The 54051-nt window shown below is 71.5% G+C and carries 58 protein-coding genes and 2 tRNA genes (1 of these 60 only partly in view); 34 read left to right on the top strand and 26 right to left on the bottom strand.

From position 1 onward, the window contains the following. The 3 genes in view from gatA to ABCS02_RS29510 are tightly spaced (each overlapping or abutting the next) and all read left to right on the top strand, a layout consistent with a single transcriptional unit that may run on beyond the window. A protein-coding gene (gatA, locus tag ABCS02_RS29520; RefSeq protein WP_345839290.1) for an Asp-tRNA(Asn)/Glu-tRNA(Gln) amidotransferase subunit GatA crosses the window boundary here: on the top strand, positions 1-1351 show its 3' portion. 197 nt of this gene lie to the left of the window's left edge; only the last 1351 of its 1548 coding nucleotides appear in the window; its start codon lies off the left edge, out of view; it ends in the stop codon at positions 1349-1351. Continuing rightward, positions 1351-2850 (top strand): Asp-tRNA(Asn)/Glu-tRNA(Gln) amidotransferase subunit GatB, encoded by a 1500-nt coding sequence (gene gatB, locus ABCS02_RS29515; RefSeq protein WP_345839289.1) that lies wholly within the window; start codon positions 1351-1353, stop codon positions 2848-2850. The genes gatA and gatB overlap by 1 nt, the downstream gene beginning before the upstream one ends. After that, positions 2847-3359 carry a GNAT family N-acetyltransferase gene (locus ABCS02_RS29510; protein WP_345839288.1) on the top strand — a complete coding sequence of 171 codons (513 nt, stop codon included), beginning with the start codon at positions 2847-2849 and terminating at the stop codon, positions 3357-3359. The genes gatB and ABCS02_RS29510 overlap by 4 nt, the downstream gene beginning before the upstream one ends. 6 nt (positions 3360-3365) lie before the next feature. On the opposite strand, the gene ABCS02_RS29505 is transcribed toward ABCS02_RS29510, so the two are convergent. Beyond that, positions 3366-3947: a hypothetical protein gene (locus tag ABCS02_RS29505; RefSeq protein WP_345839287.1), complete on the bottom strand. Its 582-nt coding sequence runs from the start codon at positions 3945-3947 to the stop codon at positions 3366-3368. A 76-nt stretch (positions 3948-4023) separates the two neighbouring features. On the opposite strand from ABCS02_RS29505, the gene ABCS02_RS29500 reads away from it, so the two are divergent. The 4 genes from ABCS02_RS29500 to ABCS02_RS29485 all read left to right on the top strand — a co-directional run bounded on the left by ABCS02_RS29500 (position 4024) and on the right by ABCS02_RS29485 (position 7870). Continuing rightward, positions 4024-4584, top strand: coding sequence for a YbaK/EbsC family protein (locus ABCS02_RS29500; RefSeq protein WP_345839286.1), 561 nt, complete (start codon positions 4024-4026; stop codon positions 4582-4584). After that, positions 4581-5501 carry an oxygenase MpaB family protein gene (locus ABCS02_RS29495; RefSeq protein ID WP_345839285.1) on the top strand — a complete coding sequence of 307 codons (921 nt, stop codon included), beginning with the start codon at positions 4581-4583 and terminating at the stop codon, positions 5499-5501. Before ABCS02_RS29500 ends, ABCS02_RS29495 begins: the two co-directional genes overlap by 4 nt. Before the next feature lie 123 nt (positions 5502-5624). Next, complete coding sequence (locus ABCS02_RS29490; RefSeq protein WP_345839284.1) at positions 5625-7382, top strand: APC family permease; 1758 nt, start codon at positions 5625-5627, stop codon at positions 7380-7382. Next, on the top strand, positions 7379-7870 hold the full coding sequence (locus ABCS02_RS29485) for a PaaI family thioesterase (RefSeq protein ID WP_345839283.1): 492 nt from the start codon (positions 7379-7381) through the stop codon (positions 7868-7870). The genes ABCS02_RS29490 and ABCS02_RS29485 overlap by 4 nt, the downstream gene beginning before the upstream one ends. A 19-nt stretch (positions 7871-7889) precedes the next feature. Here ABCS02_RS29485 and ABCS02_RS29480 read toward each other — a convergent pair whose 3' ends face one another. After that, complete coding sequence (locus ABCS02_RS29480) at positions 7890-9593, bottom strand: long-chain-fatty-acid--CoA ligase (protein WP_345839282.1); 1704 nt, start codon at positions 9591-9593, stop codon at positions 7890-7892. Positions 9594-9603: 10 nt separating this feature from the next. Then, positions 9604-10269 carry an SDR family oxidoreductase gene (locus ABCS02_RS29475; RefSeq protein WP_345839281.1) on the bottom strand — a complete coding sequence of 222 codons (666 nt, stop codon included), beginning with the start codon at positions 10267-10269 and terminating at the stop codon, positions 9604-9606. Between the two features lie 86 nt (positions 10270-10355). Between ABCS02_RS29475 and ABCS02_RS29470 the strand changes: the two genes are divergently transcribed. The 5 genes from ABCS02_RS29470 (at position 10356) to ABCS02_RS29450 (ending at position 13062) form a co-directional block, all read left to right on the top strand. After that, entirely contained in the window at positions 10356-10679 is a 324-nt protein-coding gene (locus ABCS02_RS29470) for a DUF6412 domain-containing protein (RefSeq protein WP_345839280.1), read from the top strand. A gap of 72 nt (positions 10680-10751) precedes the next feature. Continuing rightward, on the top strand, positions 10752-11513 hold the full coding sequence (locus tag ABCS02_RS29465) for a YidC/Oxa1 family membrane protein insertase (RefSeq protein ID WP_345839279.1): 762 nt from the start codon (positions 10752-10754) through the stop codon (positions 11511-11513). A 17-nt stretch (positions 11514-11530) separates the two neighbouring features. Next, complete coding sequence (locus tag ABCS02_RS29460; RefSeq protein WP_345839278.1) at positions 11531-11842, top strand: hypothetical protein; 312 nt, start codon at positions 11531-11533, stop codon at positions 11840-11842. Positions 11843-11845: 3 nt separating this feature from the next. Next, positions 11846-12382 carry a DUF1697 domain-containing protein gene (locus ABCS02_RS29455; RefSeq protein ID WP_345839277.1) on the top strand — a complete coding sequence of 179 codons (537 nt, stop codon included), beginning with the start codon at positions 11846-11848 and terminating at the stop codon, positions 12380-12382. A gap of 53 nt (positions 12383-12435) precedes the next feature. Continuing rightward, entirely contained in the window at positions 12436-13062 is a 627-nt protein-coding gene (locus ABCS02_RS29450) for a hypothetical protein (RefSeq protein ID WP_345839276.1), read from the top strand. Positions 13063-13138: 76 nt separating this feature from the next. Here ABCS02_RS29450 and ABCS02_RS29445 read toward each other — a convergent pair whose 3' ends face one another. Next, entirely contained in the window at positions 13139-14143 is a 1005-nt protein-coding gene (locus tag ABCS02_RS29445) for an aldo/keto reductase family protein (RefSeq protein WP_345839275.1), read from the bottom strand. 114 nt (positions 14144-14257) lie between these two features. Between ABCS02_RS29445 and dinB the strand changes: the two genes are divergently transcribed. The 4 genes from dinB to ABCS02_RS29425 are packed head-to-tail and all read left to right on the top strand — an operon-like array spanning position 14258 to position 16829. Continuing rightward, on the top strand, positions 14258-15502 hold the full coding sequence (dinB, locus tag ABCS02_RS29440; RefSeq protein ID WP_345839534.1) for a DNA polymerase IV: 1245 nt from the start codon (positions 14258-14260) through the stop codon (positions 15500-15502). A gap of 59 nt (positions 15503-15561) precedes the next feature. Next, positions 15562-15891, top strand: a complete 330-nt coding sequence (locus ABCS02_RS29435; protein ID WP_345839274.1) for a spore germination protein GerW family protein — start codon at positions 15562-15564, stop codon at positions 15889-15891. A gap of 42 nt (positions 15892-15933) precedes the next feature. After that, a complete protein-coding gene (locus ABCS02_RS29430) occupies positions 15934-16566 on the top strand; it encodes an ATP-binding protein (RefSeq protein ID WP_345839273.1) in 633 nt (210 codons plus the stop codon). Continuing rightward, the gene (locus ABCS02_RS29425) at positions 16563-16829 is read left to right on the top strand and encodes a hypothetical protein (RefSeq protein WP_345839272.1); all 267 of its coding nucleotides are present in this window, start codon (positions 16563-16565) and stop codon (positions 16827-16829) included. The genes ABCS02_RS29430 and ABCS02_RS29425 overlap by 4 nt, the downstream gene beginning before the upstream one ends. An 82-nt stretch (positions 16830-16911) precedes the next feature. Here ABCS02_RS29425 and ABCS02_RS29420 read toward each other — a convergent pair whose 3' ends face one another. The 5 genes from ABCS02_RS29420 to ABCS02_RS29400 all read right to left on the bottom strand — a co-directional run bounded on the left by ABCS02_RS29420 (position 16912) and on the right by ABCS02_RS29400 (position 23258). Then, complete coding sequence (locus ABCS02_RS29420) at positions 16912-19113, bottom strand: hypothetical protein (protein WP_345839271.1); 2202 nt, start codon at positions 19111-19113, stop codon at positions 16912-16914. Positions 19114-19292: 179 nt separating this feature from the next. Then, positions 19293-19646, bottom strand: coding sequence for a metallopeptidase family protein (locus tag ABCS02_RS29415; protein WP_345839270.1), 354 nt, complete (start codon positions 19644-19646; stop codon positions 19293-19295). A gap of 2 nt (positions 19647-19648) precedes the next feature. Then, positions 19649-20728, bottom strand: coding sequence for a hypothetical protein (locus ABCS02_RS29410; protein ID WP_345839269.1), 1080 nt, complete (start codon positions 20726-20728; stop codon positions 19649-19651). A gap of 75 nt (positions 20729-20803) precedes the next feature. Next, complete coding sequence (locus ABCS02_RS29405; RefSeq protein ID WP_345839268.1) at positions 20804-21595, bottom strand: hypothetical protein; 792 nt, start codon at positions 21593-21595, stop codon at positions 20804-20806. Positions 21596-21983: 388 nt separating this feature from the next. Beyond that, on the bottom strand, positions 21984-23258 hold the full coding sequence (locus tag ABCS02_RS29400; protein ID WP_345839267.1) for an MFS transporter: 1275 nt from the start codon (positions 23256-23258) through the stop codon (positions 21984-21986). 75 nt (positions 23259-23333) lie between these two features. On the opposite strand from ABCS02_RS29400, the gene ABCS02_RS29395 reads away from it, so the two are divergent. Continuing rightward, positions 23334-23924: a winged helix-turn-helix domain-containing protein gene (locus tag ABCS02_RS29395; protein WP_345839266.1), complete on the top strand. Its 591-nt coding sequence runs from the start codon at positions 23334-23336 to the stop codon at positions 23922-23924. A gap of 41 nt (positions 23925-23965) precedes the next feature. On the opposite strand, the gene ABCS02_RS29390 is transcribed toward ABCS02_RS29395, so the two are convergent. From ABCS02_RS29390 to ABCS02_RS29380, 3 genes are all read right to left on the bottom strand, one after another. Beyond that, positions 23966-24041 (bottom strand) — tRNA-His (locus ABCS02_RS29390). Between the two features lie 60 nt (positions 24042-24101). After that, the gene (gene orn, locus ABCS02_RS29385; protein ID WP_345839265.1) at positions 24102-24725 is read right to left on the bottom strand and encodes an oligoribonuclease; all 624 of its coding nucleotides are present in this window, start codon (positions 24723-24725) and stop codon (positions 24102-24104) included. A gap of 10 nt (positions 24726-24735) precedes the next feature. Continuing rightward, complete coding sequence (locus ABCS02_RS29380; RefSeq protein ID WP_345839264.1) at positions 24736-25584, bottom strand: SGNH/GDSL hydrolase family protein; 849 nt, start codon at positions 25582-25584, stop codon at positions 24736-24738. Positions 25585-25680: 96 nt separating this feature from the next. Between ABCS02_RS29380 and ABCS02_RS29375 the strand changes: the two genes are divergently transcribed. Further along, entirely contained in the window at positions 25681-25980 is a 300-nt protein-coding gene (locus ABCS02_RS29375) for a thioredoxin family protein (protein WP_345839263.1), read from the top strand. Positions 25981-26056: 76 nt separating this feature from the next. On the opposite strand, the gene ABCS02_RS29370 is transcribed toward ABCS02_RS29375, so the two are convergent. Together ABCS02_RS29370 and ABCS02_RS29365 are read right to left on the bottom strand one after the other, a co-directional pair. Further along, positions 26057-26129, bottom strand: a tRNA-Arg gene (locus ABCS02_RS29370). Positions 26130-26169: 40 nt separating this feature from the next. After that, the gene (locus tag ABCS02_RS29365) at positions 26170-27474 is read right to left on the bottom strand and encodes an MFS transporter (RefSeq protein WP_345839533.1); all 1305 of its coding nucleotides are present in this window, start codon (positions 27472-27474) and stop codon (positions 26170-26172) included. A 183-nt stretch (positions 27475-27657) separates the two neighbouring features. Between ABCS02_RS29365 and ABCS02_RS29360 the strand changes: the two genes are divergently transcribed. Beyond that, positions 27658-28512, top strand: coding sequence for a LysR substrate-binding domain-containing protein (locus ABCS02_RS29360; protein WP_345839262.1), 855 nt, complete (start codon positions 27658-27660; stop codon positions 28510-28512). Between the two features lie 9 nt (positions 28513-28521). On the opposite strand, the gene ABCS02_RS29355 is transcribed toward ABCS02_RS29360, so the two are convergent. After that, positions 28522-29739, bottom strand: a complete 1218-nt coding sequence (locus tag ABCS02_RS29355) for a cation:proton antiporter (RefSeq protein WP_345839261.1) — start codon at positions 29737-29739, stop codon at positions 28522-28524. A 76-nt stretch (positions 29740-29815) separates the two neighbouring features. Between ABCS02_RS29355 and nadE the strand changes: the two genes are divergently transcribed. Continuing rightward, on the top strand, positions 29816-30658 hold the full coding sequence (gene nadE, locus ABCS02_RS29350) for an ammonia-dependent NAD(+) synthetase (protein WP_345839260.1): 843 nt from the start codon (positions 29816-29818) through the stop codon (positions 30656-30658). 87 nt (positions 30659-30745) lie between these two features. Here nadE and ABCS02_RS29345 read toward each other — a convergent pair whose 3' ends face one another. Next, complete coding sequence (locus ABCS02_RS29345; RefSeq protein WP_345839259.1) at positions 30746-31540, bottom strand: hypothetical protein; 795 nt, start codon at positions 31538-31540, stop codon at positions 30746-30748. 132 nt (positions 31541-31672) lie between these two features. On the opposite strand from ABCS02_RS29345, the gene msrA reads away from it, so the two are divergent. From msrA to ABCS02_RS29320, 5 genes are all read left to right on the top strand, one after another. Further along, positions 31673-32200: a peptide-methionine (S)-S-oxide reductase MsrA gene (gene msrA / locus ABCS02_RS29340; RefSeq protein ID WP_345839258.1), complete on the top strand. Its 528-nt coding sequence runs from the start codon at positions 31673-31675 to the stop codon at positions 32198-32200. A 137-nt stretch (positions 32201-32337) separates the two neighbouring features. Further along, positions 32338-32796, top strand: coding sequence for a single-stranded DNA-binding protein (locus ABCS02_RS29335; protein ID WP_345839257.1), 459 nt, complete (start codon positions 32338-32340; stop codon positions 32794-32796). A 10-nt stretch (positions 32797-32806) separates the two neighbouring features. Continuing rightward, positions 32807-33325 carry a hypothetical protein gene (locus ABCS02_RS29330; protein WP_345839256.1) on the top strand — a complete coding sequence of 173 codons (519 nt, stop codon included), beginning with the start codon at positions 32807-32809 and terminating at the stop codon, positions 33323-33325. A gap of 64 nt (positions 33326-33389) precedes the next feature. Then, entirely contained in the window at positions 33390-35072 is a 1683-nt protein-coding gene (gene ettA, locus ABCS02_RS29325; RefSeq protein WP_345839255.1) for an energy-dependent translational throttle protein EttA, read from the top strand. A gap of 7 nt (positions 35073-35079) precedes the next feature. Beyond that, positions 35080-35547 (top strand): thioesterase family protein, encoded by a 468-nt coding sequence (locus tag ABCS02_RS29320; protein WP_345839254.1) that lies wholly within the window; start codon positions 35080-35082, stop codon positions 35545-35547. A gap of 101 nt (positions 35548-35648) precedes the next feature. Here the strand turns inward: ABCS02_RS29320 and ABCS02_RS29315 are convergent, their stop codons facing one another. Continuing rightward, complete coding sequence (locus ABCS02_RS29315) at positions 35649-36083, bottom strand: Rieske (2Fe-2S) protein (RefSeq protein ID WP_345839253.1); 435 nt, start codon at positions 36081-36083, stop codon at positions 35649-35651. A 124-nt stretch (positions 36084-36207) separates the two neighbouring features. Here ABCS02_RS29315 and ABCS02_RS29310 point away from each other — a divergent pair, with 124 nt between their 5' ends. After that, a complete protein-coding gene (locus ABCS02_RS29310) occupies positions 36208-36723 on the top strand; it encodes a sigma-70 family RNA polymerase sigma factor (RefSeq protein WP_345839252.1) in 516 nt (171 codons plus the stop codon). After that, the gene (locus ABCS02_RS29305; RefSeq protein ID WP_345839251.1) at positions 36720-37412 is read left to right on the top strand and encodes a zf-HC2 domain-containing protein; all 693 of its coding nucleotides are present in this window, start codon (positions 36720-36722) and stop codon (positions 37410-37412) included. Before ABCS02_RS29310 ends, ABCS02_RS29305 begins: the two co-directional genes overlap by 4 nt. Before the next feature lies 1 nt (position 37413). On the opposite strand, the gene ABCS02_RS29300 is transcribed toward ABCS02_RS29305, so the two are convergent. Beyond that, a complete protein-coding gene (locus ABCS02_RS29300) occupies positions 37414-38298 on the bottom strand; it encodes an acyl-CoA thioesterase II (protein ID WP_345839250.1) in 885 nt (294 codons plus the stop codon). Between the two features lie 39 nt (positions 38299-38337). Here ABCS02_RS29300 and ABCS02_RS29295 point away from each other — a divergent pair, with 39 nt between their 5' ends. Further along, the gene (locus tag ABCS02_RS29295) at positions 38338-39096 is read left to right on the top strand and encodes a hypothetical protein (protein ID WP_345839249.1); all 759 of its coding nucleotides are present in this window, start codon (positions 38338-38340) and stop codon (positions 39094-39096) included. A 12-nt stretch (positions 39097-39108) separates the two neighbouring features. Here ABCS02_RS29295 and ABCS02_RS29290 read toward each other — a convergent pair whose 3' ends face one another. From ABCS02_RS29290 to ABCS02_RS29260, 7 genes are read right to left on the bottom strand one after another with little or no spacing between them, the layout of a single operon-like run. Then, entirely contained in the window at positions 39109-40758 is a 1650-nt protein-coding gene (locus ABCS02_RS29290) for an FAD-binding dehydrogenase (RefSeq protein WP_345839248.1), read from the bottom strand. Between the two features lie 40 nt (positions 40759-40798). Next, entirely contained in the window at positions 40799-41206 is a 408-nt protein-coding gene (locus ABCS02_RS29285; protein ID WP_345839247.1) for a globin, read from the bottom strand. Position 41207: 1 nt separating this feature from the next. Continuing rightward, on the bottom strand, positions 41208-42467 hold the full coding sequence (locus tag ABCS02_RS29280; protein ID WP_345839246.1) for a mechanosensitive ion channel domain-containing protein: 1260 nt from the start codon (positions 42465-42467) through the stop codon (positions 41208-41210). 55 nt (positions 42468-42522) lie between these two features. After that, a complete protein-coding gene (locus ABCS02_RS29275; protein ID WP_345839245.1) occupies positions 42523-43209 on the bottom strand; it encodes a response regulator transcription factor in 687 nt (228 codons plus the stop codon). Continuing rightward, positions 43206-44555, bottom strand: a complete 1350-nt coding sequence (locus ABCS02_RS29270; protein ID WP_345839244.1) for a histidine kinase — start codon at positions 44553-44555, stop codon at positions 43206-43208. Before ABCS02_RS29270 ends, ABCS02_RS29275 begins: the two co-directional genes overlap by 4 nt. After that, positions 44552-45394 carry an ABC transporter permease subunit gene (locus tag ABCS02_RS29265; RefSeq protein ID WP_345839243.1) on the bottom strand — a complete coding sequence of 281 codons (843 nt, stop codon included), beginning with the start codon at positions 45392-45394 and terminating at the stop codon, positions 44552-44554. Before ABCS02_RS29265 ends, ABCS02_RS29270 begins: the two co-directional genes overlap by 4 nt. Further along, on the bottom strand, positions 45391-46302 hold the full coding sequence (locus ABCS02_RS29260) for an ATP-binding cassette domain-containing protein (RefSeq protein WP_345839242.1): 912 nt from the start codon (positions 46300-46302) through the stop codon (positions 45391-45393). The genes ABCS02_RS29265 and ABCS02_RS29260 overlap by 4 nt, the downstream gene beginning before the upstream one ends. A 258-nt stretch (positions 46303-46560) precedes the next feature. Here ABCS02_RS29260 and ABCS02_RS29255 point away from each other — a divergent pair, with 258 nt between their 5' ends. Further along, positions 46561-47202, top strand: coding sequence for a hypothetical protein (locus ABCS02_RS29255; protein WP_345839241.1), 642 nt, complete (start codon positions 46561-46563; stop codon positions 47200-47202). Positions 47203-47205: 3 nt separating this feature from the next. After that, a complete protein-coding gene (locus tag ABCS02_RS29250; protein ID WP_345839240.1) occupies positions 47206-47613 on the top strand; it encodes a hypothetical protein in 408 nt (135 codons plus the stop codon). Positions 47614-47673: 60 nt separating this feature from the next. Here the strand turns inward: ABCS02_RS29250 and pepN are convergent, their stop codons facing one another. Continuing rightward, complete coding sequence (gene pepN / locus ABCS02_RS29245; protein ID WP_345839239.1) at positions 47674-50220, bottom strand: aminopeptidase N; 2547 nt, start codon at positions 50218-50220, stop codon at positions 47674-47676. Positions 50221-50324: 104 nt separating this feature from the next. Between pepN and ABCS02_RS29240 the strand changes: the two genes are divergently transcribed. From ABCS02_RS29240 to ABCS02_RS29225, 4 genes are read left to right on the top strand one after another with little or no spacing between them, the layout of a single operon-like run. Next, on the top strand, positions 50325-50813 hold the full coding sequence (locus tag ABCS02_RS29240) for a ribose-5-phosphate isomerase (RefSeq protein ID WP_345839238.1): 489 nt from the start codon (positions 50325-50327) through the stop codon (positions 50811-50813). After that, on the top strand, positions 50813-51805 hold the full coding sequence (locus tag ABCS02_RS29235; protein WP_345839237.1) for a zinc finger domain-containing protein: 993 nt from the start codon (positions 50813-50815) through the stop codon (positions 51803-51805). Before ABCS02_RS29240 ends, ABCS02_RS29235 begins: the two co-directional genes overlap by 1 nt. A 25-nt stretch (positions 51806-51830) precedes the next feature. Next, entirely contained in the window at positions 51831-52469 is a 639-nt protein-coding gene (locus ABCS02_RS29230; RefSeq protein ID WP_345839236.1) for an FMN-binding negative transcriptional regulator, read from the top strand. Further along, positions 52466-53911, top strand: coding sequence for an amidohydrolase (locus tag ABCS02_RS29225; RefSeq protein ID WP_345839235.1), 1446 nt, complete (start codon positions 52466-52468; stop codon positions 53909-53911). The genes ABCS02_RS29230 and ABCS02_RS29225 overlap by 4 nt, the downstream gene beginning before the upstream one ends. The last annotated feature ends 140 nt before the right edge of the window (positions 53912-54051 follow it).

Here is a 54051-nt window from a genome sequence, read left to right as displayed (position 1 = left end):
CGACCCGCTCGGCCCGCTGGCCGGCGTCCCCGTCGCGATCAAGGACGTGCTCGCCACCCACGACATGCCGTCGACCTCCGGCTCGCGCATCCTGGAGGGCTGGATCCCGCCCTACGACGCCACGGTCGTCCGCAAGCTGCGCGACGCCGACCTGGTGCCGCTCGGCAAGACCAACATGGACGAGTTCGCGATGGGCTCCTCCACCGAGCACTCCGCGTACGGCCCCACCCGCAACCCGTGGGACCTGGAGCGCATCCCCGGCGGTTCCGGCGGCGGCTCGGCCGCGGCCGTCTCCGCCTTCGAGGCGCCGTTCGCGCTCGGCTCCGACACCGGCGGCTCGATCCGCCAGCCCGCCGCCGTCACCGGCTCGGTGGGCGTCAAGCCGACCTACGGCGGCGTCAGCCGCTACGGCGCCATCGCGCTGGCGAGCTCGCTCGACCAGGTCGGCCCCGTCTCCCGCAGCGTGCTGGACGCCGGTCTGCTGCACGACGTGATCGCGGGTCACGACCCGTTCGACTCCACCTCCCTGACCGACACCTGGCCGTCGATGGCCGATGCGGCCCGCGCGGGCCTGCGCGACGGCGCGCTGAAGGGCGTGCGCGTCGGCGTGGTCCGCGAGCTGAACGGCGAGGGCTTCCAGGCCGGCGTCAAGCAGCGCTTCGTAGAGGCGCTGGCGCTCCTGGAGGGCGCGGGCGCCGAGATCGTGGAGGTCGAGGCCCCGAGCTTCGAGTACTCGGTCGCGGCCTACTACCTGATCCTCCCGGCCGAGGCGTCCAGCAACCTGGCCCGCTTCGACTCCGTGCGCTTCGGCCTCCGGGTGAACCCGGAGGACGGCCCGGTCACCGTCGAGCGCGTGATGGCCGCGACCCGCGACGCCGGCTTCGGCACCGAGGTCAAGCGCCGCATCATCCTCGGCACCTACGCGCTGAGCGCCGGCTACTACGACGCCTACTACGGCTCGGCCCAGAAGGTCCGCACGCTCATCCAGCGCGACTTCTCCGCCGCGTTCGAGAAGGTGGACGTGCTGGTCAGCCCGAGCGCTCCGACCACCGCGTTCAAGTTCGGCGAGAAGCTGGCCGACCCGATGGCGATGTACCTCAACGACATCACCACCATCCCGGCGAACCTGGCGGGCGTGCCCGGCATGGGCCTGCCGATCGGCCTGGCGCCGGAGGACGGCCTGCCTGTCGGCATCCAGCTCATGACGCCGGCCCGCGCCGACGCCCGGCTCTACACCATCGGCGCCGCCCTGGAGCGGCTCCTGGAGGAGCAGTGGGGCGGCAGCCTGCTGAGCCAGGCGCCCGACCTGAGCGCCACCGAGATGTTCGCGAGCGAAGAGGGAGCGGTCTGATGGCCACGGCCGAACTGATGGATTACGACAAGGCCCTGGAGCTGTTCGAGCCGGTGCTCGGCTTCGAGGTGCACGTCGAGCTGAACACTGCGACCAAGATGTTCTGCGGCTGCGCGAACGAGTTCGGCTCGGGCGCGAACACGAACACCTGCCCGACCTGCCTGGGCCTCCCCGGCGGCCTCCCGCAGGTGAACGAGAAGGCGATCGAGTCGAGCATCCGCCTCGGCCTCGCGCTCGGCTGCGATATCGCGGAGTCGAGCCGGTTCGCGCGGAAGAACTACTTCTACCCCGACCTGGCGAAGGACTTCCAGACCTCCCAGTACGACGAGCCGATCGCCCACGACGGCGTCGTCACGATCGAGCTGGAGAACGGCCGCGAGCTGCGCATCGAGATCGAGCGCGCGCACATGGAGGAGGACGCGGGCAAGCTGACGCACGTCGGCGGCGCCACCGGCCGCATCCAGGGCGCCGACTACTCGCTGGTCGACTTCAACCGCGGCGGCGTGCCGCTGGTCGAGATCGTCACCAAGATGATCGAGGGCGCGGAGGCCGACGCCCCGGAGGTCGGCCGCACCTATGTGCGCGCCATCCGCGACCTGGTGAAGGCGCTCGGCGTCTCGAACGCGCGCATGGAGGAGGGCAACGTCCGCTGCGACGCGAACGTCTCGCTCCGCCGTCGCGGGTCGTCCGAGCTCGGAACCCGCACCGAGACCAAGAACGTGAACTCGCTGCGCTCGATCGAGCGCGCGGTCCGCTACGAGATCCAGCGTCAGGCCGCGATCCTCGACGCCGGCGGCACGATCACCCAGGAGACCCGGCACTGGCACGAGGACACCGGCACCACCTCCGCCGGCCGTCCGAAGTCGGACGCCGACGACTACCGGTACTTCCCGGAGCCCGACCTGGTGCCCGTCGCGCCGAGCCGCGAGTGGGTCGAGGAGCTGCGCGGCACGCTGCCTGAGGCGCCGGCTGCCCGCCGCAAGCGCCTGACAGCCGAGTGGGGCTTCACCGCCCTGGAGTTCCAGGACGTCGACAACGCCGAGCTGCTGGACGAGCTGGAGGCCACCATCGCCGCCGGCGCGACCCCCGCCGCCGCCCGCAAGTGGTGGACCGGCGAGATCGCGCGCCTCGCGAACGCGCAGGGCGTCCCGGCGGGAACGCTGGTCAGCCCGCAGCACGTGGCCGAGCTGGCCGCCCTGGTCGACGCGGGCACCCTCACCGACCGTCTGGCCCGCCAGGTGCTGGAGGGCGTGATCGCGGGCGAGGGCGCCCCGCAGGAGGTCGTGGACGCCCGCGGTCTCGCGGTCGTCTCCGACGACGGCGCGCTGATCGCGGCCATCGACGACGCGCTCGCGGCGCAGCCGGACGTGCTGGAGAGGATCCGCGACGGCAAGGTCCAGGCCGCCGGCGCGGTCATCGGCGCCGTCATGAAGGCGATGAAGGGCCAGGCGGACGCGGCGCGCGTGCGCGAGCTGGTGCTGGAGCGCGCCTCGCAGTGACCCCGGCGGTCGAACTCGTCACGGACGCGAGCGCTGCTGCGGCGGCGCTCGCGCCCGTGCTGATCGACACCGTGGAGTCCGGCGCGAGCGTCGGCTGGATCGAGCCTCCCACGCACGACGAGGCGGTGCTGTGGTGGAGCGCGCTCCTCGCCGACCCCGACACCGAGACCTGGATCGCCCGCGACGGCGACCGTGCGCTCGGCACGATCAGCCTGGTACGCGCGGCCAAGCGGAACGGCCCGCACCGCGCCGAGGTGATCAAGCTCATTGTGCGCCGGGAGGCCAGGGGCCGCGGCATCGCGCCTGCGCTCATGGCAGCGCTGGAGGAGCATGCGGCCGCGAGCGGGCTCACGCTGCTCGTCCTCGACACCGAGACCGGCAGCCTCGCCGAGTCGCTGTACGGCCGCTGGGGCTGGCAGACGGTCGGCGGCATCCCGGATTACGCGGTGGCGCCCTCCGGAGAGCTCGGCGGCACGACGATCATGTTCAAGCGGCTCGCCGGCCGCTGACGGCTGTCAGAGCATCCAGGCGGTGCAGTTGCCGTCCTCGTCGCGCTGCGCGCACTGCCAGGACGGCTCGCAGTACAGGAGGTTCCCGTCGCCGTCCACGTGGGCGACGTTCGGCGGCGGGCACTGGGTCTGCGCGTCATCGCTCGGGGCCGGCTCGGCGGGGGCCGGGTCGGCCGACTGGTCGCCGCTCGTCTGGCCACCGGTCGCCTGAACGCCGGTCGAGCCCGAGCCGGTGGAGGAGCCGCCTCCGCTCTGGGCTGCCGCCTGGTCTGCTGCAGCCTGGTTGGCGGCCGCCTGGTCCGCTGCGGCCTGCGCCGCCTCGGCGGCCGCCTGCGCGGCCAGCGCCTGCTGCTCGGCCGTGAGCCGCGCGCCGAGCGCGTCCCGATAGCCGCCCTGATCGTGGCGGAGCGAGTCGGCCACCGCTGCCTGCTGGGCGGCGCGGACCGAGGCGGCATGCGCGTCCGCCTCGGCGGCGCGCGCCGCCGAATACGTCACCGTCACGATGAGCAGGACGAGCGCGACGACGGCCGCCGCGGCGGCGATGATCCCCTTCGGATGCCCGCGCCACGCGTTCGTGAACGTATTCATAGAATGCAGGGTAGACGATCCGGTCCCCTTCCGCCTAGCACCGCGCCCGGGCCGTGCCGCGCGCTAGCGTAGGCGCATGGGCGTCTTCACACTCGGCGGGCTGACCACGGCCCCCGCCTCCTCCCGCACCGACCTGCTGGCCCCGGCCACCCTCGCGACGCTGACCGGGCTCGGCTGGCTCGACGAGGTCGGCGTCGTGGAGATCGACCCGGACGTGTCCGACACCGCCGCCACGCAGGAGCAGTTCGGGCTGACGGCCGACACGCTCGCCAACTGCGTCGTGGTCGGCGGCAAGCGCGAGGGCGTGGAGCGGATCGCCGCCTGCGTGGTGCTCGCGACCACCCGCGCCGACGTCAACAACACCGTGAAGCGACTGCTGGACGTCCGCAAGGCGTCCTTCCTGCCGATGGAGCGCGCCGTCGAGCTGACCGGGATGGAGTACGGCGGCATCACGCCGATCGGCCTGCCTCCGGAGTGGCCGCTGCTCGTGGACTCGCGCGTGGTGGCCGACGGCGTCGTGGTCATCATCGGGTCGGGCGTGCGCCGGTCCAAGATCCTGCTCCCCGGCCGGCTGCTGGGCGAGCTGCCCTCCGCGCAGGTGATCGACGGGCTCGGCCAGGAGTTCGCACCGCGATGACCGGCGCCGGCGTCGACCGCCTCCTCGGCCCGGTGCGCTCGCACCTGATCGAGACGCTGTCCGGGCGCTCCGACCGCATCCCGAGCTGGGTGCTGCGCCTGGAGGACGGCGAGGACGAGGGCTTCTTCCCCGCGGGCGGCGCCGCCTGGACGGTGCACGGCGGGATGCCGACGCTCGTCGCGGGCGTCCGCGCCCTGCTGCTCCAGGCGCTGCATCCCGGCGCCCTCGCGGGGGTGCGCGACCACTCCCGCTACCGCGAGGACCCGCTGGGCCGCCTGGCCGGCACCATCCAGTGGATCCACACGGTCACCTTCGGCAGCCGCGGCCAGGCCGTCGCCGGCTCCGAGCTGGTGAAGGCCCTGCACGAGCGCGTGCACGGCAGCTACGTCGACGGGCACGGGGTGATCCGGCCGTACACCGCGAACGACCCCGACCTGGCCGAGTGGGTGCACCTGGCCTTCACCGACGCCTTCCTGACCGCGCACGAGCGCTGGGGGTCGCCGATCCCGGGCGGCGCGGACGGGTACGTGGGCGAGTGGGCGACCGCAGGCGAGCTGATGGGCGTCACCGACCCGCCGCGCACCGCCGCCGACCTGCGCGCCCGCATCGACGCGGTGACCGACGCGGGGGAGCTGCGCGGCGGACCGGAGGTCGAGGAGATCGTCCGCTTCATCCGGCGCGCTCCGCTGCGCGGGACGCTGCGACCGTCGTACCGGGTGCTGTTCCGCGCGGCGGTCTCAACGCTGGAGTCGCGGCACCGCGCACTGCTCGGACTGCCCGTCGCCGACCGGCTGCCGATCCACCGCGCCACGGCCCTCGTGCTCGGGGGAGCGCAGGTGCTTCTGGGGCCGCAGACGCAGGCCGAGCTGGCGGCCCGGAGGCGGCTGGCGCGGCTCGCGACGACGCAGGGAGGCTGACCCCGGCCCACGGGCTGCCGTCGTCTGTGAGAACGTGCAACCCCGCGGCCCGGCTTCGGAGCTACGCTGTGCTCCGGTGGCCCGTTCACCGGTGAGCGGACCCGAGTCACCGGAGGTGTTGCCATGACATCCACGCGTCCGACCGCGCCCGACGAGGCGGGGAACAAGGGCCTGAAAGGGGGCGCGCTCGGCCTGGTGTCGAGCGTCGTGGTGGGGGTCGCCTCCACCGCACCCGCCTACAGCCTCGCCGCCAGCCTGGGCTTCATCGTCGTCGGCGGCACGCTCGCGGCCGGCGTGAAGGCGCCGGGCATCGTGCTGCTCGCGTTCGTCCCGATGTACCTGATCGCGGTCGCGTACCAGGAGCTCAACAAGGCCGAGCCCGACTGCGGCACGACCTTCACCTGGGCGGCGAGGGCGTTCGGCCCGATCACCGGCTGGATGGGCGGCTGGGGGATCGTCATCGCCGACGTGATCGTGATGTCCAACCTCGCGCAGATCGCCGGCAGCTACTCGTACACGTTCATCGGCGGCTTCGGCCTCCCCGGCGTCGCGGCGCTCGCGAACAACAACGTGGCCGTGACCATCGCCGGGTTGATCTGGATCGCCCTGATGACCTGGATCTGCTATCGCGGCATCGAGGTGTCGGCGCGCGTGCAGTACGTCCTGCTCGGCTTCGAGGTCGTCATCCTCATCTTCTTCGCGGTCTTCGCGCTGGCGAAGGTCTACACCGGCAACGCCGAGCCGTACTCCCTGATCCCGCAGTGGTCGTGGTTCAACCCGTTCACGCTCGACTTCGGTCAGACGATCGCCCCCGCGCTGCTGACGGCGATCTTCATCTACTGGGGCTGGGACACCGCGGTCTCGATCAACGAGGAGACCAAGAACCCCGAGAAGACCCCGGGCCGCGCGGCCGTCATCAGCACCCTGCTGCTGCTCGCCACCTACGCGATCGTCACCGTCGCCACTGTCGCCTTCGCGGGCGTCGGGGACAAGGGCATCGGCCTGGCGAACCCGGCGAACTCGTCCGATGTGTTCTCGGCGATCGGGCCGACACTGTTCGGCAGCGGTCCGCTCGGCTCCATCCTGCTGACGCTGCTCGGCTTCTCGATCCTGACCTCGGCGTCGGCCTCGACCCAGACCACGATCCTGCCGACGGCCCGCACGACCCTGTCGATGGCCGTCTACAAGGCCATTCCGGAGAAGTTCGCGAAGATCCACCCGAAGTTCCTGACCCCGACCTGGTCGACGGTCGGCATGGGGATCGCCTCGGCGGCGTTCTACCTGCTGTTCACCGCGATCAGCGTCACCCTGCTGACCGCGCTGATCGGCTCGCTCGGCCTGATGATCGCGTTCTACTACGGCCTCACCGGGTTCGCCTGCGTCTGGTACTACCGCCGAACGCTGTTCACGAGCTTCCGGCACGCGATCATGCGCGGGCTGTTCCCGCTGCTCGGCGGCCTGATGCTGGTGGCGGTGTTCATCTACGGGGTGATCCAGTTCGCCGCACCCGACTGGCTGACCGACGAGAACGGCAAGAACGTGACGATCTTCGGGATCGGCGCGGAGGCCGTGGTCGGCATCGGCGGCATCCTGATCGGTGTCGTGCTGATGATCATCTGGCGGATCATCCGGCCCGACTACTTCAAGGGACTCACGCTGCCGCGGCAGAGCGACGACATCGTCCTGGAGCCCGTCGCGGTGGGTGACGAGCTGCCGTTCGGCACGGCCGCCTCACGGCTCCCGGCGACCGTCATCGCGCCCGACTTCTCGAACCTCCCCGAAGGACAGACCCCGGTCAATGCGGATACGCTCGAAACGGTCGACGAGCCGGCGGACCTGCCGCCGGCCGATCCCGACCTCCCGCGGAAGGGGAGCGAGTGAGCGAACGCAGCCGAACCGTCCACTGGGAGGACCCCGCGCCGGGCGTCGCCGTCATGCCGACGATGAGCGGCCTGGCCTACCTGCAGAAGATGATCGCGGGGGAGCTGCCGCCGCCGCCCATCGCGAACCTGATGGGGATGACGCTGACGGAGGCCGAGACCGGGCGGGCGGTGTTCGTCTGCGAGCCGGACGAGTCCCACTACAACCCGATCGGGACAGTGCACGGCGGACTGGTCTGCACCCTCCTGGACTCGGCGATCGGCTGCGCGGTGCAGTCGACGCTGGCGCAGGGCCAGGGCTACACCTCGATCGAGATCAAGGTGAACTACCTCCGGCCGGTGTTCGCCGGCAGCGGCCCGCTCACCTGCAGCGCGACGGTGACCAAGCCGGGTAACCGGGTGGCGTTCGCGGACGGGGTCGTGACGGACGGGAGCGGGAAGACGGTCGCGACGGCGACGGGGTCGCTGCTGGTGTTTCCTATCGGATGAGAGGGCCGATCGGCGGAGCTCAGCCCGCCGCCGCCTCCTGCTGCGCCACCAACTGATCGCGCACCTTCCTGCGGATGACCTTGCCGACGATGCTGCGCGGCAGCTCGTCCACCTGCACGACGTGCTTCGGCACCTTGTACGCGGTCAGGCAGTCGCGGCCGTAGGCGCGGATGGCCTCCTCATCGAACGACGCGCCCGGCTCCATCACCACGGCGGCGACCACGTCCTCGCCGCCGCGGCGGTGCGGGAGGCCGACCACGGCGACGTCCGCGACCCCCTCGAAGCTGCGCAGCGCGTCCTCCACCTCGGTCGGGGACACGTTGAAGCCGCCGGTGACGATGAGCTCCTTGATGCGGTCGACGATCCGCACGAAGCCGTCCTCGTCCATCGTGACGATGTCGCCGGTGCGGAACCAGCCGTCCGCGGTGAGCACCTTGGCCGACTCGTCGGCGTTGCGCCAGTAGCCGGAGAACACCTGCGGTCCGCGGGCGAGCAGCTCGCCCTCCTCGCCGAACGCGCGGTCGACGGACGGGTCGTCCGGGTCGGCGACGCGCAGCTCGGTTCCGGGCAGCGGGAGGCCGACCGTGCCGGCCTTGCGGGTCGCGCCGACCGGGTTCGCCATCAGCACGGGCGAGCACTCGGAGAGGCCGTAGCCCTCCACCAGGTAGCCGCCGGTCTTCGACTCCCAGAGGTCCACGATGGTCTGCGGGAGGCTCATCGCGCCCGAGATCGCGATGTCGATGCCCGAAAGCGACACCTTCCGCTTCTCGGCGGCCTGCACGAGCCGCTCGTAGATCGGCGGCACGGCGGGCAGGAAGGTCGCCGGCCGCTTCTTCACGACGTCCAGCACCAGGTCGGGGTCGAACTTCGGGAAGAGCACGAGCCTCGACCCCATGCTCATGGCGAAGGTCAGGCAGAGCGTGAGCCCGTAGGCGTGGAACAGCGGGAGGACCGCGTATACCACCGAGGTGCCGCGCTCGATCGTCGGCACCCACGCACGCGCCTGCGCCGCGTTGACGGCGAGGTTGAGATGGCTGAGCATGACGCCCTTCGGCCGCCCGGTGGTGCCGCTGGTGTACTGGATGAGCGCCAGGTCGTCGCGCTCCGGGCGCGGAACGGAGGCCTTCAGCCGCCGGGACGAGACCAGCGACTCCCAGGTGACGGCGCCGGAGACCTTCGCGGTGAGCTGCTCGCGCGCCTTGCGGGCGGCGGGCACAGGGAGGCGGAGGGCGAAGCGCTTGCTCGCGGGCATCGCGCGGGTGATGTCCACCGAGATGACGGTCGTCACGCCGAGGTCGGCCGGGAGGTCCTGCACGGTCGGCACGACCTTGTCCCAGACGATCGCCACGGTCGCGCCGTGGTCCTCGAACTGGTGCCGCAGCTCGCGCGGCGTGTAGAGCGGGTTGTGCTCCACGACGACCGCGCCGAGTCGCAGCGCCGCGTAGAACGCGACGACGTGCTGCGGGCAGTTCGGCAGCACCAGCGCGACCCGGTCGCCCTTGCGGACGCCGCGCTTGCGCAGGCCCTCCGCGGCGCGGGCGATCTGGTCGCCGAGCTCGGCGTAGGTCGTCGTCGCGCCGAAGAACTCCAGGGCGACGTGCTTGCCGTACGTCGCGACCGAGTCGTCGATCAGGTGGGCGAGGGAGCCCTCCGGCAGTTCGATGTCGGCGGGGACACCCGGCGCGTAGGCGGAGACCCAGGGGCGATCGCTGTAACCACTCACGGACACGAGCCTAGGGGGCCGCGGTCAGGGTGCGCACGGCCTCCTCGATCGGGACGTCGCCGGAGACGACCTCCCAGGTGCGCCCGATGGTGGCGGGATCGGACAGGCAGACCGCGATCAGCCGGGCGACGTCCTCGCGGGCGATGGTGCCGCGCGGCACGCTCTCGCCGAGCTGCACCTCACCCGTGCCCTCGTCGAAGGTCAGCCCGCCCGGGCGCAGGATCGTCCAGTCCAGCCCGGAGGCGCGCAGCTCGGCGTCGGCGTCGCGCTTGGCCTCCACGTAGGCGCGCCACTGCGGGTCGGCGTCCTCCGCCACCGGGCCGTCGACGCCCCAGGCGCTCACCTGCACGAAGCGGCGGATGCCGGCGGAGGCCGCGGCCTCGGCGGACTTCACTGAGCCCGCGTAGTCGACCGTGCGCTTGCGGGCGACGCCCGAGCCTGCCCCGGCGCCCGCGGTGAACACCACGGCGTCGCAGCCGACGAAGGCCATGGCGATGGCGCCGGAGTCGGCCTGCTCGATGTCGAGGACGTGGCCCTCGCCGCCGAGGCGGTAGACGTCGTCGGCGTGCTCGTCGCTGCGGACGAGGCCGACGAACTCGTCCCCCCGGTCGTAGAGCACCCGCATGAGCTGCTGGGCGACTTTTCCGTGGGCTCCGACGATCGCGATTCGACTCATGCCTCCATCTTGCTCCTGTTCGGGGTCGCTCCGCTCACGGCGAACGCGCGCGCGGCCCGGCGGGCGGATGCGTTACCGTCGTGCACATGACCGGTCTGCTGGAGTTCGTGGCGCGCTTCTTCGCGCCGGGCTCCGGCCTGTCGGTGCTGTGGCACTCCGCTGCGTGGCCCGGAGGGCTCTCCGGGCTCGTCGCGCTCGCCGGCCTTGCCGGCGCGATCGGGATCGTCGCGGTCGCCGCGACGGCGGTCGTGCGGTCGGTCGCCGCGCTGGCGGCCTCGCTGCGCGTCCGCGCCGTCTGGTCGAACCCGCTGCAGCCCGCCGCCGGCTGGCTGCTGCAGAGCCAGGCCGACCCGGACGCCGACGGCCGTCCGCGCCCGAGAGCACCGGGCATCCTCCTGCCGGTCGCGTAGCCGGGCGTTTCCCGCCCGTCCCTGCGCGGCCAGACGACGTCTTCGTCCGTTCCGACAGCAGGGATACCACCCATGGACTTCTTCTCGTGGCCGCCGATCGCGGCCGTCCTCGACGCCGCCTACGGCTTCGTCACCGCCCTCTGCGCCGCCGTCGAGCCCGTCGCGGGCGCGGCCGCCGGCATCGTCGCGATCGTCGTCCTGACGGTGATCGTGCGCGCCCTCCTCCTCCCCGTCGGCGTCAGCCAGGTGCGCGCCGAGTACACCCGCCGCCGGCTCGCCCCTGCCCTCGCCGAGCTCCAGCGCAAGCACGGGAAAGACCGGGAGGTGCTCGCCCGCAAGACGATGGAGCTCTACCAGGCCGAGCGCACCTCCCCGTTCGCCGGGATGCTGCCGCTGCTCGCGCAGCTCCCCGTCATCTCGCTGGTCTACGCGCTGTTCACCCACGCCACGATCGCCGGCCACGCCAACACCCTGCTCGACACGCACGTGCTCGGCGCGCCGCTCGGCACCAGCTTCGTCGGCCTTGCCGGCGCCGGCCCGGTCTGGCCCGGGTTCCTGGTCTACGCGGGCGTGCTCGTTATCATCGCCGCCGTGACCACGGTGTCGCGGCGCGTGCTCGCGCTGGCGCAGCCGGACGGCACGCCGGCGCCGACCGGCGTCGTGCGGGCGCTGTCGTTCCTGCCGTACGTCACGGTGGTCTTCGCGGCGTTCGTGCCGCTCGCCGCCGCCGTGTACATTCTGACCACGACGGCCTGGACCGTCGTCGAGCGGGCCGCGCTTCGCCGCCTGCTCGACCCGGAGCGGGGGAGAACCGAGCCATCGACGTCGCACTGAGATGGGATGCTTGAGCCATGTGGAAGCGTGATCGTCCCCGCCCGCCCCGCGACCCCCGCGCGGCGACGCCGGCCCTGGGCGTCGGCGTGCAGGTGTACGTCGTCGAGCAGGAGCCGCCCTCGTCCGACGACTGGCCGGGGGAGCCCACCGGGGTGATCATCGCCAACGGGGAGCGCACCATGCGCTCCATCTCCCTGCCGAACGACGGCTTCACGCACTGGACCGTCGCGTTCACCGAGCCGCAGCACCGCCGCGACGGGAGCGGTCCGTACGAGACCGCCACCATCTCCGCCGTGCTGCTGGTGGCCGCCGAGCCAGCGGAGGCCTGAGCCGTGCTCGGGGTCGGCCTGATCCGCGGCATCAACGTCGGGGGAAACGCGCGCGTCGCGAAGGCCGACCTGGCGGCCGCGTTCGAGACGGCGGGCTTCGAGGACGTGGTCACCCTTCTGCAGAGCGGGAACGTCGTCTTCCGCGGGTCGGGCGCGCCCACGGCCGCGCAGGCCGGTGCGGTCACCGCGGCGCTGGCCGAGTCGTCGGGAGTGTCCGCCGGCGTCGTCCTGCTGGCGGAGGACCGCTTCCGCCGGATCGCGGCGGACAACCCGCTGGTGGACCTCGCGGACGACGACTCCCGGCTGGTCGTGACCTTCCTCGATCACGACGTCCCCGCCGGTGTGAGCGCGCCGGACGACGCCGAGCTCGCCCCGGAGGTGGTCCGGCTGGGGGACCGCGCGATCTACCAGTGGAGCCCGCTCGGCGTCTCCAAATCGGTCGTCCCGGCCGCGTTCTGGCGCGCCATCGGTCCGGTGGCGACGGGACGCAACCAGCGCACCGTCCTGCGCCTGATCGCCGAGCTCGACCGGCGCGGCTGAGCGCACGAACCGGTGCACTGCTGGAGGTCACCGGCTGCTCTTACAATGACGGCATGTTCGTCGAGGGCACCCTTCGATGGCAGGTCACCGAGGACTGTCCCTGGGACCTGCTGATCGCGCTCGCCCTGCGCGACCTCGTGGGCCTCGACAACACCCGGGAGCCCGCCCTCCCGCGGGTGTCGCCGGCCGTCGTGCCCGCCCTGCACGGGGCATCCGAGCGGAGCGGACCCGCCGCGACCCTGGCGGCGAAGGACGTGCTCGAGACCCAGTGGCACGCCCTGTTCGAGCGCGCGGCCGACCGCGAGCACCGCCCGATCACCCCGCTGCTGCAGCCTCCGCACTTCGCCGCGCTCGACCGCGCGATCGAGCTGCAGGACATCGTGCTCGCCCAGCACGAGACGGCGGCGCGGTGGGCGCGCGAGCGCCGCGCCGAATACGCCCGCGCGAGCATCGAGCACCACGCCACCCGCGCCGCCGACATCGTGGACGTGGTCCACGACCGGGAGCACGATCTGCGACGCCAGGCCGGCTACTTCCGCCTGGACATCGACGTGCTCCCGCTCGCCGAGCGCGGCGCGTGGATCGTCGGCCCGCACACCGTCGTCGTCAGCACCTCGCTGCGCGACGACTCGCAGGCGTTCCGGGACTGGTTCCGGCCGTTGGTCGCCGCGCTCGTGTGAGTCGCTCCCCGACTCGTGGGGGCGTGCGCCCTCCTCAGGCTGTGCGTGCGCCGCCTGGCGGCACGAATCGCGCGGCTCAGGCGACGCGGGAGGCGGGGGAGGTCGTCTCCGCGGGGTCGGTGACGGCGACGTCGCCGACGGCCTCGTCGATGCGGGCGAGCACGTCGCCGCTGAGCCGCACACCCGCGGCCTTCACGTTGGAGGCCACCTGCTCCGGACGCGAAGCCCCGACGATCGCGCCGGACACGTTCGGGTTCTGCAGCACCCACGCGATCGCGAGCTGCGCCATCGTCGCGCCGAGCTCGTCGGCGATCGGCTTCAGCCGCTGCACGGAGGAGAGCACGTCGTCGCGCAGGAAGCCCTTGATCGCGTTCGCGCCGCCCTTGTCGTCCGCCGCCCGGCTGCCCTCGGGCAGCGGTGCGCCCGGCAGGTATTTGCCGGTCAGCACGCCCTGCGCCACCGGCGACCAGACGATCTGCGAGACGCCGAGCTCGGCGGAGGTCGGGACGACCTGCTTCTCGATGACGCGCCAGAGCATCGAGTACTGCGGCTGGTTCGAGATGAGCTGGAAGCCGAGGTCCTTCGCCAGCGCATGCCCGGCGCGCAGCTGGTCGGCCGTCCACTCGCTCACGCCGATGTAGAGCGCCTTGCCCTGCCGCACGATGTCGGCGAAGGCCTGCATGGTCTCCTCCAGCGGCGTCTCGTAGTCGAAGCGGTGCGCCTGGTAGAGGTCGACGTAGTCGGTGCCGAGCCGAGTGAGCGAGCCGTCGATGGACTCCAGGATGTGCTTGCGCGAGAGCCCGGTGTCGTTGTGACCCTTCGGGCCGGTCGGCCAGTAGACCTTGGTGAAGATCTCCAGCGACTGCCGGCGCTGGCCCTTCAAGGCGTCGCCGAGCACCTGCTCCGCGGCGGTGTTCGCGTACGCGTCGGCGGTGTCGAAAGTGCTGATGCCGGCGTCGAGGGCGGCGTGGACGCACTGCGTCGCCGTCTCGTTCTCGACCTGGGAGGCGTGCGTGAGCCAGTTGCCGTAGATGATCTCCGAGATCTTGAGACCGGAGTTGCCGAGGTATCTGAATTCCATGCCTCCACGCTAGCCCCGGGTCCCGGCAGCCGCAGAGCGGATGTCGTGGCCGGATGGGAGGATTGCCCAGAGGAGGTTTTGACAGTGGGCAAGACGGACGGCAGCGACCGGCGGGTGACGACCGCCGCGGTCGACGACGCCGACGCCACGATCCTGCACGTCGACATGGACGCCTTCTTCGCCTCCGTCGAGCTGCTCGACCGTCCGGACGCCCGCGGCAAGCCCGCGATCGTCGGCCACGCCGGCGGCCGCGGGGTGGTCACGAGCGCGACGTACGAGGCGCGCCGGTTCGGCGTGCGCAGCGCTATGCCGGTCTCGCAGGCGCTGCGGCTGTGCCCGACCGCGATCATCCTGCCGCCGCACTACGAGAAGTACACCGAGTACTCCGGCAAGGTGATGGACATCTTTCACGAGGTGACGCCGCTGGTCGAGCCGCTCAGTATCGACGAGGCGTTCCTCGACGTCGCCGGCGCCCGGAGGCTGCTGGGCTCGCCGCGACGCATCGCCGAGCTCATCCGCTCGCGCGTCTTCGAGGAGACCGGCCTCACCTGCTCGGTCGGCGTCGCCGGCACGAAGTTCATGGCCAAACTCGCCTCCGGCCACGCCAAGCCGGACGGCCTGCTCGTCATCCCGCCGGCCGACACGGTCGCCTACCTCCGCCCGCTCCCGGTCGGCGCCCTCTGGGGCGTCGGCGCGAGCACGCAGTCCTCCCTGGAGCGGATGGGCATGCGCACCGTCGCGGACCTCGCCGACGCGCCGCTGACCGTCCTGCAGCGCGCGGTCGGCGACGCGACGGCGCACCGGCTGCACGAGCTGGCCAACGGACGCGACCCGCGCCGGATCGTCACCGCCTCCCGCGAGAAGAGCATCGGCCACGAGAACACCTTCTCGGTCGACGTGGAGGACGCGGACACCCTGCGCCGCGAGCTGCTGCGGCTCTCCGGGCGGGTCGGCGAGCGGCTGCGCAAGCACGGGATGGTCGGCCGCACCATCGCGCTCAAGGTGCGCTTCTCCGACTTCCGGACCATCACCCGCTCGCGCACCCTCGCCGAGCCGACCAACGTCGGGCGGCGGTTGTTCGAGGAGGCCTGGGACGTGTTCGAGGCGCTCGACCTCCGCCTGAAGGACACCCCGATCCGGCTGATCGGCGTGCGGGCCGAGCAGCTCGCCGACGCCGGCGGCGACGCGCTCGCGCTCTGGGACCCCGACGAGGAGTGGCGGGAGGCCGAGCGCACGCTCGACGCGGTCAGCGCGCGCTTCGGCCGCGGCTCGATCGGGCCGGCCTCCCTGGTGCGGAGGTCGCGCGACGCCGAGCAGGCCGAGCGCGACGGCCGCAACCCGCGCTGGCTGAGCGACTAGCGCCCCGCCCGGGCACAACCGCCCTGGTCACGCCGGGGACCGCCGGGTACGGTGATCCCATGACCCAACTCTCCCTCAAGCTCGCCGAGACGATGAGCTCCTCCGGAATCAAGTCGGTCTACGGCGAGCCGATCGTCGTCGACGGCACCACGATCGTCCCCGTCGCCGCGGTGCAGTTCGGCTTCGGCGCGGGAGAAGGCCCCGGCGACGACTCCGCGCCGGGAGGTGCGGGAGGCGGCGGCGCCGCCGTCCCGTTCGGCGCGTACATCAGCGACGAGACCGGCGTCCGGTTCCGGCCGAACCTGATCACGCTGCTCGCGGTCGCCATCCCGTTCGTGTGGGTGGCCGGCCACGCTTGGGCGCGCGTCATCCGCGCGCTCAAGCGGTAGCACGCACGCGCGCAGCCGCCCGGCGGTCTACACTCGACAGGAATGTCCTGGGATCCTGACGAGCTGCCGGAGCTCTGCGAGCTGCTCGGCGCGGTCGCGGCCGCCATGGAGGCGACCGGGGGAGAGGCGGCCCCTGTCGTCCTGATCGACGGCCCGAGCGGTGCGGGGAAGAGCTCCCTCGCCGATCTGCTCGTGCGGCACTGGCCCGGCGCCGAACAGCCCCGCCTGGTCAGGATGGACGACCTCTACCCGGGCTGGGACGGCCTTCTCGCCGCGAGCGAGGCGCTGGCCGTCGACCTCCTGGAGCCGCTCGCCCTCGCCGGGCGCGGGCGCTGGCGGCGCTGGGACTGGGCGGGCGGCCGCCAGGCCGAATGGCACGACGTGGCGGGCGCGGCGCCGGTGGTCGTGGAGGGCTGCGGCACGCTCGCCGCCGCCAACGTCCGCTGGGCGCACCTCGCGATCTGGCTGGACGCCGACGACGGCCTCCGCAAGGCGCGCGCGCTCGACCGCGACGGCGAGACGTTCGCGTCGCACTGGGATCAGTGGCAGTCCGAGTTCGAGGAGTACCTGGCCCGCGAGGACCCGCGGGAGCGCGCCGATGTCGTGCTGGACGTCACCGACTGGCCGATCGGTTCTGCACCCCGGCATCCCTCGGGGTCTACGGTGGTGCCATGAGCGAGACATCCCACTCGGACCCTGAGTACATCGTCGAATACGCGGACGGTCCCCTCGTCGGAACGGCGGAGCGGCGCTACCTGGTCGGCGGGAAGGTGGACGACCGGATCGGGGCGGTGGCTGCCATCGAGGGCCTGGAGTCGCTGTTCTGGTACGTCGCGGGCGAGGAGCGCACCGTCAACGGCGAGCGTCACGTCTCGTACCACTTCGACGCTCCCGACAGCGACCCGGTCGAGACCGACAAGGACGAGGAGTCGCTCTAGCGGCTCGCGACGATGCCCCGGGAGTCGGTGACTCCCGGGGCATCGTGCGTCGGCGGCTCAGCCGGACCGGCGGCTCAGCCGCTCAGCCCTGCTTGCGGGCCGTCCTGCGTCGCGCCATCACCGCGAGTCCGGTGCCGGCGAGGGCGAGCAGCGCGGCCAGCGGCGCGAGCCACGACAGCACCTCCATGCCGGTGTCGGCCAGCGGGTTCCCTGCGGGCGGGTTCGCCGCAGGCGGGTCGGCCGCAGGCGGGTTGGCCGCCGGCGGGTTCTCGATGGGCGCGTGGATGGTGTCGACCACGGCCGTGGACGCGGCGGACCGGACTGCCGCGCCGGTCGGGTCGGTCGCGTCGGCCACAGCCGTGTTCGTGATGCTGCCTGCGGCGTAGTCGGCGTCCGTGGACTCGTAGTCCGCCGTGCAGGTCAGCGAGGCTCCCGCGGCCAGCGTGGTGTCCGCCGGGCACATCACTGTCAGGGGGCCCCCGCTGCCGGAGAAGCTCTGCTCGGTGATCCCGACGGCCGTCAGGGTCACGTTCCCGGTGTTCGTCACCACGAACGAGTAGGTGATCGGCTGTCCGGCGCCCGTGATGCTGGTCGGGTCCGCCTTCTTGTCGAGGGTCAGACTCGGTGCTTGGGCGGCGGTCACATCCGCCGTCGCCGCGGGGCTGCTCACCGCTCCGGCCACCGCGTCCTGGCCGCCAGCGACCGCCGTGTTCGAGATGGTCCCCGCGTCGATGTCGGCCGCGGTCGCGTCGTACGACGCGGTGCACTGCTCGCTCGCCCCGGGCGCCAGGGTGGTGCTCGGGCAGTTCGGAACCGGGGCGGTCCCCGTGCCGGTGAAGGCCGTCTCGGTGACGCCGACGCCGGTCAGGGGCGTGTTGCCGGTGTTGGTCACGGTGTAGGTGTACGTCACCGTGTCGCCGGCGTCCGCGATCGTCGCCGGGCTCGCCGTCTTCGTCAGCGACAGCGACGCCGCGCGCGGGGTGTTCGTGAACGTGCAGACCACCGAGGGCGACTCACCCGCATAGGTCGCCAGCGGGAACGAGACGGAGGTCCCGCTGCCGGTGATCGGGAACTGGGGGTTCCCCGGGTTCACCGAGTCGACGCAGGAGTACGTCGAGAGGTACTGGGCCAGGTTCGTCGTGCCCGCTGCGGTCTCGGTGGCGGTGTACGTGTCGCCGAAGCGGGCGAGGGCGGGTCCGGCCTGGAGGAGGCGGCCGTCCGTCGTCTGCTGCAGCCCGTTCGCGGTGCCCACCGTCACGGCCGTGGCGGGGAGGCTGACCGTGGGGCCGGTGACGCTCAGTGCGAACTGATCCGTCGCGTTCACGCGGGACACGACGTTCTTCTGGGCGCTGACGGCCGGGGGGAACGCGCAGCTCGCGAGGTCGACGAGGCCGGTGCCGGACGGACCGGTCTGCGACGCGGGCAGCGGTGTCAGGTTGCCGTCGGAGGAGCCGGTGCCCGGGTCGATCGAGAAGATGCCGTTGGTGCTGCCCTGGCTCAGGTAGAGCGTCCCGCTGCCGTCGAAGGCGATGCCGTTGACCGCGGCGCCGCCCGGGACGGTGAACGTGCTCAGGGTCGCCGGAGTCAGCGTCGCGGCCTGCGCGGCCGTCTTCGGGAGAGGGCCGCTGATCGCTTCGAGCGAGCCGTCGGTGGTCGACGAGAAGACGAGGTAGAGGTTGCCGCCGCCGTCGAAGGCGATGTCGCCGTTGTTCTGCCCCGGCACCGCGGGGAAGGTGAGCAGCGGCGTCGGGCTGACCAGCTGATCCGTCGTGGTGTCGAAGCCCCAGAGCTGACCCGTGACGCCGTTGGAGCCGACGTCTCCGAAGTAGTAGATCCCCGTGATCGGGTCAACAGCGCCGACCGTGACGCCGCTGCCGGGAGCCGGCTTGCCCTGGTACGCGAGCCAGTTCCCGCTGGCGGCGTCGTAGCTTTCGATCACCGTGCCGTTGTCGGAGGCCATGAACGCTCCGGTGCCGCCGACGGTGAGGCCGAGCCCGTTCGGGTTCGTCCCGGGGAACGAGCTCGTGGACGCGACCGTGGCGGCGAGCTGCGCGCCGCCGACGGACGTGTCGTCGATGCGCAGCAGGTCGGCGACGTCCGGAGCCCCCAGGGTGCCGGGCACAAGGCCGTAGATGGAGGTGCCGGAGCAGTCGAGAGCGCCCGCGGCCGAGGCGGGGCCCGCCGGTCCGGAGGTCGCGGCGAGCGACACCAGGACTCCGACGACCGTCGCGAGGATCAGTCCGGGGCGAACCGCGCGTTTCACGGTGTTCGCGGATGTGGGCATTGCCACCCTTTCGTTTCGTTGCGTGGCGCTCCCCGCGTGAGACGAGTCGCGTGAGGGGTTTATAGCAACGAGGTGAGGGCGGTATTCCGGTGTACTCGGACTCCGGCTGCGCGGAATTCCGGAGGATTCACCCGCGCGTTAGCACGAGGTGCGCGCGGAAGCGTGTCCCGGGTGCGGCGTCAGGCCCAGCCGAGCTCGTGCAGCCGGTCGTCGTCGATCCCGTAGTAGTGCGCGATCTCGTGCACGAGCGTCACGTGGACCTCCTCGCGCAGCTCGTCCTCGTCGGCGCAGATCGACAGCAGCGGCTCGCGGTACAGGATGATGCGGTCGGGCATCTCGCCGAAGCCGTACGCGTCCCGTTCGGTGAGGGCGACGCCGTCGTAGAGGCCGAGCAGGTCGAGCGAGCCGTCCTCCGGGCGGTCCTCGACCACGAACACGACGTTGTCCAGCCCGTCGATCATCTCGTCCGGCAGCCGGTCGAGTTCGTCGGTGACGAGCTCCTCGAACGCGTCGGCGTCCAGGTGCAGCGGCATCGTCACCAGGCCTCGGCGACGGCGGCGTGCAGGTCGAGGAGGGCGGCCGTCCGCTCCGAGGGTCCCCGGCCGAAGCCGCACTCGGTCGCCACCCCGAACCGTGGCCGCGCGGTCGCCGCCGCCGCAGCACGGCGGCGGGCGCCCTCCACGCCGTCCTCATGGTGCAGGAGGCCGAGGTACAGCTCGGTCGACTCGGGCAGCTCCAGGGCGGCGAGGGGTGCGAAGTACTCCGGGTTGTCGCGCTCGATCGGCACCGGGAGGTGGAAGAACGCGATGGGCCGCGGCGCGTCGGCCAGGATGCCGGCGATGACCGCCGCCAGGTTGCCGGCGTCCGCGGGCTGCACGAAGTGCTGCTCCTCGACGTCGCCGTAGCAGAGGTGGTAGCCGACCTCCACGTCAGCGGGAACAGCGGCGGCCTGGCGCACGGAGCGCTCCACGACCCCGGAGAGCACCCCGGCCGTGCCCGGCTCGGCGAACCACGGCTCGATGCGCCCCTCCAGGAGCGCGAACTCCACCGCGGTGTCCCACTGGATCGCGAGGTCCTCGTGCGGGATGCCGTCGAGGATGCGCGTCAGCTCGCCGAGGAGCGCGCGCTCGTACGCCGGCTCCAGCGCGGCCCGGTCGCCGGGCACGACGAAGGCGCCGATCACCGCGGCCGGGGTCGGCAGCGACACCTGGAACCGGGTGCCCTGAGCGATCGTTCCGGCCTCCCGGAGCCGCGCGAACTCCGCGTAGGAGGCCAGCGCGGCCTCCGCGTAGCCGAGGTCGGGGAAGACCAGGTCGCCCGGCGCGACGCCCGCGTCGAGCTGGAACGGCCGGCCGTCGAAGATCCCGCGCAGGTAGTACGGCTCGACCGGGATGCGGGACAGCCCGGCCATCGTGTCGAACCGCGCGGTCTGGAACTGGATCCAATAGAACCGCTCGCCCACTTCGCCGTCGGGGATGCGGCGGAGCCGGTCGCCGAGGTGCTCGCTCACGGCGCTGAAGACGGCTCCGGCGTCGGGCAGGTTGACGCTGCCGACGAGGTGCGCTCCGCGGATCTCGGGGACGACGGGGGGGACGGGGGCCGGGCCGGTGCTCACCTGGGCGAGTCTACCGGCGCGGCCGCCGTCCCCGGTGTCGTCGGGAGCGTTGGGGTCGTGGAGTATCGAACCGGCTCAGTACCAGTTCATGGCCTCCGAGTGGCTCCACGCGGAGCACGGGGTGCCGTACGAGCCCTTGATGTAGGAGAGGCCCCACTTGATCTGAGTGGTCGCGTTGGTCGCCCAGTCGCTGCCGAACGTGGCCATCTTGCTGCCGGGCAGCGCCTGCGGGATGCCGGTCGCGCCGCTGCTGCCGTTGGAGGCCTGGTAGTTCCAGCCGGACTCCTTGGTCCACAGGTTGTCCAGGCACTGGAACTGGTCGGAGCCCCAGCCGTAGGAGCTGGCCATGATGGACTGCGCGGCGGTCTTCGCGCCGCCCGGGGTGTTGGCGTTCGCCTGGGCGGCGGCGGCTGCGGCAGCAGCGGCGGCTGCGGCGGCCGCGGCCTTCTGGTCGGCGGCGACACCGGCGGCGGCGAGGGCCGTGGTGGCGGCGTCGGTGGTGTCGATCTGCGCGCGGAGCTTCGAGTCGTCGAGCTTCTTGAAGTTGCCGAGACCGGCGATCGCGGTCTTCGCCGCAGTCGTGTCCGCCTTGGCGGCGTTCGCCTGCACGGTCGACTGCGCCTTGGTCAGGGTCTGCTGTGCGATGCCCTCCAGGCGGTCGCGCCAGAGCTTGTCGTAGACGCCGAGCTGGTCGTGGTGGATCCCGGTGGACTGGGACAGTTCGCGGGTGGCGCGTTCGCTCTCCTGCTGCTGGGCGACCATCGGGGCGACGATGCTGGCCGACATGATGATCGCGGCGGCGCCGGTGAGGACGCGACCGAAGGAGAGGTTGGATGAGCGGACGACGTGGCTGAGAGTGCTGAGCATAGATTTCCTGGGTCGGGCTTCCCCGCCGAGCCGCGCGGCCTCCCGGTCGGGAGGCGCACGGCTGAGAGCGCTCCCGGGGGAGAGCGCTCGGACGGGCTGGCAACCGCGCCGGGACGCACGGAAGCGCGACTGGACCGGGTGGTCCCGAGGCGCGGCGTTCGACGCGGGTGTGCCGCACCAGGATTTCGGGAGTGGCGTCCGGGGTTCGGGGGTTGGACGCACGGCGCAGCACGGACAGCATTCACCGCTGTCGATCGACCAGGCTAGACGCCTACTCTGGACGACTCGGGCATGAACGCTGGCAAAGTCGTGTGCGCGCGCCCTCACGACGTCGTTCCGCAGGCCTGGTGGCGCCTGAACCTGGCAGTCCGGTGTGTGCCGGCGCGGGTCAGCCGCCGAAGGCCGCGTGGTCCCGCTCGTCGGCCTCCTCGGCCGCCGTCTCAGCCGCTGCCATCCGCGCGTCGGTGACCCAGATCATCCCGATCAGCATGGCGAGTGCGACGACACCCATGCTCAGGAACACCGCGGGGATGCCGAAGAACTGGGCGATCACGCCCGCCGCGGCGGCGCCGAGCGGCATCGTGCCCCACGCGAGCAGGCGGTAGGCGGAGTTCAGCCGGCCGAGCAGCCGCTGCGGCGTCACGCGCTGCCGGAGCGAGACCGTGATGACGTTCCAGATCGAGACCGTGACCCCGCCGAGGAGGAATCCGGCGCCGATGATGTACGGGTTCGTGGTGAACGCCGGCGTCGCGACCGTGAGCAGCGAGCCGAGGACCGTGAGGGTGAGCGCTTTCGAGCGGCCGAGCAGCCGCTCGGCGGGCTCGGCCAGGAACGTTCCGGCGACGCTGCCGAGCGCCGACGCGGTGAGCAGCAGGCCGTAGCCGGGATCGGTGAGCTTCATCGCGGAGGAGGGGCCGACCGCGTACAGCACGAACACCGTGAAGACGGCGCTGCTGGCGAAGTTGAAGCCGCCCACCATGACCGCGAGCGTGCGCAGCAGGGTGCTCCCGCGCAGGAACCGCAGCCCCTCCACGATGTCGGCGCGGATGGTGGTGGTGCGTGGATGGTCGGTCGTGAAGCGCCCGCGGACGAGCAGCAGCATCCCGATCGCGGCGACCCAGAGCAGCACCGGCGTCCCGAAGGCGAGCCCGACTCCGGCCGCGACCAGGAAGCCGCCGAGCGGAGGCCCGACGAACTCGTTCGTGGTGAGCTCGGCCGCGTACAGCCGGCCGTTCGCCCGGGAGAGCGCGGCCTTGTCCACGAGCTGCGGGAGGATCGACTGCGACGACGTGTCGTAGACGGTCTCCGCCACGCCGATGCAGACCGCCGCGGCGTAGAGCAGCCAGATCGACCCGACGCCCGCGACGGCCGCGAGCGTGAGGAACCCGAGGAACGCGGCCCGCGCGAGGTTCGCCACGAGCATCAGCCGCCGCCGGTCGTACCGGTCGGCGAGGGCGCCCGCGAGGAGGGCGAACACCAGCCACGGCAGGGTGAAGGCGAAGGTGAGGCCGGCGATGAGCGCGGGGGAGTCGGTGTAGCGGATGGCGACCAGCGGCAGCGCGACCTTCATCACCCCGTCGGCGAGGTTGGAGAGGGCCGACGAGGTCCAGAGCCTCCAGTAGCGCGAGCCGAGGGGAGCGGATGCCGCACGTTCCGATGTCACGGGGACAGCCTGACACGCTGATTGAGAAAATTCAATCGACATCAAGAAACTCAATCATGCGGGTATCCTCGGGGTATGTCAGCCCAGTCGTCCGAGTCGCAGACACCCGAGGAGGCCGCGCGCAGCGTGCCCGGCCCGTCCGCCGACCCGGACGCCAAACGCCGCCCGGCCTCCGTCGCGGAGATCAAGGCGCTCTCGCATCCGCTGCGGGTGCGCATCCTGCGCCTGTGCGGCGACCGCGAGCTGACCAACAAGCAGCTCGCCGACCGGCTGGGGGAGGACGCGGGCACGGTCTATTACCACGTCCGCCAGCTGGTGGCCGCGGGCTTCCTGGAGCCGGCGCCGGTGCGGTCGGGGGAGAGCGGAGCGCTGGAGAAGCCGTACCGTTCGACCGGCCGGAGCTGGTGGCTGTCGATGGCGCTGGACGAGCAGGACCCCAGCCGGACCGTGGCGCCGGTGGAGGCCTTCCAGCAGGAGCTCGCGGAAGCCGGCCCCGCCTCCATCGCGACGTTCGCGCGCTTCTCGCTCCACCTGTCGCCCGAGGACGTCGCGGAGCTGGACCGCCGCATCGTTGCCGTCATCGACGCGTACGTCGAGACGGACCACGAGCGCAGCCACCTCCCGGCGCACGGCGGCATCTTCGTCGTGCACCGCAGCGCCGACTGAAACGCCGAAGGGCACGTCTCACGACGTGCCCTTCAGCAAATTGGGGTGAGTAACGGGGCTTGAACCCGCGACCTCCTGGACCACAACCAGGCGCTCTACCAGCTGAGCTATACCCACCATGTTCCGCGGTCGGAGGTCATCCGGGATGACCGTTCCTCGCGAGGCAACTCATCAATTCTAGTACATCTTGGCGGCCCATTTTTCCACCACACCCGCAGCCGCCTCCTGGGTCTGCTCGGTGGTGGGTCCCGGCTCGCCCACGAAGGCCGCAGCGCGGTAGTAGTCGAGCTCGCGGATCGACTCGAGGATGTCGGCCAGCGCGCGGTGGCCGCCGTTCTTCTCGGGGGCGTTGAAGTAGATGCGCGGGTACCAGCGCCGGGCCAGCTCCTTGATGGAGGAGACGTCGACGTTGCGGTAGTGAAGGTGGGTGTCGAGGCGCGGCATGTACTTGGCGAGGAACATCCGGTCGGTGCCGATGGTGTTGCCCGCGAGCGGGGCCGTGCGTGCCGTCGGCGCGTACTTGAGGACGTACTCCAGCACCTCGTACTCGGCCTCCGCGAGGCTCTTGCCGTTCGGGATCTCCTCGATGAGGCCGGAGGTGGTGTGCATGTCGCGCACGAAGTCGTTCATGTTGGCGAGCGCGGAGGCGTCCGGCTTGATCACGATGCTGAGCCCCGGGTCGAGCACGTTCAGCTCGAAGTCGGTGATGACCACCGCGATCTCGACGAGCTCGTCGACCGCCAGGTCGAGTCCGGTCATTTCGCAGTCGATCCAGACCAGTCGATCACTTGAGGCAGCCATGCCCGCAAGTCTAGTGCGGCCCTCCGACCATCCGCGGCTGGCCCGCGACGAGCGGCTGGCTGCGCACCGGCAGCGCCTCCGGGAGCTTGGGGCTGAGCCCGTCGCCGGAGGAGATGCCGCGCAGCCGCCGGGCCGCCCACGGGATCGCGTGCACGCGCAGCCAGGTGCGCAGCGGGAGGTCCTCCGGCGGGGTGACCGGCTCCTCCACCGCTCCCATGGGCGCGTCGCCGCTCTCGGCGGAGGTCGTCTCCGCGTACGGCACGCCCAGCGCGTGCGCCGCGTGCGCCGCCAGCAGCCGGTGTCCGCGCGAGCTGAGGTGGACCCGGTCGGCGCCCCACATCGCCGGGTCGCGGAACTCGCGCACGCCCCACACGTCGAGCACGACGGCGTGGTGGTCGCGCGCGATGCTCCAGATGTTGGCGTTGAAGACAGCGGCACGCCCGCGGAACGGCTTCAGGAAGAACGCGAACTGCGGGTCGAACAAGTTCGCCAGCAGCACGGTGGTCCCGTGCGCGCGCAGCATCCGCACGCCGTCCGCGAGCCGTTCTGCGAGCGCGTCCGGGTCGGCGGTGGGGCTCATCAGGTCGTTGGCGCCGACCAGCACCGACACCAGGTCGGGTTGCAGGGCGAGCGCCCCCGGCACCTGTTCGCCGACGACGTCTGCGATGCGCCGGCCGCGGACGGCGAGGTTGGCGAACTCCACGGTCCCGCCGGAGAGCCGCGCGTCGCCGTCGAGGATGCCGGCGAGGCGGTCCGCCCAGCCGAGCCAGGCCCCGGGCCGTGCAGGCGCGGGATCGCAGAGCCCCTCGGTGATCGAGTCGCCGAGGGCCACGTAACGCGTGTAGGTGGTCCTGCTCACGCCCCGATTGTCGGTCGCAGGAGTGACGCGCGGGTGACGCGCCGGTCGCTGTCGCGGGATGGTCGCCGGGAATTCGCCGGACGTACACTGGTCGTCGTGGATGCGACACCCGCCGTTGACCGTCCCGTCACCCGGGAGGTCGGCCTCACCCTGTACACCTCGGCGTTCTGCGAGCCGTGCATGCAGACGCGCGCCGTCCTCGCCGAGGCCGTGCGGCTGGTGCCGGGCCTGCGCGTGACCGAGCGCGACGTCGCGCGCGACCCCGCGCGAGCGGAGTCGGACGGCATCCGGTCGACGCCGACCGTGATCGTGCTCGGCGACGGCGCCGAGGTCTTCCGCGCCGAGGGCGTCCCCACCCTCAACCAGGTCCTGGTCGCCGCCGCCCGCGCGCTCTAACCGCGCAGCGAGACGGCTGATTCTCCGCCGCCTCGCGCGAATCGGGCGCACTTTGCGCCGCCTCGCGACACGAGGGTGCCCCCGGCAGGAATCGAACCTGCGACCAAGAGATTAGAAGGCTCCTGCTCTATCCGCTGAGCTACGGGGGCGCGGGCTCCACGATACCGCAGGCGGATCGGGCGTCCGGCGCTACAGCGTCGCCCCGGCCTTCCCCGCCCGGTTCACGATCGCGATCACCGGCCGCCGCCCGCGCAGCCCGAACCGCAGCCGGAGGCTGGCGTGCCGCGCGATCATCCACGCGACGACGACGGCCGCCGCCGCCGGCACCAGCCCGGAGATCGCCATCGCGATGTGCGGGCCGACGGCCTCCACCACCCAGCCCATCAGTGGGCCGCCGATCGCCTGGCCTCCGAGCAGCACCAGGATGTAGAGGGAGATCACCCGTCCGCGGATCTGGACGTTCGACGACATCTGCACCAGCGAGTTCGCCGCCGTGATGAAGAGCAGGTTGCCGACGCCGATCCCGACCAGCAGCACACTGAAGGCGATCTGGTCCGGCGCCAGCCCCGCGAGGGTCTGGACGACGCCGAGAGCCGCGGCCGTGCCGACCACCATCGACAGGCGCACCGACGTGCGGCGGGTGGAGGCCAGCGCCCCGGCGAGCGCGCCGGCCGCGACGAGCGCGTTGAACATCCCGTAGCCCCGCGCCCCGACGTCGTACACGTCGTTGGCGTAGGCGGCGAGGAACACCGGCATGTTGAAGGCGAAGACCGCGAGCACCGCGACCATCACCACGGTCCAGAAGATGACGGGCTTGCGCCGCACGTACCGCATCCCCTCGGCGAGCTGGCCCTTGCCGCGCGGCGCCGCGGGGGAGTGGTGCAGCTCTTTCGTGCGGAGGCTGAGCAGCGCGCCCACCACGGCCAGGCAGGCGGCCGAGTTGATCACGAACGACCAGCCTCCGCCCACCGCGGTGATCAGGATGCCGCCGAGCGCCGGGCCGATGAGGCCGCCGAGCTGGAAGATCGAGGAGTTGAGGCTGATCGCGTTGCGGAGGTACTTCGGGCCGACCAGCTCGTTGACGAAGACTTGGCGCGCGGGGTTGTCGACGACGGTGACGAGGCCGAGCACGAACGAGATCGCGTAGACGTGCCAGACCTGCACGGCGTGCGTGAGCGTGAGGGTCGCGAGCAGCGCGGCCAGCGCGGCCGCCGCCGACTGCGTGCAGACGAGGAGCCGCTGCTTCGAGTAGCGGTCGGCGATGACGCCGCCCCACAGCCCGAACAGCAGCATCGGGGTGAACTGCATGAACACCGTGACACCGACCGCCGCGACGCTGCCGGAGAGCTGGAGCACCAGCCAGTCCATCGCGATGCGCTGCATCCAGACGGCGGTGTTGGCGACGAGGTTGCCCGCGGCGAAGCGGCGGTAGTTGGTCACGCGCAGCGAGATGAAGGTCTCGCGCCACGGCGGCCGTGCGCTGAGGACGGGCATCGGGCCGGTGGGAGGGGCTGCTGCTGCTGTGGAGTTCGCCACGAGTCGTTCCTGCGTTCCTGGTTCCGTATGGTCTGTTCGAGTTCTCCCTCCACGCTACGGAATCGACGGTATTCTTTCAGCGAATTGAACCTATAACTCCCATTGGATTTCCGAATAGCCGCCCCCTGAACGGAGCACCGAATGTTCGACCCTGTCCTGCTGCGCACCTTCCTCGCGGTGGTCGACACGCGCTCGTTCACGCGTGCGGCCCAGCGGCTCGGTATCAGCCAGCCGACCGTCAGCCAGCACGTCCGCAGGCTGGAGCAGGCCGCCAAGCGCCAGCTCGTCTCGCGCGACACCCGGGAGGTGCGCCTGACCGACAACGGCGACGCGATGGCCGGGTTCGCCCGCACCATCCTCGCGGCGCACGCGGAGGCGGACAGCTACTTCAGCGGGTCGGCGATGCGCGGGAGGCTACGGTTCGGCGCGGCGGACGACCTCGCGATCACGACGCTGCCGCGCATCCTGCGGCACTTCCGTCAGCAGAACCCGCAGGTCAACCTGGAGCTCACCGTCGACCAGTCCGCCCCGCTGCACCGGCGGCTGAAGGCCGGCCACCTCGACCTCATCTTCATCAAGCAGAACCCCGGCACGACCGACGGCACCGTGGTCGCGACGGACGAGCTGGTCTGGATCGGGCAGGAGAAGACGGCGCTCGAACCCGACCAGCCGGTCCCGCTGATCGCGTACCAGGGGCCGAGCCTCAGCCGCCAGATCACGATCGAGGCGCTGGAGGCCGCAGGCCGCACCTGGCGGATCACCTGCAACACCCGCGAGGTCAACGGCGTCCTCGCCGCCGTGCGTGCGGGTCTCGGGGTCGCGGTGTTCCCGCGCTCGCTCATCCCCACCGACCTGATCAAGGTCACCAACCGGTTCAGCCTCCCGGAGCTCGGACACGTGGACTTCACCCTGCTCTCCAACCCCTCCGCCGCGCGCGAACCGGTCGAGGCGCTCACTACGGCGATCCTCGCCAGGGCGGTCACGCGCGTCCCCTAATTCGGCGTCTCAGCCCACGACCGGGATGCGATCCGGGTCGGGAGGCCGCACCCCGCCGTCCGCCGAGCGTTGCCGCAGCAGCAGCGCGACGACCGGGAAGATCAGCACCGACAGCATCCCGGCGCCGACCAGGGCGGTCGCGGTCCCGGAGGTCAGGTCGTGGTCCTTCAGCCCGATGTTCGTCACGGCGACGATGATCGGCAGCCCGGTCGCGCTGAACAGCGTGAGTGACGCCCGGTCGGCGAACGTCGAGCCGCGCGGGGCCGCGAGGGAGCCGGGGAGGCCGCGAACGACGAGCAGCAGCACCAGGAAGATCGGCAGCAGGAGCAGTGCGTGCGGGTCGCCGAGGAGCCCGCGCAGGTCGAACGTGATCCCGGTCTCGATGAAGAACACCGGGACGAGCACGCCGAACGCCACGGCCTCCAGCTTGGTCTCGATGAGCTTCGCATCCTCCTCGGCCGCGCCCGCGAGCAGGACACGCACGACGACGCCCGCGGCGAACGCGCCGAGCAGCATGTCCAGGCCGAGCGCGAGGCTCAGCCCGACCAGCGCGGCGATGGCCAGCACCACGACGCGCACGGCGAACTGCCCGCTGGTGTGCAGGGTGGCGCGCACGAGCGCGTGGAACCGCTGGTGGCCTCCCCGCGCGGCGAACCACACCGCACCGGCGGCGACCACCGCGAACGCGATCAGCACCAGTGCGGCGGTCAGCGGCCTCCGCCCGGAGAGGAACAGCGAGATGGCCAGCAGCGGCCCGAACTCGCCGACCGCCCCGACGGCCGTGACCGCGAGCCCGAACGGGGTGCGCAGCTCACCGGCGTCGCGCAGCATCGGCATGAGCGTCCCGAGCGCGGTGGAGCACAGCGCGATCCCGACGTAGACGCCGGCGATCGCGTCCGGCGCGAGCAGCACGCCGAGAAGTACGCCGACGGCCAGCGAGACGACCCAGCCGAGGGAGGCGCGGCGCAGCGGCCGTCCGCGGATCGCGTGGAAGTCGATCTCGTTGCCCGCCATGAAGAACAGGAAGGCGAGGCCGAACTGCCCGACCGCGTGCAGCGCGTCCGACGCCGGCACCCAGCCCAGCACGCTCGGGCCGACCAGGATGCCGAGCAGGATCTCGAACACGACGAGCGGGATCTTCGCCACCCTCCCCACCACCGAGGCGACGAGGGCGGCGACGACGGCCAGCAGCGGCACGAGGACGATCGTTCCGACGAGCGGGTTCATGCGGCCGATGCTAGAGCCGGCTCCCGGCGCGCGGGGAGTTCACACGCACGAAATCCGCCGCCGGTATCGTGGCAGCATGCGTGAACTCCAGGCCAGGATCATCGACGAGCTGAACGTGACGCCGAGCGTCGACGCCGCGGAGGAGGTCGCCAAGCGTGTCGACTTCCTCACGCGCTACCTGAGGGCGACCGGAGCCTCCGGCTTCGTGCTCGGGATCAGCGGAGGGCAGGATTCATCCCTCGCCGGCCGGCTGTGCCAGCTCGCGGTCGAGCGGCTCGCCGCCGAGGGCGTCGAGGCCGAGTTCATCGCTGCGCGCCTGCCGTACGGGGTGCAGCACGACGAGGACGACGCGCAGCTCGCGCTGTCGTTCATCCAGCCGCAGCGCACCATCGAGTTCAACATCAAGCGCGGCGTGGACGGGGTGGACGCGGAGTTCGGCGACGCCGTCGGCGAGGCGATGACCGACTTCACCAAGGGCAACGTGAAAGCCCGCCTGCGGATGGTGGCGCAGTACGCCATCGCCGGCCAGCGGCGCCTGCTGGTGGTCGGCACCGACCACGCGGCGGAGGCCGTGACCGGGTTCTTCACCAAGTACGGCGACGGCGGCGCGGACGTGCTGCCGCTCAGCGGCCTCACCAAGCGCCAGGGCCGCGCGCTGCTGGAGCACCTGGAGGCGCCGGCCCGCCTCTACGAGAAGGCGCCGACCGCCGACCTCCTCGACCTCGACCCGGGCCAGACCGACGAGGCCAACCTGGGCATCCAGTACAGCGACATCGACGACTTCCTGGAGGGCCGGGAGGTCGCGGACGAGATCGCGTCGGCGATCGAGACGCGCTACCTGGCGACCGAGCACAAGCGCCGCGTGCCCGCGAGCATGTTCGATGACTGGTGGACGACGCGCGGCGACTACAGCCGCTGAGCCACGCCTCCCGGGACGGTGTAGGGGGGGCCGCCGGGTTGGTCGGCGCCCCTTCCTGTCCGTGGGGGAGGCTCGGGTGCGCGGAGGTCAGCCGACGGGCTGGCCGAAGCGCGGGTTCGGGGTGGTGTCGTTCTCGTCGCCGGCCGCGGCGAAGGCGGACACCGGGAGCGGGGTCTCGTCGTTGGCGCCGCTCGTGGTCGGGTAGTTGGCGGACGTGAACGAGGGGTCGGCGTGGGCCGCGGGTGCGCTCGGCTGTGCCGCGGGGGCGGCGTAGGTCGCGGCCGGAACCGTCTCCTCCGTCGCGGCTGCCGGCGCCGCGTACTGCTCGTGGTGCTGCTGCGCGACCCAGGCGTCCTGCTGCACCACCAGGGAGTTGTTCGGGTCCGCGCTCTCGAAGCGCCAGCGCTCCAGGTCGCCCTGGAAGATGCGGCGCGCGCGGCCCGGCTTGTTCTGCCATTCGATCAGCCGGTCGCGGAACTCCGCGACGGCCGGGTCGAGCTGGTAGCCGAACGTCGCGGACGCGCGCTTCATCTCGGCGAGCTGGTGGCCCGCCCAGTTCGCGGCGATTCCCGCTCCCTTGATCGGCAGGAGCCGCACGAGGATGTCGGCCTGCCCCACGGCGCGGTCGGACAGCACCTGCTCGGCCGGGGTCAGCGAGTTCCAGACGGACGCCTCGGTCGCCGCGTCGACGAGCGCGGCGATCGCGCTGGCCTTCTGCTGACGGTCGGTGCGCGAGAGGAGTCCACGGAGGGCGCCGCGCGCGATCCACGCGGCGAGCAGACCGGAGACGATGACGGCGATCGCGAGGACCGCCGCATTGAAGACCGCGGGCTGCGCGGCCGACGAATTGAGCCAATCGACGAAGTCATTCCACCACTGCATGCCGCGATGGTAACGGGGCGGACCGTTCGGTCCGCGCAGCGGCGGCGCTGTGTCGCGCATCCCGCCTGCGAAGCCCGCGGAACGGCGGCGCCGTAGCAGAATGGAGGCCGGACCGATCGAAGGGATGGACCGATGCAGACTTTCGTCCTCGCCGGCGGGTGCTTCTGGTGCCTCGACGCCGTCTACCGCGTGCTCCGCGGGGTGCAGGACGTGGTGTCCGGCTACACCGGCGGCGCCACTGTGGACCCGAGCTACGAGGAGGTGTGCACCGGGACGACCGGGCACGCCGAGGCCGTGGCCGTGACCTTCGACCCGGAGGTCATCCCGGCCGAGGTGATCCTCGACGTCTTCTTCACGCTGCACGACCCGCGGCAGCTGAACCGGCAGGGCGCCGACGTCGGCACGCAGTACCGGTCGGCGATGTTCTTCGACGGCGAGGAGCAGCGCACGCTGTTCGAGGCCGCGCGCGACCGGGCGTCCGAGTACTGGGAGGGCGGCATCGTGACCACGATCGAGCCGCTCGGGCCGTTCTACCGTGCGGAGGACTACCACCAGGACTTCTTCGCCAAGAACCCCGGTCAGGGCTACTGCCTGGCGGTCGCGCTGCCCAAGGTGAACAAGATCCGCGCCTCGTACGCGCCGTACGTGGTCGCGGCCTGACGTCCGCCGGGTCGTCCTCCACAGGGTGACCGCCGTCGCGAGTTCTCCACGGATCTCCGTTCTCGCCGCCGCGCCCCTTGCGGCTCGGCCATCGTTGACGTACGGCCTCACCGGAGGCCGTGGAAACGGAGGACGACATGGCAGAGACGGTGACGGTACGGGGCACGGTGGCCACGAGCCCGCGGCACGTCGAACCGGAGGCGGGCGCGCCGATCACGAGCTTCCGGCTCGTGACGAACGACCGCAGGCGCGAACGGCGCTCGGGTGCGAGGGTCCCCGAAGCCCCGTCGAACTGGTTCACGGTCACGGCGTTCGACGAGCTCGCCGTGAGCGCGGCGGCCTGCATCGCGCGCGGCGATCCGCTCGTGGTGGCTGGGAGGTTGTGCGTGCGCGATTGGGAGGGTGAACAGCTCGGCGTGACGGTGGAGATCGAGGCGGAGGCGATCGGGCACGACCTGAGCTGGGGCCGCAGCGAGTTCACGCGCTCCACGGCCGGGATCGCCCTGCCGGCGGCGCGCGGGTGCGTGGCGGTCGCGCCGTCCTCACTGCCGGATATGCCCGAACATCAGGGCGATCCCATAGGCGCAGGGCCCTAGGGTGGAGGGCATGAGAGCGTCCGCCCGACCCGCCGCCGGCCTGCTCGCGGGCGCGGCCGTCGCGGCGGCGCTGCTGCTGAGCGCATGCACCGGGGGGCATCCGGGGGCGACGACCGATCCGGCGCCGCATACGGCGGCCACGGACTCGGCCTCCGCCTCGGCGACGCCGACCCCCACGCCGACCGCGAGTGCGGCGCCGGCGCTCGTCCCCGGCGGAACCGCGGAGCAGAACCTGCCCTACTTCGACAAGGTCAACCAGGCGACGATCGCGGCCAAGCCCGGCGCGCAGGGACGCGACTTCATCGACGCGCTCGTCGCCGCCGGGTTCACCAAGTCCGACATGCAGCTCACGCCGGACATGACCACGATCGGGCTCAAGGCGGCCTCCATCCAGTTCTCCGTGCAATTCGGAGCGAGTTGCGTGATCGGCCAGTACGGGCCGGACTCGGGCGGCTACACCAGCCTCACCAGCCCCACGCTCGCGACCGGAGGCTGCCTGATCGGCCAGACCCGGCCGATCGACTGGTAGTTCCCGGTATCCTCGTACAGGGCTTCGACCCCGCGAGTCCAAGACAGGGAGTTCAGGAACAAGAGTGGCCGAATACATTTACTCGATGGTCAGGGCCCGCAAGGCCGTCGGCGACAAGGTGATCCTCGACGACGTGACGATGGCGTTCCTGCCGGGAGCGAAGATCGGCGTCGTCGGGCCGAACGGCGCCGGTAAGTCGACCATCCTGAAGATCATGGCCGGCCTCGACACCCCGTCGAACGGCGAGGCCAAGCTGTCTCCCGGCTACACGGTCGGCATCCTCATGCAGGAGCCGGTGCTGGACGAGAACAAGACCGTCCTGGAGAACGTGCAGGAGGGCGTCGGCGAGATCAAGGGCAAGGTCGACCGCTTCAACGAGATCTCCGGGCTGCTGGCCGACCCCGACGCCGACTTCGACACGCTGCTGGCCGAGATGGGCACGCTGCAGGAGCAGATCGACGCCGCCGACGCCTGGGACCTCGACTCCCAGCTCGAACAGGCGATGGACGCGCTGCGCTGCCCGCCGGGGGACTGGCCGGTCAACACGCTCTCCGGCGGTGAGAAGCGCCGCGTCGCGCTCTGCAAGCTGCTGCTGCAGAAGCCCGACCTCCTGCTGTTGGACGAGCCCACCAACCACCTCGACGCCGAGAGCGTGCTCTGGCTGGAGCAGCACCTCGCCAAGTACCACGGCGCCGTGCTCGCCGTCACCCACGACCGGTACTTCCTCGACCACGTGGCCGAGTGGATCGCCGAGGTCGACCGCGGCCACCTCTACCCGTACGAGGGCAACTACTCCACCTACCTGGAGAAGAAGCGCGAGCGCCTCGCGATCCAGGGCAAGAAGGACGCCAAGCTGGCCAAGCGCCTGTCCGACGAGCTCGACTGGGTGCGCAGCAACGCCAAGGGCCGCCAGGCCAAGTCCAAGGCGCGCCTGGCGCGCTACGAAGAGATGGCGGCCGAGGCGGAGCGCACCAGGAAGCTCGACTTCGAGGAGATCCAGATCCCGCCGGGGCCGCGCCTCGGCCAGATCGTGATCGACGCGAAGAACCTGCAGAAGGGCTTCGGCGACCGCGTCCTCATCGACGGCCTCACCTTCACGCTGCCGCGCAACGGCATCGTCGGCGTCATCGGCCCGAACGGCGTCGGCAAGACGACCCTCTTCAAGACGATCGTCGGCCTGGAGCCCCTCGACGACGGCACCCTGAAGGTCGGCGAGACCGTGCAGATCTCCTACGTCGACCAGACCCGCGGCGGCATCGACCCGAACAAGAACGTCTGGGAGGTCGTCTCCGACGGGCTCGACTACATCCAGGTCGGCAAGACCGAGGTCCCGTCGCGCGCGTACGTCTCCACCTTCGGGTTCAAGGGACCGGACCAGCAGAAGAAGTCGGGCGTGCTCTCCGGCGGTGAGCGCAACCGCCTCAACCTGGCGCTGACGCTCAAGCAGGGCGGCAACCTCCTGCTGCTGGACGAGCCGACCAACGACCTCGACGTCGAGACGCTCTCCAGTCTGGAGAACGCCCTGCTCGAGTTCCCCGGCTGCGCCGTGGTCATCACCCACGACCGGTGGTTCCTCGACCGCATCGCGACCCACATCCTGGCCTACGAGGGCACCGAGGAGAACCCGTCCGACTGGTACTGGTTCGAGGGCAACTTCGAGGCGTACGAGGAGAACAAGGTCGAGCGCCTCGGCCCGGACGCCGCGAAGCCGCACCGGTCCGCGTACCGCAAGCTGACGCGCGACTGACGCCGGCATGCGACTGCACGTCCCGATCAAGCTCCGCTGGAGCGACCTCGACGCGTACGGCCATGTGAACAACGCCGCGATGCTGCGTCTCCTGGAGGAGGCGCGCATCGAGGCGTTCTGGGCGAGCGACGAGCACGCCGTGGGCGGCTCGACGGCGGTGCTCGACGGCACGCCGGGCGCCGACACGCTGACGCTCATCGCGCGGCAGGAGATCGAGTACCTCGCGCCCATCCCGTACCTGCGGCAGCCGCTCGACGTGCAGCTCTGGCTCGGCCGGCTGGGCGGCGCGAGCCTGGAGGTCAATTACGAGGTGTGGACGCCCGAGGGCGTCGAGCCGCGCACGATGTACTCGCGCGCGTCCACCACGATCGTCCTGGTCGACGCCGCGAGCGAGCGCCCCCGCCGCATCAACGACCACGAGCGCACCGCCTGGACCCCCTACCTCGACACCCCCGTCCAATTCACCAAGCGCTGACGCGCCCCATCCAGTCCCGTCTCTCTCCGCCGAGGGGCACGTAAACGCCCCTAAAACGCGGTTTTAGGGGCGTTTACGTGCCCTTCGACCGTGCGGAGGGGCTACTGGGTGATGGTGACTTTGCCGGCGGAGACGGTCGCGGTCAGCTTCGTCAGCGGCGTGCTCGCCGGTCCGTTGATGACGTCGCCCGTCGCCGCGTCGAAGCGAGAGCCGTGGCACGGGCAGTCGAACTCCTTGCCCTGCGGCGCCACGGTGCAGCCCGCGTGCGTGCACACCGCGCTGAAGGCGACCACCGAGCCGGCCGAGGGCTGCGAGACGACGATCGGCGTGGAGCCGAGCTGTGCGGAGACAGCGCCGCCGACCGGGATCGACGAGAGAGCGACGGTGGCCGAGCCGCCGCTCCCCGATCCGTCGCCCGACGACGCGCCCGAACCCTGCGGCGTGCACGCCGCCAGCAGCAGCGCCCCCGCGCCTGCTGCGGACACGCCGCCGATCTGAACGAGGGTGCGGCGCGTCAGCGGCGCGGATTCGGTCATCGTGGATCCTCCCGGTCGGCAGTGCTTTCTCCTAGGTTAGGCACGGGAGGGTGACCGCTTCGGTTCACACATCGAGTTCTGAACTTTTCCATCACCCTCTCCGTGGTTAGTGCAGGAGGTGACCATGCCGGATGAGGACGCACGCCTGCTGCGGGAGCTGCACGACCAGCACGCGCAGGCGGTCTGGCGTTACGTCGTCCACCTCACCGGTGACCGAGCGATGGCCGACGACGTCGTGCAGGAGACCCTGCTGCGTGCCTGGCGCAAGCCTGCCGTGCTGGATCAGACCCAGCAGTCCGCGCGCGCCTGGCTGTTCACCGTCGCCCGCAACATCGTCATCGACGACAAGCGGAGCGCGCACTCGCAGCACGAGTTCGGCACCGACACCCTCCCGGAGCGGCCGTCGTCGCTGGACGACGGCGCCGACGCCGTCCTCGACGCGTGGCTCGTCTCCGACGCGCTGGCCGAGCTGTCGGACGAGCACCGCGCCGTGATCGTCCACGCGTACTACGGCGGCAGGTCCATCGCCGAGATCTCCCGGGAGCTGGAGATCCCGGAGGGCACGGTCAAGTCGCGACTGCACTACGGCCTCCGGGCCATGCGGCTCGCGCTCCAGGAGAGAGGGGTGACGGAGCGATGAACCACGACGAGTTCGCCACCTGGGACGCCGCGTACGTCCTCGGCGCCCTCGCTCCGGCGGAGCGCAAGGAGTTCGAGGAGCACCTGCGCGAGTGCGGGCGCTGCTCGGCGGCGGTCGCCGAGCTCGCCGGCATGCCCGGGCTGCTCGGCCGCGTGCCCCGGGAGCAGGCCTTCGCCCTGCTCGACGAGGAGGCACCGCAGGACGCCGGACTCGGCGCGGAGGTGCTCCCGTCGCTGCTGGACGCCGCCCGGCGGCGCAGGCGGCGGTCGCGCTGGCTGGTGGGCGGTCTCGCCGCTGCGGCGGCGGCCGTGCTCGTGGGGGCCATCGCGATCGCCGTCCCGGCGCTGGAGCCCGGCTCGCCCGCGGGCACGAGCGTCGCGATGGAGCAGGTGGAGCCGAGCGCGCTGTCCGCCGACCTCCACCTCACCTCGGAGCCGTGGGGCACGCGGATCGATTCGCGCTGCGCCTACGCGAAGGTCGGCGGCGACGACGGAGGCCGCACCTGGACCTACGCGATGGTCGTCACCGACAAGTCCGGCCACCAGACGCAGATCTCGACCTGGACGGCCGCGGAGGGGACCGTGGTCGAGCCCGCGGCCACGACGAGCGTGCCGCTGCCCGACATCGCGTCCATCGACATCCGGTCGGCGGCCAACGGGACGGTGCTGCTGCGCAGCACGTTCGGCTAGGTCAGTCGCGCAGCTTCGACGCGTCCGGGACCCGGATGGTCGCCTCCTGCGCGACGCTCGCCACGAGGCGCCCGTCGCGGCTGAAGATGCGTCCGAGGGCGAGCCCGCGGCCTCCGTTCGCGCTCGGCGACTCCTGCGTGTAGAGCAGCCACTCGTCCACCCGCGCCGGCCGGTGCCACCACATCGCGTGGTCGAGGCTCGCCGCCTTCAGTCCCGGGGTCGCCCAGGCGACGCCGTGCCGGCGCATGACCGACTCCATGATCGTGTAGTCGCTGGCGTAGGCGAGCGCGGCCCGGTGCAGGGCGGGGTCGTCCGGGAGGTCTCCGATGGAGCGGAACCAGACCGCCTGGTGGGCGACGTGCGCGCCCTCCACCGACAGGAAGATGGGAGAGGGCACGTGCCGCATGTCGAACGGCCGCTTGCTGGCCCAGTACTGCGCGACTGGGTGGTCGATCTCCTCCAGTGTCTCCGCAGAGTTCGGCAGCGACTCCGGGTCGGGCAGGTCGTGCGGCATCTCGACCTGGTGCTCCAGGCCCTCGTCCTCGTCCTGGAACGACGCGATCATCGACAGGATCGGCAGCCCGTTCTGGTACGCCTGCGTCCGGCGGGTGGAGAACGACCGCCCGTCGTGGATGCGGTCGACCGAGAAGGTGATCGGGTAGTTGACGTCCCCTGGCCGCAGGAAGTAGCCGTGCATCGAGTGGATGCTGCGGTCGTCGGACACCGTGCGCGTCGCCGCGACGATGGACTGCGCGAGCACCTGGCCGCCGAACACGCGGCCCAGCGGCATCCACTGGGACGGGCCGGTGAAGATGTCCTCGCTGGTGCGGGCACCGGTGTCGGTGAGGTCGAGTGCGGTGAGCAGCGATTCCAGGGGCTCTGTCACAGTGTCTCCGTCCGGGGTCTCTAGTAGCTTAGAGGTCAGATGAGCCAGTCGTTTTCCCTCCAGGACACCCTCGCCGCCGCCGACCTGCAGACGTACCTGTCGCGCGCCGCCCGCGTCGAGGAAGGGTCGGTGCGCCTGATCGCAGGATCGGGCGTGCTCGCCGTGTACACCGCCATCCTCTATCCGAGGGGGCTGCTCGACCAGACGCCGACCGTGCTCGGGCTGCGCACCTTCCTGACCGGCCACGACGTGGAGTTCGACGTCGTCGTGCCGATCCGCTCGCTGCTCGACCGGCTCGCGCGCGTGCGCGAGGCCGCGGAGAGCGCGGCTGCGGCCTCCGAGACCGGCGCGGTCGAGGAGGAGGGCCGCGACGGCGACGAGTCCGGAGCGGTCGACGGCGCCGTCGAGAGCGCGCCGCTGGAGGTCCGGCTGCCGATGGAGGCGCCGTCCGTGACGTGGGCGGGAATCTCCCCGCCGCGCGGCGGCTGGCGCCCGGTCGGCGAGACGACATACGAGCTCCTGCAGGCGACCGCGGCCGCCGGCATCGCCGAGGTCGCGGAGGCCGTGCCGACGGGGACGGGCGAGCAGCTCGTCCAGCGGGTGCGCGCCGAGGTCTGGGGCCGGCCCATCGACCAGCTGGAGTACGTCCCGGCCGGCGCGGCGTTCGCGGCGGAGAGCCTCGGCTTCCTGGCCGCAGGCGAGCCGGTCTCGATCCTGGAGACCGGGCCGTGGACGCGCCTGACCACGCGACGCGGGCACACGCTCATCCGCCGCCAGTCGTGGAGTCTGCGCGGCTGATCCGTACCGCGGCTAGACCATGCGGGCGATCGCGCGCCCGGCTTGCCTCCCGGAGAACAGGCAACCGCCGAGGAAGGTGCCCTCCAGCGCCCGGTACCCGTGCACGCCTCCGCCGCCGAAGCCGCTCGCCTCGCCCGCCGCGTACAGTCCGGGCACCGGTGCGCCGTCAACGCCGAGCACGCGGCCGTCGAGGTCCGTCTCGATGCCGCCGAGGCTCTTGCGGGTGAGGATGTGCAGCTTCACCGCGATCATCGGGCCGGCCTTCGGATCGGTGAGCTTGTGCGGCGACGCCACCCGGATGAGTTTGTCGCCGCGGTAGGCCCGGGCGCCGCGGACCGCCGCGAGCTGGAGATCCTTGCCGAACGGGTTGTCCAGCTGACGGTCGCGCTCGCGCACGTGCCGGGTGACCAGCTCGGTGTCGAGAGGGACCTCCGACAGTCGCTGCATCCCGGCGAGCAGCTCGTCCAGCGTGTCCGCCACCACGAAGTCGGCGCCCTTCTCCTTGAACGCCTCCACCGGCCCCGGCGCTCCCGGACCGACGCGCTTGGCGAGCAGCCCGTAGTCCTTGCCGGTCAGGTCGGGGTTCTGTTCGCTGCCGGACAGAGCGAACTCCTTCTCGATGATCTTCTGGGTGAGGATGAACCAGGAGTAGTCCGAGCCGGTCGTCCGGAGGTGCTCCAGCGTCCCGAGCGTGTCGAATCCCGGGAACAGCGGCGCGGGCAGCCGCTCGCCGCGCGCGTCCAGCCAGAGCGACGACGGCCCGGGCAGGATGCGGATGCCGTGCCGCTGCCAGATCGGGTCCCAGTTCTGGATGCCCTCGGTGTAGTGCCACATCCGGTCGCCGTTGATCAGGTGCGCGCCCTCCGCCTCGGCGATGCCCAGCATCCGCCCGTCGACGTGCGCGGGCACTCCGGAGAGCATGAAGTCCGGGGGAGTGCCGAGCCGCTCCGGCCAGGCCGCCCGAACGAGGTCGTGGTTGCCGCCGATCCCGCCGCTCGCGACGACGACCGCGGGCGCGCGCAGCTCGAAGTCCGCGATCCGCTCCCGGTTGCTGGCCGCGCCGCGCACGGCGGCGTCCGGCTTCAGGATCGCGCCGCGGACGCCGGCCACCCGGCCGTCCTCCACGATCAGCTCGTCCACCCGGTGGCGGTGCAGCAAGCGGGCCTTCCCCGCCGCCGCTGCGGCCTGCACCTGGCGGACGAACGGCGCGATGACGCCGGGGCCGGTGCCCCAGGTGATGTGGAAGCGCGGCACCGAGTTGCCGTGGCCTCCTGCCGTGCCGTCGCCGCGCTCGGCCCAGCCGACGACCGGGAAGAACCGGACGCCCTTCTCGTGCAGCCACGCGCGCTTCTCGCCCGCGGCGAACTGGAGGTACGCCTCGGCCCAGCGCTTCGGCCAGTGGTCCTCCGCGCGGTCGAAGCCGGCGCTGCCGAACCAGTCCTGCCGGGCGAGCGCGAGCGAGTCGGAGACGCCCATCCGGCGCTGCTCGGGGGAGTCGATGAGGAAGAGCCCGCCGAACGACCAGAACGCCTGCCCGCCGAGGGAGGCCGCCGGCTCCTGGTCGAGGATCGTCACCGTCTTCCCGGCGTCCAGGAGCTCGCACGCGGCGACCAGCCCGGCGAGTCCGGCTCCCACGACCAGGCAGTCGGGTTCTGGCGTCATGGCGTGTCTCCTTCGGCACGGCGGGAGGGCGAGGGGCGGGCTATTCCTCGAATGTGTTGACCATAGCGAACGCGGCGCGCTCCAGGTAGTTCCAGAGGGTCTCGTCCAGCAGCGGCGGCAGGGCCAGCTCGTCCACCGCTACGCGCATGTGCGCCAGCCAGCGGTCGCGCGCGTCCGGGTTGACCCGGAACGGGTTGTGCCGCATCCGCAGCCGCGGGTGGCCGCGCTGCTCGCTGTAGGTGGTCGGGCCGCCCCAGTACTGCTCCAGGAAGAGCGTGAGCCGCTCCTTCGCCGGGCCGAGGTCCTCCTCCGGGTACATCGGCCGGAGCACCGGGTCGCCCGCGACGCCGCGGTAGAAGTTGTCCACGAGGCGCACGAACGTGGCGTGGCCGCCGAGCTGCTCGAAGAAGGACGGTCCGGCCGGAGGGCCGACGGGGATGGTGGTCATGTCACTCGGCTTCTTCCGCGGGAGGTTGACCGGCCGCCGGAGGCTTCGGGGTGCGGGGCTTGGGGGTCGCCGTGCGCGGGGTCGCGGCGGCGTCGTCCGGTGCGGCGGGCTTCGCCGTGGTGGACGGCTTCGCGGCCGAGGCCGGCTTCGCCGCGGCCGAGGGCGGCTTCGGCGTGGTCGCGCCGGGCTTCGTCTCGATCGCCGGCCGGATGCGGATGGCGCCCGGATCGGGTGCCCGCGTCGCAGTGCGCTTGGCCGCTGCGCGGGCCTTGCGCCCGGTGAGCGGCCGATCCGGGACGACGGGCGTCGGCCGGGTACGGGGCGGCTTGGCGCCACCGACGCTGCCCGCGCCGTCGAAGCCGGACAGCACCACGGCCGAGAGCGAGGGCAGCGTGACGCCGAGCTCGTCGGTGGCCTGCTTGAGGCGGAGCCGCAGCTCTCGGGAGACGTCGTCCTTCGCCGTCGTGCGGGTCTTCAGCACGATCCGGATCACGATCGCGTCGGCCGAGATGGACTCCAGGCCCCACAGCTCGGGCTTGTCGAGGATGCGCGAGCGCCACTTGGGGCTCGTCGCGAGCGCCGTGGCGGCCTCCATCATCTTCGCCTGCACGGCCTCGATGTCGGTGTCGTACGGCACCGCGAGGTCGACGATCACGCGCGACCAGCCCTGCGACATGTTGCCCACGCGGAGGATCTCGCCGTTGCGGACGAACCAGAGCACGCCGTTGACGTCGCGGACCTGGGTGATCCGGATGCCGACCGCCTCCACGACACCGGTCGCGGCGCCGAGGTCGACCACGTCGCCGACGCCCAGCTGGTCCTCCATGACCATGAACAGGCCGTTGAGGACGTCCTTGACGATGTTCTGCGCGCCGAAACCGAGGCCGGCGCCGATCGCGGCGGTGAGGAGGGCCAGCGAGCTGGCGGCGTTGGGTGCGACGACGCCGAAGATCATCACGATGGCGATGATCCCGATCGTCACGTTGACGATGTTGCTCAGCACGGAGCCCAGCGTCCGGGTGCGCTGCACCACTCGCACCGCGGCGAGCGGCGAGGCCACCAGGGCCTGCGTGTCGGTGACGCTCTGCCCCTTCTTGACCCCGCTGACGATCTGCTTCACCACGCGGCGGATGATCACGCGCAGCAGCCAGCTCACCAGGACGGCGCCGGCGATGATGCAGACGACGTTGACGAGGGTCCATCCGGTGCTGACGGCCCAGTCGCCGAGTGAGGTCCAGAAGTTCGCTTTCAGAATGCTCATCGCACGAAATCCTATCGAGAGCCGCCTTGGCGTCGTCTGGAACGCCTCGCGCGCCTCAGCTCTCCACGAGCCCGTTCTCGTAGGCGAAGATGACCGCGTGCACGCGGTCGCGCAGCTGCAGCTTGGCGAGGACGCGGCCGACGTGCGTCTTGACCGTCGACTCGGTGAGGAAGAACTTCGCGCCGATCTCGCCGTTGGTCAGGCCGTCCGCCATCGCGAGGAGGATCTCCCGCTCGCGCGGCGTGAGCACCGCGGTCGGATCGGCGGCCGCGGTCGCGCCGGCGCCGCTGGCGGGCAGCCGGTCGGCGAACAGCTCCAGCATGGAGCGGGTGACGCGACCGGAGACCGCGGCGTCGCCCGCCGCGACGGCGCGGATGGCCGCGGAGAGCTCGGCCGGGCGCGCGTCCTTGAGCAGGAAGCCGCTCGCGCCGGCGCGCAGGCCGCCGAAGGCGTACTCGTCCAGGTCGAAGGTGGTGAGGATGATGATGCGCGCGTCCGGGTTCGCCGCGACGATGCGCCTGGTCGCCTCGATGCCGTCGAGGTTCGGCATCCGGACGTCCATCAGGATGACGTCGGGCCGGGTCTCGACCGCGAGCCGCACCGCCTCGACGCCGTCGGCCGCCTCGCCGACCACCTGGAGGTCGGGCTCGGCCTCCAGCACCATCCGGAAGCCCAGCCGGACGAGCGCCTGGTCGTCGACGAGCAGGACGCGGAGGGGCTGCGGGCGGCCGGCGTCGGTCATTCGGGTCTCCTGGTGGGGTCGGTGGCGGGGGCGGGTTCGGTGGAGGGCGGTTCGGTTGAGGTCGGTTCGGCGGCGCTCGGTTCGGCGGATGCCGCCTCGGCGGTGGACGGCACGGTCGCGAACTCCGCGACGAGCCGCCAGCCGCCGCCGCGGCGCGGCCCGGCCTCCAGCGTCCCACCGTAGAGCGCGACGCGCTCGCGCAGTCCGAGCAGTCCGCTCCCCGAGCCGTGCACCGAGCCGGTGTGCACCGTTGCGTCGTCCTCCACGGTGATGCGGGTCACCCGCTCGCCGAACTCGATCGTCACGGCGACCGTGGTCGCGAGCGCGGCGTGGCGGAGGGTGTTGGTGAGCGCCTCCTGGACGACCCGGAAGACCGTGAGCTGCTGCCCGACGTCGGCGGTCGGCGTGCCGGAGACGGTGATCCGCACCGGGAGGCCGGCCGCCCGGAACCGTTCGACCAGTTCGCGCAGGTCGGCGAGCCCGGGCTGCGGGGCGTGGGCCGCGGCCTCCTCATCGCCTGCCCGGAGCACCCCGAGCAGGCGGCGCATGTCGCCGAGGGCGCCGCGTCCGGTCTCCGCGACCAGCCGCATCGTCTCGGCGGAGCGCTCGGGGGCCGTGCCGACGAGGCCGGCGGAGCCGTCGGCGAGGGCGATCATCACCGTCAGGCTGTGCGAGACGATGTCGTGCAGCTCCCGCGCCACACGGCTGCGCTCGGCCGCGGTGGCGATCTCCGCCTGCTGGTCGCGTTCCCGGGCGAGCTGGCGGGCACGGTCGATGAGCGCATTCAGGTAGCGCCGCCGGTTGCCGACGTTGCTGCCGATCAGCACCGCCACGATGCAGAACGCGAGCGCCGCGAAGCCGGACGGGACGGCCTCCGTGGACAGCGGCGCGAAGGACGGCACCTCGGAGACGATGGTCGCGATGGCGAGCGAGACGACGGTCACCACCACCGTGATGCCGTAGCCGATCCACGCCGAGCGCACCGTGCGGTAGACCGCGAGGGCGTAGAGCGCGAACACCGCAGGCACGAAGTCGAGGTTGCGGCCGAGGAAGACGCTGACGACGAGGACGACGATCGCGATCCCGAACACCGCGCGCGGGTGCAGCCGCCGGGCGAACAGCGCCGCGCCGGCCACCACCACGAGCAGGAGCTGGATCGCGGACGCCAGGCTCGGCGTCCGCACCATGTGGACGATGCCCTCGGCGAGCGACGGCACCAGGCAGACGCCCGCGACGATCGCGTCCACCACCAGCGGGTGAGCGCCGAAATAGCGCCGCACCGCCCCGGGCGGCCTCGGGAGTTCGAGGTCGGCCGGGGCGGCGTCGGCTGCGGTCGTGGAGGTCACGCGTCCCGTCGCTGCAGCAGGATCGCTCCCGCAATGAAGGAGACGGCGGCCCAGATCACGACCGTGAGGATGTTCTGCCACGGCTCGAGCGTGCCGTTCGGCAGGCCCGCCATCCCGGCCCCCGCGTCGCTGAGCAGGTAGTGCGACCAGTCGGCGATCCAGGTCTGCTTGGGCAGCAGCGCCTGGAGGAGCTGGGAGATGATCGGCAGCAGGAACAGCACGCCGAGCGCCGTCGCGATGCCGCCCGCGCTGGCCTTGAGGATGGCGCCGACTCCGAGCGCGAAGACGGCGACGAGCCCGAGGTAGGTCGCGGCGCCGAGGATCGACCACATCGTGGTGTCCGAGAACAGGTCGCCCTTGTAGCCCTTCGCCGTCAGCAGCGGAACGGCGATCGACCAGGAGGCCGCGAAGCTCACCAGACCGACGACGAACGAGACGAGGAAGAGCATGATCGCCTTCGCGCCGAGCACCGGGAACCGGTGGGGCACCGCGGCGAAGGACGAGCGGATCATCCCGGTGGAGAACTCGCCGCTGATGGCGAGCACGCCGAGCACCGCGACGACGAGCGGCGCGAAGGTCAGCCCGGCGGTCGCCGCCCGGGTCGTGAAGTCCACGAGGGTCGACTCCGGGGCCCGCTGGCCGAGCGTCGAGGCGTTCGGCACGACGGCCGACAGGAGCGCGGAGAGTCCGGCGATCAGCACGAGGACGCTCACCAGCGTCCAGAACGTCGACCGCAGCGAGCGCAGCTTGATCCACTCCGAGCGCAGCACGCGAACGAAGCTCAGCCGACCGACCTCGGCGTGGGCGTACCCGGTGGCGGGTGCGGTTGCGGTGCTCATGAGGCGACCTCCGAGTGGTATTCGACCTCGTCCTGCGTGAGTTCGAGGTACGCCTCCTCCAGGGAGGCGCTGAGCGGGGTGAGTTCGTGGAGGGCGATGCCCGCGCCGGCCGCGGCGTCGCCGATCTGCGCGGCGCTGAGCCCGGTGACCTCGATGAGCTGGGCCTCCACGCCGGTGATCGTGACGTCGCCGCCCTGGATGGCGTTCGCCAGCCGTTCGACCTCCGGCGTGCGGACCCGGACCGCACTGCGCGTGGCGCCCGCGAGGATCTGGTCCACCGGGGCGTCGGCGAGGATGCGGCCACGGCCGAGCACGATGATGTGGTCCGCGGTCTGCGACATCTCGCTCATCAGGTGCGAGGACAGGAAGACCGTGCGCCCCTGCCCGGCGAGGTGCCGGGCGAACTGACGCACCCAGAGCACACCCTCCGGGTCGAGCCCGTTGACCGGCTCGTCCAGGATGAGTGTCGCGGGGTCGCCGAGCATGGCGGCGGCGATCCCGAGCCGCTGTCCCATGCCGAGCGAGAACCCGCCGACGCGCTTGCCCGCGACCGACTCCAGGCCGGTGAGGCCGATGACCTCGTGCACGCGGCGCTTGGAGATGCCGTGCGTCGCGGCCATCGCCAGCAGGTGGTTGTAGGCGGTGCGGCCGGTGTGGACGGCCTTGGCGTCGAGCAGCGCGCCGACCTCCCCGAGCGGCGACCGCAGCTCGGCGTACCGCTTGCCGTTGATGGTCGCGATGCCGCGGGTCGGCCGGTCGAGTCCCATGATCATGCGCATGGTGGTCGACTTACCCGCGCCGTTCGGCCCGAGGAAGCCGGTGACCTTGCCCGGCTGGATGGTCGCCGAGATGTCGTCGACAGCGGTCTTGCTGCCGAACCTCTTGGTGAGGCGTTCGAGTTGGATCATGGCTCCGAGAGTAGGGCCGGGGGAGGCCTCCCGTCATCGAACCTGAGTACCACCTGCGTGTCGGGCGGGTAGGGCGAGGGCATGAGGCATCAGGAATGTATGTGAAATGCAAGAGGTGCAATGGGTTGATGTATCGAACGGCGAGCACATAGGTTGGCGGGCGACGACGTAGTCGACCGATTGGACCACGATGAGACAACGCACCACCTTCGCCAGCGCCGCGGCCGCGACGGGCGGCCTGACCCTGGGACTCTTTCGGTGAGCGAGCGCGCCACCACGGATGTGCTCAGCCGCGTGGCGGATGTCGAGACGACCGAAAGCGGCGAGTTGGCGGTCGACGAGCGCGTCGGCGCGACCGACGTGGCGATTCCGACCGACCCCCGCGACGACCTCACGCTCGCTCTCGAGCACGTCGGCATCGAGATCTCGATCGGGCTGCCCTTCGTCGAGCAGGCGCGGCACGCCGAGGTGGAGGCTGACGGGATCGTCTCGTACGACAACCAGAACGGCACGACGACGGTTCCGGTCGTCAAGGACGACGGGAGCGTCCAGATCACGACGGTCATCGACAACGCCTCCGCCCCGACGCGGTTCGACTACACGATCGCGCTTCCCGGGGGCGGATATCTGGAGCAACTCGACGGCGGCATGATCGTGATCCGGGATCCGGACGGCGGCTTCCAGGGCGGTGTCCTTCCCGCCTGGGCGAAGGATGCAGACGGCGCGGACGTCCCGACGCACTTCGAGGTCGACGGTGGAGTGCTCACGCAGGTGGTCGAGCACGATGCGTCGGTGTCGTACCCGGTGGTGGCCGACCCGGAGGTGGGTGGGGGACTGCTCGCCGGCTACTGGCAGAACCGGACGCCTGACACAGCGACCATCGAGCAGCAGTACAAGTGACTGATGGGCGGGCGCAACTGGAAACGAACGACGGTAGCCGCGGGTCTGGGGATCGTGTGTGCCATGGCGCTCGCCGCGTGCACGTTCTTCGACCCGCGCGCCACAATTGATCCGCAGAAGGACTTGGGGTCGGACGCCTACTTGCTGCCGCCCCTGGTGCAACCCGTCGACGTGACCGATGAGGTGTGCCCTAGCCGCTTGGGCTGCGAGAAGGCAGCCCAGTCGGAGCGGGTGCGGATCATGAAGTTCAGCACGTACCCCAAGGCGCAGCTCGAGACCTACAAGCTGGCCCGATCTGGATTCCGCTCGGACCGCCTCGTGATCGAGTTCCTGGATCCAGCCATCACGGACGAGGAGTGGAGGTTAGTCACGTCCGGAGTCGACGGAACGTGGACGGCCTCACCCGACTGACGGCGACGAAACGGGGAGCCCGGCGCCAGCCGGACTCCCCGTGAACGTGTCAGCAGCGGACTACGCCCGCGCGTCCCGCGCCTGCGCCGCCAGCGCCCGCTCCACGCCCGCCAGGTTCTCCACGACCAGCCGCCGCAGCGCCGCCGGCTCCTGGTTCGCGTCGAGCCACGCGCGCGTCGCATCCCGCAGCTCCGCGTTCGCGAGCGGCGCCGGGTACATGCCCGCGACGAGGTACTCCGCGATCTTGTACGTGCGCGACGTCCAGACGTCCTGCAGCGCGGCGAAGTACGGCTCGACGAACGACGCCAGCACCTCCTTGTCGGCCGCGCGCTGGAAGCCCAGGCCGGTGAAGCGGACGATCGTGTTCGGGAGCGCGTCCGAGCCGAACACCGAGTCCCACGCGGCCTGCTTGCCCGCGAGTGTCGGGATGGACGCGCGTGCCTGGGCGGCGAACTGCGCGCCGTTGGCCGTGTTGTCCTCGGCGAGGGCGGCGTCCACCTCCGCGTCGCCCGCGACCCCGCCCGCGACGAGCGCGATGAGGAGCTCCCAGGCCAGGTCGGTGTCCACGGTCAGCCCCGGGAGGGTCACCGTCCCGTCGCGCAGGGCGGCGACGTTCGCGAGCTGCTCCGGGGTGGAGGCCAGCGCCGCGAAGAACTTGATGAACTGGAACTGGGCGTCGCTGCCGGCCTCGGCCTGCTGCGCGAGCTCCCACAGGGCGGCCGCGGCCTCCTCGCCGGTCTGCTTCTGGCGCTCCGGCGCGACGTAACTGCCGGCGGCGAGCACGAGCTGCGTGAGCGTGGTGCGCAGCGTGGTCGACTCGGTCTCCGAGGCGATGTTGCCGAGCACGAGTCGCACGTAGTCGCTCGCCGGGGTCTCGGCGTCGCGGGTGGCGTCCCAGACCGCGCCCCAGACGAGCGAGCGGGCGAGCGGGCTCTCGATGGAGGACAGGTGCTCCAGCGCGACGCGGTGCGAGTCCTCGTCCAGGCGGATCTTCGCGTAGGCGAGGTCGTCGTCGTTGAGGAGGATCAGCGCGGGGCGCTTCCGGCCGACCAGCTCGGCGACCTCGGTCCGCTCGCCGTCGACGTCCAGCTCGACGCGCGAGGTGCGGACCAGGCGGCCCTCCACCAGGTCGTAGAAGCCGACCGCGAGGCGGTGCGGGCGGATGGTCGGGTAGTCGGGGGCGGCCGTCTGCAGCACGGCGAACGCGGTGATCGTGCCGTCGGCGTCCACCGACAGCTCCGGGCGGAGGGTGTTGACGCCCGCGGTCTCCAGCCACAGCTTCGACCACTCGGTCAGGTCGCGGCCGCTCGTGGCCTCCAGCTCGACCAGGAGGTCGGTCAGCTCGGTATTGCCGTGCTGGTGCTTCTTGAAGTACTGCGCGACGCCGGCGAGGAAGTCGTCCTGGCCGACCCAGGCGACGAGCTGCTTGAGCACCGAGGCGCCCTTGGCGTACGTGATGCCGTCGAAGTTGACCTGCACGTCCTCCAGGTCGTTGATCGTCGCGACGATCGGGTGCGTGGAGGGCAGCTGGTCCTGGCGGTACGCCCAGCTCTTCTCCATCGCGGCGAAGGTCGTCCAGGCCTCGGTCCACTCGGTGGCCTCGGCGGTGGCGAGGGTGGAGGCGTACTCGGCGAACGACTCGTTGAGCCAGAGGTCGTTCCACCACTTCATCGTCACCAGGTCGCCGAACCACATGTGCGCGAGCTCGTGCAGGATCGTGACGACCCGGCGCTCCTTGATGGCGTCGGTCACCTTGGAGCGGAAGACGTACGTCTCGGTGAAGGTCACCGCTCCGGCGTTCTCCATCGCGCCCGCGTTGAACTCGGGGACGAAGAGCTGGTCGTACTTCTCGAACGGGTACGCGTAGTCGAACTTCTCCTCGTAGAACGCGAAGCCTTCGCGGGTCTTCTCGAAGATGTACTCGGCGTCCAGGAAGCCGGCGAGGCTCTGGCGCGCGTACACGCCGAGCGGGATGGTGCGGCCGTCGCGGCTGGTCAGCTCGCTGTGCACCGACTCGTAGGGGCCGGCAATGAGCGCGGTGATGTAGGAGGAGATGACCGGCGTGGCGGGGAACGACCAGGTCTTTGCGCCCTCGCCGGCCGAGACGGGCTCCGGGGTGGGGGAGTTGCTCACGACCGACCAGTGCGCGGGGGCGGTCACGGTGAACGTGAACTCGGCCTTCAGGTCGGGCTGCTCGAACACCGCGAACATGCGGCGGGAGTCCGGGACCTCGAACTGGGAGTAGAGGTACACCTCGCCGTCGACCGGGTCCACGAAGCGGTGCAGGCCCTCACCGGTGTTGGTGTAGATCGCGTCGGCGTCGACCACGAGGGTGTTCTCCGCCTCCAGGCCGTCGAGCTGGATGCGCACGCCGTCGGAGACCGCAGCCGGGTCGAGCTCGACGCCGTTCAGCACGACCGAGTGGACGGTGCGCGTGATCGCGTCGATGAACGTCGAGGCGCCCGGCGTCGCGGAGAAGCGCACGGTCGTCGTGCTGCGGAAGGTCTCCGGGCCGGTGGTCAGATCGAGGACGACGTCGTAGCTGCTGGTGCGGACGAGCGACGCGCGCTCCTGGGCTTCGATGCGGGTGAGGTTTTCTCCGGGCAACGCTGACTCCTTGGAAAAAGCGGGATGGGTGTGGATCGTGTCCACCGGATCCACCTTAGTGAGGTGCGCCGGGGAGCGTCGGCGGCCTTCCCTAGACTGTCTCCATGCGCATCCACATCGCCACCGATCACGCCGGTCTCGAGTTCAGCCAGCACCTCCAGGCGCACCTCACCGAGGCCGGCCACGAGGTCGTCGACCACGGCCCGACCGAGTACGACCCGATCGACGACTACCCGGCGTTCTGCATCAACGCGGCCAAGGGGGTCGTCCGCGACCAGCAGGCGGGCGTGGAGGCCCTGGGCGTGGTGTTCGGCGGCTCGGGCAACGGCGAGCAGATCGCGGCCAACAAGGTGCTCGGCGTGCGTGCCGCCCTGGTCTGGAACGAGAGCACCGCCGAGCTGGCCCGCCAGCACAACGACGCCAACGTCATCTCGATCGGCGCGCGCCAGCACACCGTCGAGGAGGCCACCCGCTTCATCGACCTCTTCATCGCCACGCCGTTCTCGCTGGAGGAGCGCCACGTACGCCGCATCGCGCAGCTCGCGGAGTACGAGGCCACCGGCGACATCGCGGGCAAGAACGTGGACCGCTGATGCCCGAAGGCCACTCCGTCCACCGGATCGCCAAGCAGTTCGCCGTCAACTTCGTCGGCCACCGCGTGGCGGTGTCCTCGCCGCAGGGCCGCTTCGCCGACGACGCGAAGCGCATCGACGGGCACACGATGATCGCCGCGAAGGCGGTCGGCAAGCAGATGTTCCTGGAGTTCGACAACGAGCTCTGGCTGCGCATCCACCTCGGCATCTACGGCGCCTGGGACTTCGCGGGCGACATCAGCATCGACCCGACGATCGCGAGCGCCAACGGGCGGATGGGCCAAACGAATCAAAGGGGCACGGCCAACCAGACCGGCACGGTTCTGGATGAGGCCGGAGAGAACTCCCTGCACTCCATCGGGGCGCCGCGCCGCACCCGGCTGCGCATGTCGGAGTCCGAGAAGGTGGAGGCCGACATCGACGTCTTCCCGCCGGAGCCGATCGGCCAGGTACGCGTACGCCTGCTGACGGACACGGCGGTCGCCGACCTCCGCGGCCCGACCGCCTGCGAGGTGCTCGACCCGGCCGAGGTGGACGCGGTGATCGCGAAGCTCGGCCCCGACCCGCAGGTGGACGACGGCCCGGAGGCCGAGGAGGCGTTCGTCGCGAAGGTGCGCAAGAAGCCGACCTCCATCGCCCTGCTGCTCATGGACCAGAGCGTCGTCAGCGGCATCGGCAACGTCTACCGCGCCGAGCTGCTGTTCCGGGCCAGGCAGAACCCGCACACGCCGGGCAAGCTGGTCCCGGAGGACACCGTCCGGGAGCTGTGGCGCGACTGGGTGCACCTGCTGAGGATCGGCGTCGAGACCGGCCAGATGATGACGATGGACGACCTGGACGAGGAGTCCTACCGCAGGGCGATGGCCAAGCGGGAGGACCGACACTGGGTCTACAAGCGCGAGGGCCTGCCGTGCCGGGTCTGCGGAACGCACATCGTGATGGAGGAGCTGGGCGGCCGCAAGCTGTACTGGTGCCCCAAGGATCAGAAGTAGCCGGATCAGAAGTAAGGAGCGCTTCGTGCGTCAGAACCCCAGCTTCACGCTGACCGACCGGGCGGAGATCGAGCGGATCATCCGCGAGAACCCGTGGGGCACCTTCGTGAGCAACGCCTCCACGGGGCTGGTCGCCTCGCACTACCCGGTCATCCTCGACGACACGCGCGAGGAGCTCAGCATCGTCAGCCACGTCGGCCGGCCCGACGAGCAGCTCCACGAGCTGGGCGAGCACGAGCTGCTGGTGATCCTCCAGGGCCCGCACGGTTACATCTCGTCGTCCTGGTACGACGCCGACCCGGCCGTGCCGACCTGGAACTTCGTCGCCGTCCACCTGTCCGGCGTGCCCGAGTTGCTCAGCCCGGAGGAGAACCTCCAGGTGCTGGAGAAGCTGGTCGACCACTTCGAGCGCGAGCTGCCGGAGCCGCGGCAGATGCGGGGGACGCTGGAGGACGAGCGCTACGCCGAGCGCATCTCCTCCGGCACCGTCGGCGTGCGGCTGACGCCGACGAGGATCGTCGCCAAGCAGAAGATGAGCCAGAACCGCCCCGACCACATCGTGGACTCGATCATGACCGAGCTCGGCGGCGGCTCGCCCTACGCGAGCCCGGCGCTGCTGCGCGAGATGCAGCTCGTGCACGACCGGCGCCGCGCGGCGCGATGACGATCGTCCTGGGGGACGCGCGGCTCCCCAGGTCCAGTGATCTGGTCGATGTGACCGTCCGCGACGGCCGGATCGCATCCTTCGCGCCGGCCGGTGCTCCCGGCGAGCGCGGTCTGGAGCGCATCCCGCTCGACGGGCGCTGGCTCATCCCCGGGCTGTGGGACCAGCACGTGCACTTCACGCAGTGGGCGCAGACGGCGCGCCGCCTGGACGTATCGCGTGCGTCATCGGCTGCAGAGACGGCCGCACTCGTGCGCTCGCGCGCCGCGGCGGACCCCAGGACGGACGTGCTGGTCGGCTTCGGCTTCCACGACGCGCTGTGGCCCGACGCCCCGACCCGGGAACTCCTCGACGCCGCGGCGGGGGACCGGCCCGTCGTGCTGATCGCGGGCGACCTGCACTGCTCCTGGCTCAACGGCGCTGCGTTCGAGCGCTTCGCGCCGGGAGCACACGGAGCTCTGCTGCGGGAGGACGAGAGCTTCGCCCTGACGAGCCGGCTCACGCCCTCCGACGAGGCGACGCTCGACCGCTGGGCGGCGGAGGCCGCTCAGTCCGCCGCGGCGCGCGGCGTGGTCGGGATCGTGGACCTGGAGTACGGCGGGAACCTGGAGGTGTGGTCCCGCCGGTTCGCTGCGGGGTTCCGCGGTCTGCGCGTCGAGTTCGGCGTCTACCGCGACCGCCTGGCCGACGCGGTCGCGCTCGGACTGCGCACCGGCGCCCCCGTGGAGGGAACGGGCGGCCTCCTCACGATGGGCCCCTTCAAGGTCATCTCGGACGGCTCGCTGAACACCCGCACCGCACTCTGCCTCCACCCGTACCCGGACGGCGGCCACGGCGTCGCCAACCTGACGCCCGCCGAGCTGCTGGCCGACCTGCGGTTCGCGGCCGTCAACGACATCGAACCGGCCGTACACGCGATCGGCGACGAGGCCAACCGGCTCGCGCTCGACGCGTTCGAGGCGCTGGGCTCGGGAGGTCGCATCGAGCACGCGCAGCTCATCGACCCGGCCGACATCCCGCGCTTTGCCGCACTCGGAGTCACCGCGAGCGTCCAGCCCGAGCACGCGATGGACGACCGCGACGTCGCCGACCGGCTCTGGCCCGGCCGCACCGCCGACGCGTTCCCGCTCGCGGCGCTGCTCGACTCCGGCGCCCGCCTGGCGTTCGGATCGGACGCCCCGGTCGCGCCGCTCGACCCCTGGGCGGCCATCGCGTCGGCGGTCGGGCGCACGCGGGACGGCCGGGCGCCGTGGCATCCCGAGCAGCGCATCCCGGTGGAGGCCGCCCTGGCCGCCTCCACCCGGACGCGCGTCGCCGGGGGCGAGCCCGCCGACCTCGCCGTCGTGGAGAGCGACCCGCTCGCCGCGACCCCCGACGAGCTGCGCGGGATGCGCGTCGCCGCCACCCTCCTTGCCGGCCGCCTCACCCACAACGCCCTCTAACTCGCCGAAGGGCACGTTGTTGTCACTTCGGACGCCCGAAAGCGACAACGACGTGCCCCTCGGCGCAGGGGGATAACCCCCGCACGTTTCGGGAGGGTCGCGGGATGGGGCCGCGCCAGCCGTTTCGCGAGGCTGGAGGC

It is taken from the genome of Microbacterium sp. X-17, assembly GCF_039615055.1.
Note: the sequence above shows the minus strand (reverse complement) of the source record. Positions and strands in the feature narration are given on the sequence as shown.

Coding starts and splice junctions, on each gene's coding strand:
- gatB (WP_345839289.1), top strand. CDS start 1,351: ATGGCCACGGCCGAACTGATGGATTACGACAAGGCCCTGGAGCTGTTC.
- ABCS02_RS29505 (WP_345839287.1), bottom strand. CDS start 3,947: ATGAATACGTTCACGAACGCGTGGCGCGGGCATCCGAAGGGGATCATC.
- ABCS02_RS29500 (WP_345839286.1), top strand. CDS start 4,024: ATGGGCGTCTTCACACTCGGCGGGCTGACCACGGCCCCCGCCTCCTCC.
- ABCS02_RS29495 (WP_345839285.1), top strand. CDS start 4,581: ATGACCGGCGCCGGCGTCGACCGCCTCCTCGGCCCGGTGCGCTCGCAC.
- ABCS02_RS29490 (WP_345839284.1), top strand. CDS start 5,625: ATGACATCCACGCGTCCGACCGCGCCCGACGAGGCGGGGAACAAGGGC.
- ABCS02_RS29475 (WP_345839281.1), bottom strand. CDS start 10,269: ATGAGTCGAATCGCGATCGTCGGAGCCCACGGAAAAGTCGCCCAGCAG.
- ABCS02_RS29470 (WP_345839280.1), top strand. CDS start 10,356: ATGACCGGTCTGCTGGAGTTCGTGGCGCGCTTCTTCGCGCCGGGCTCC.
- ABCS02_RS29465 (WP_345839279.1), top strand. CDS start 10,752: ATGGACTTCTTCTCGTGGCCGCCGATCGCGGCCGTCCTCGACGCCGCC.
- ABCS02_RS29460 (WP_345839278.1), top strand. CDS start 11,531: ATGTGGAAGCGTGATCGTCCCCGCCCGCCCCGCGACCCCCGCGCGGCG.
- ABCS02_RS29450 (WP_345839276.1), top strand. CDS start 12,436: ATGTTCGTCGAGGGCACCCTTCGATGGCAGGTCACCGAGGACTGTCCC.
- ABCS02_RS29445 (WP_345839275.1), bottom strand. CDS start 14,143: ATGGAATTCAGATACCTCGGCAACTCCGGTCTCAAGATCTCGGAGATC.
- ABCS02_RS29435 (WP_345839274.1), top strand. CDS start 15,562: ATGACCCAACTCTCCCTCAAGCTCGCCGAGACGATGAGCTCCTCCGGA.
- ABCS02_RS29430 (WP_345839273.1), top strand. CDS start 15,934: ATGTCCTGGGATCCTGACGAGCTGCCGGAGCTCTGCGAGCTGCTCGGC.
- ABCS02_RS29425 (WP_345839272.1), top strand. CDS start 16,563: ATGAGCGAGACATCCCACTCGGACCCTGAGTACATCGTCGAATACGCG.
- ABCS02_RS29420 (WP_345839271.1), bottom strand. CDS start 19,113: ATGCCCACATCCGCGAACACCGTGAAACGCGCGGTTCGCCCCGGACTG.
- ABCS02_RS29415 (WP_345839270.1), bottom strand. CDS start 19,646: ATGCCGCTGCACCTGGACGCCGACGCGTTCGAGGAGCTCGTCACCGAC.
- ABCS02_RS29405 (WP_345839268.1), bottom strand. CDS start 21,595: ATGCTCAGCACTCTCAGCCACGTCGTCCGCTCATCCAACCTCTCCTTC.
- ABCS02_RS29395 (WP_345839266.1), top strand. CDS start 23,334: ATGTCAGCCCAGTCGTCCGAGTCGCAGACACCCGAGGAGGCCGCGCGC.
- orn (WP_345839265.1), bottom strand. CDS start 24,725: ATGGCTGCCTCAAGTGATCGACTGGTCTGGATCGACTGCGAAATGACC.
- ABCS02_RS29365 (WP_345839533.1), bottom strand. CDS start 27,474: ATGCCCGTCCTCAGCGCACGGCCGCCGTGGCGCGAGACCTTCATCTCG.
- ABCS02_RS29360 (WP_345839262.1), top strand. CDS start 27,658: ATGTTCGACCCTGTCCTGCTGCGCACCTTCCTCGCGGTGGTCGACACG.
- ABCS02_RS29355 (WP_345839261.1), bottom strand. CDS start 29,739: ATGAACCCGCTCGTCGGAACGATCGTCCTCGTGCCGCTGCTGGCCGTC.
- nadE (WP_345839260.1), top strand. CDS start 29,816: ATGCGTGAACTCCAGGCCAGGATCATCGACGAGCTGAACGTGACGCCG.
- ABCS02_RS29345 (WP_345839259.1), bottom strand. CDS start 31,540: ATGCAGTGGTGGAATGACTTCGTCGATTGGCTCAATTCGTCGGCCGCG.
- msrA (WP_345839258.1), top strand. CDS start 31,673: ATGCAGACTTTCGTCCTCGCCGGCGGGTGCTTCTGGTGCCTCGACGCC.
- ABCS02_RS29335 (WP_345839257.1), top strand. CDS start 32,338: ATGGCAGAGACGGTGACGGTACGGGGCACGGTGGCCACGAGCCCGCGG.
- ABCS02_RS29330 (WP_345839256.1), top strand. CDS start 32,807: ATGAGAGCGTCCGCCCGACCCGCCGCCGGCCTGCTCGCGGGCGCGGCC.
- ABCS02_RS29320 (WP_345839254.1), top strand. CDS start 35,080: ATGCGACTGCACGTCCCGATCAAGCTCCGCTGGAGCGACCTCGACGCG.
- ABCS02_RS29315 (WP_345839253.1), bottom strand. CDS start 36,083: ATGACCGAATCCGCGCCGCTGACGCGCCGCACCCTCGTTCAGATCGGC.
- ABCS02_RS29310 (WP_345839252.1), top strand. CDS start 36,208: ATGCCGGATGAGGACGCACGCCTGCTGCGGGAGCTGCACGACCAGCAC.
- ABCS02_RS29305 (WP_345839251.1), top strand. CDS start 36,720: ATGAACCACGACGAGTTCGCCACCTGGGACGCCGCGTACGTCCTCGGC.
- ABCS02_RS29295 (WP_345839249.1), top strand. CDS start 38,338: ATGAGCCAGTCGTTTTCCCTCCAGGACACCCTCGCCGCCGCCGACCTG.
- ABCS02_RS29290 (WP_345839248.1), bottom strand. CDS start 40,758: ATGACGCCAGAACCCGACTGCCTGGTCGTGGGAGCCGGACTCGCCGGG.
- ABCS02_RS29285 (WP_345839247.1), bottom strand. CDS start 41,206: ATGACCACCATCCCCGTCGGCCCTCCGGCCGGACCGTCCTTCTTCGAG.
- ABCS02_RS29280 (WP_345839246.1), bottom strand. CDS start 42,467: ATGAGCATTCTGAAAGCGAACTTCTGGACCTCACTCGGCGACTGGGCC.
- ABCS02_RS29275 (WP_345839245.1), bottom strand. CDS start 43,209: ATGACCGACGCCGGCCGCCCGCAGCCCCTCCGCGTCCTGCTCGTCGAC.
- ABCS02_RS29265 (WP_345839243.1), bottom strand. CDS start 45,394: ATGAGCACCGCAACCGCACCCGCCACCGGGTACGCCCACGCCGAGGTC.
- ABCS02_RS29260 (WP_345839242.1), bottom strand. CDS start 46,302: ATGATCCAACTCGAACGCCTCACCAAGAGGTTCGGCAGCAAGACCGCT.
- ABCS02_RS29250 (WP_345839240.1), top strand. CDS start 47,206: ATGGGCGGGCGCAACTGGAAACGAACGACGGTAGCCGCGGGTCTGGGG.
- ABCS02_RS29240 (WP_345839238.1), top strand. CDS start 50,325: ATGCGCATCCACATCGCCACCGATCACGCCGGTCTCGAGTTCAGCCAG.
- ABCS02_RS29235 (WP_345839237.1), top strand. CDS start 50,813: ATGCCCGAAGGCCACTCCGTCCACCGGATCGCCAAGCAGTTCGCCGTC.
- ABCS02_RS29225 (WP_345839235.1), top strand. CDS start 52,466: ATGACGATCGTCCTGGGGGACGCGCGGCTCCCCAGGTCCAGTGATCTG.